The organism is Alphaproteobacteria bacterium LSUCC0719 (assembly GCA_040839025.1).
Lineage (GTDB): Bacteria > Pseudomonadota > Alphaproteobacteria > Puniceispirillales > Puniceispirillaceae > UBA8309.
This window is the reverse complement of the sequence record JBFPJN010000005.1, coordinates 115,344-172,415: the sequence shown is the minus strand read 5'-3', so window position 1 is coordinate 172,415 and position 57,072 is coordinate 115,344. Positions and strand designations below refer to the sequence as shown.

Here is a 57,072-nt window from a genome sequence, read left to right as displayed (position 1 = left end):
TCGTCCAGCGCCGCCAGCAGGGCGTGCGCGATGCCATTTTCAAAGGTGGAATGGCCAGCATCATCCACAAGACGCAGGGTGGCCTGGCGCCCCCAGGCATCGGCAAGCCTGTGCGCCGTGACAGGGGGACAAATCACATCATGCCGGCCCTGGATGATATGGGCAGGCAGGTGACGGATGACCGAAATATTGGTCATGATATGGTTCGGCGGCATGAAACAGTCATTGACGAAATAATGGGCCTCAAGCCGCGCCATGCTCAGCGCCGACCGACCGGTCACCCGCCTGACACCGGCGCGCAGGGTCGAACAGCTTGTTTCATATGACGACCATCTTTCCGCCGCCGGCTGATGCACGAGCGCCTGATCATTCGTCAGCTTGTCGTGATAACTTAACAGGATGTCCTTGCGTTCATCCTCGGTCAGGAAACCGATGAAGTCTTCATAGGCCTCGGGAAAAAAGCGTCCCATATCGTGAAGGAACCAGTCCACCTCGGCGCGGGTGCCAAGAAAGATGCCGCGCAGGACCAGCCCGGTCACACGCTCTGGATGGGCAATCGCATAGGCAAGCGCCAATGTACTGCCCCAGGAGCCGCCAAACAGAAGCCACTGTTCAATGCCAAGATGATTTCGCAGCGCTTCGATGTCGGCAATCAAATCCTGGGTGGTGTTCTGTGCCATCTCGCCATGCGGTGTGGATCTGCCACACCCGCGCTGGTCGAACAGCACGCAATGGAACCTGTCGGGATTGAACAGCCGGCGATGCGTCGCCGATATCCCGGCACCCGGCCCGCCATGAATGAACAGCACGGGACGGCCATCCGGGCGACCGACCTGCTCGAAATAAATCTGGTGCAGTCCGCGATCCAGCTTGCCGCTCGCGAATGGCGGCTGGACCGGAAACAGCTCTTTTTCCTGAATGAAAGCATTCGCCATGACAGCACCATATCATATTAAGGGCAGCGGTGAATTGATCAGCGCATTCCGGCTCAATTTTCCCGGCAGCCATACATACCGGAGCAAGAAAAAGGGGCGGATATCGCCGCCCCTTTCCCAGAAACATCTTTCACGCAGCGAATTGCGGCGACGCCGGTCAGGCGGCGTCCATCAGATCTTCAAGCTTTGTTGCCGCTGCTTCCTGATCGATTTTCTCGATCGCGGCAAACTCGCGGGCAAGACGTTCAAGCGCCGCCTGATACATCTGCCGCTCGGAATAGGACTGCTCCGACTGGTTGGTGCGGCGATGCAGGTCGCGAACCACCTCGGCGATCGATACCGGGTCGCCGGACTTGATCTTGGTTTCATATTCCTGCGCCCGGCGCGACCACATGGTGCGACGGACACGGGCCTTGCCCTGAAGCGTGGTAATCGCCTGCTCCATCTGTTTTTTCGAACTGAGGGTCCGCAGGCCAAGCGAACGGGCCTTGTCCATCGGAACACGCAACGTCATGCGGTCATGTTCAAAACGAACAACAAGCATTTCCATCGTGGCGCCGCCAATCTCACGGCTTTCGGTTCCCAGAATACGGCCAACACCATGTGTTGGGTAAACCACGAAATCACCTTCCTTGAAGGCAGAGTCAGTCTTTTTTGCCATTAAGTCTTCCCTGTTGACCATCGCGGTGGCCTGACCATGTCCAAAGGACAGACGGCGCGACAAGGCGCATTGCCGCAGGATTTGCGGACCGTCTCAGACCAAAAAGGGATCATGCCCAAATTCCAATTGCCTTGGAGCGGGCACGAAATGCGTCAGTCAGTTGTTGTAGCCAGTCTGTAACATACCCGAAATCAACGGGAAAATCAATCAGCTGACCGACCTATGGGCCGTCAGCTGCCCTCGCCGGGGTTGCGAGAGAAATATTTCTCGTATTTGCCCTTCTCTTCCTGGGCGGCCTCGGCGTTCGGCATCGGATCGGACCGCTGCGCGATATTTGGCCAGATCTCGGACATCTCACGGTTGAGTTCAAGCCATTTTTCGGCCTCGGGCTCGGAATCGGGCAGGATGGCTTCCGGCGGGCATTCCGGCTCGCAGACGCCGCAATCGATGCATTCGTCAGGATGAATGACAAGCATGTTCTCGCCTTCATAGAAACAGTCAACCGGGCACACCTCGACACAGTCGGTGTATTTGCAGTTGATGCAATTGTCATTGACGATGTAGGTCATCGATCAGTCTCCCTGCTCTTCTCAGCCGGTGGTATTTATCGCAAAGGCAATGCGTCCGCAAGTGTGGATCACCCGGCATCACTGCCCTGACTTCACTGCCCTGAATTGTCGAGACGCGCCCTTGCCCGCTTGGCGGCACGACCCGATTCGATATCATCGACATAGAGCAGCCCAGCAAGCCGCCGCATCAGCTGGGACTCATACTCATGCACCTCGCCATCCGCAAGCACCACCATCCAGGCCATTTCCATGATGGCCACCCTGTCCTCGGGGTCGGTTTCAGACCGGATTGACCTGGTCAGCGCATGGATCTCCACACGTTCGGCATGCCATGCCAGGGCGGCGTCGATCAAACCATCAACCGAACCGGCATCGATATGGGGCTGCGCTGCAAGGATGCGGGCAATCTGGGCGCGCTCGCCGGCGTCAAGCTCGCCATCCGCCATCGCGGCCTCGACCAGAAGACTGGCGATTACCCCGGCCCATTCCGCCTCATCGCCCGGCACGGCATTCTGGTCAGTGCTGAATTCCCGGATCCAGTTTCCAAGCTTGGCAATCATTGATCAGCGCCCTCCTGCTGTCTGTCCGCCCCCCGCAGGCCAAGGTCGGATTTCAAATTCTGTGTCGCCCGGCGATCGCGTTTCGTCGGTCGCCCCGCGCCGCGTTCACGGCTTTCAAACGTCGGTGTGGCCGCGCCCTCGCCGGTGGCGCGTTTCGGCATCTCCGGCGACAGATCCTCATACAGTGTCACGGCCTCGGTAGCGGGGCCCCGGCGCGACCCAAGCGCCACGATCCTGATGACCCTGACACGATCACCTGTCATGAAGGTCAGCACCTGCCCCGGATGCGCCGCGCGATGCGGCTTGCTCATCACCTCGCCGTCGAGACGGAACCGTCCGCCGGCTATGGCCTTGGTGGCAAGGGCGCGGGTCTTGAAGAAACGGGCATACCAGAGCCACTTGTCGAGCCGCAGCGAGGATTCGCCGGTCATTGAGGTCACGATTTCAGTTTCAAATCGGCAAGCACGGCAAAAGGCGACTGTGGATCCGGCTCGCGGGCTTTGGCGGTAAAGCTCTGCTGCTGCCGGGCCGGCTTGCCATGACGAGGCTGACCACCCTTTGAATTGCCCTTCCGGCCGCCGGGCCGTGATTTCTGTCGGCCACCTTCGGCTTCCTGACGCCCATCACGACGTCCGCCGGCGGGTCGCTGGCGACGCAGGCGTTCAAACACCTGAATGGGCGGCTTTTCGGGATCTTCGTCTGCTTCCTCGCTGACAATCCTGCAATTCATGTCGAGCAGCATCGCCGCCATCTGGTCGCGGGTGGCACCAGCCAATGACAGCATCTCCTCGCTGATCTTGAACTGCCCCTCACGCGCGGCATTGCGAACAAGAAACGCCACCCGTTCAACCATATCAACCCGCATCACCCGTCCGCCAAGACGACGATATCCGGTGGCCAGCCAGAATTCATCGGGCACACCTTCCACAGCGTCAATGGCAACGCGGCCGGCCGGTGGCGGCGCATGAAAGGTTCCGGGCTCGCCGTGAAACAGATTCCATAACAGCGCGCGAAGTCCGATCTGCGCCGGTTTCAACAGCTCGGGAAGGTAAATCGCCTCGACACCAAAGCGCAGACCAAGGCGCGCCAGCCTCGGTTTGTCGGATTCGCTCAAACCACGAAGCTGCTGGCCAGCCTGCATCGTGGGGAGCGTGCCAAGGCCTTCAAACAGCATAAAGGCAAGGCCACGCGCCGCACCCGACAGCGGCGCGGCCTCCGGCTCCGGCTGTTCGACATTGTCCGGCTGTTCGGCAGGCGGTGTGGCCGCAATCTCGTCCTTTGTCGGACCGTCAAGAACCTCATCTGCATCGGCCTGTGGCGCCTCGGCGCGCGGGCGCTGTGGCCGGCGCTCGGGGAGCGGGGCGGTTTCCGGCGTTTCCAGAACCACCAGCCTGCCAAGAACATCACGGACATGTTCGGCGACAAATTCCGACAATCTGCCATTCAGCCGCTTTGTCTGATCGATCGACAACAATTCGCTGGCGATAAGGTCCGGTCGCGGCGCATACAGGCCATCGCCCCTGACCAGTCGCGCCACAGCTGAGTCACGCCAGCGGATCTGGCCTTCATCATCAAGCTTGAACGCCGCCGTCGCCGAGGCCGTAAAGGCCCGCACACGCGACTCGATTTCATCGGGAAGGGCCCGCCGCGCCGCTGCCAGGATTGTCGCCTTCTCGTCACCCTCACTCAAGGTGGGGCGGAACACGAACCCGTCCAGAACGCCTACTTCTTCGCCTTCGACCAGAACGGTACCGTCACTTTTTACCGAGGCCATGAGATTTCTTGTTTCCTTCAGTTTCCGGCTCAGATTGGCAGCGCGCCGATCTATGAACCGTTCCGACAGCCGCTGATGCAGACTGTCCGACAGACGGTCCTCAATCGACCGCGCCCGATCCTGCCATTCGGCGGGGTTGTCTGTCCAGTCTGCACGATGTGTGACATAGGTCCATGTTCGAATATAGGCAAGCCGCGTCATCAGCGTATCAATATCGCCATCCAGCCTGTCAAGCTGCGACATTGCCCGCGCCACCATGTCATTGCCAAGCTTGCCGGTATCGGCAAGCTGACCATAGAGCGTTGCCAGCAGGTCGTAATGATCATCGCTCAGGCTCTGCCTGAAATCCGGAATACAGGCAACATCCCACAGCAGGCTGACCTGCCGTGCCCCGACCGCCCGTTCGCGGATTGCCGGCACTTCACCAAGCGCGGCCAGCGCACGATGGTCAATGGCATCCGCCTTGCGCAGCAGGAAAGGCAGTGGGGGCGGCGCTTCAAGCGAGGCCAGAAGGGCATCTACAGAGGCAAAATCAATGTCCCGCGACCGCCACCAGAAACTGCGGATCGGGGCAAATCGATGCTGTTCGATGGCGTCGATCATTTCGGGTTCGGGCACATCACACCCATCCGTCACACCAAAGGTGCCGTCATTGGTGTGTCGCCCGGCGCGCCCGGCGATCTGGGCCATTTCAGCAGCTGCCAGGCGGCGCATCTGGCGGCCGTCGAATTTCATGTCCGAGGCGAGTGCGACATGGCCAAGATCGAGATTCAGACCCATGCCAATGGCATCGGTGGCGACAAGAAAATCAACATCGCCGTTCTGGTAGAGTTCGACCTGGGCGTTGCGCGTGCGCGGGCTGAGCCGTCCCATCACCACCGCGGCCCCGCCGCGCTGGCGGCGCACCAGTTCGGCAATCTGGTAGACATCGGACACACCGAAAGCGACGATGGCGCTGCGCCGCGGCAGCCTCGTCAGCTTCTTGGACCCGGCGAAACTGAGCTTCGACAGCCGCTGACGCGATTCAAAGCGCGCGTCAGGCAACATCTGGCGCAGCAGCGGACCCGCCGTTTCCGCCCCAAGAAACATCGTTTCGTGGATCCCCCTGGCATGCAGGATGCGATCGGTGAAGACGTGGCCGCGTTCACGGTCGCCGGCAAGCTGGACCTCGTCGACGGCAACGAAATCATAGCTTCGCCGCAGCCCCTGATCGGCATCAACCGGTGCCCCGCCAAGCGGCATCGACTCGACAGTGCAGCACAGATAGCGGGCCCCCGCCGGCAGGATGCGTTCCTCGCCGGTGATCAGACCGACCTTCGACGCGCCAAGACGGGCAACAAGCCGGTCGTAGTTTTCCCGCGCCAGCAGACGCAGCGGAAATCCGATCATGCCACTGGCATAGCCGGTCATCCGCTCCATCGCCAGATGCGTCTTGCCGGTATTTGTCGGGCCAAGCACAACCGTCACCCGGCGGTTGCGCTCGGTCGCGCCATCATTGGCATTGCCGGCGATCAGGCCGGACCGGGATGAGGATGCGGGAGACATGATATTTTCAAACTGGTGAATTCTTGTAATGGCGGAAAGACGAAAGCCGGCTGACACCGCGCCAGCCTGATGACATGGGCCGAGACAATACAGAGATTCAGGATCTGATGCATCCGGCATTCTGGCGCGGCAACGACAAAAGTCGGAAAGAATTGTTTTCCTGTACGTTTTTCACTGATTTTCCGGATATCACCGGGCCGCTGACGGGGTGACAGGCCGCACCATTACAGCCAGCCTGTCACGGCGGGATGGAATCGCGGATATGAAAAACCCCCGCCGGACAGGCCGGCGGGGGTGATGTGATCTGGATGATCAGCTGGTCTGATCGGAGTCTGACCTAGAAATGCGCTGAATTGTTGGTCCCCGGGCGGGCCAGTGGCGGCGCAAATTTCGTCAGGTCGATCCCCTCGACAGCGGATTTGTATTCATCAAGGGTTGGTGTCCGGCCCAGAATTGCCGACAGCACCACGACAGGGGTGGATGCCAGCAGTGATTCACCTGTCTTGTCCTCTGCATCCTCGACAACCCGTCCTTTGAAAAGCCGGGTCGAGGTGGCCAGAACGGTGTCCCCCCTGGCTGCCTTTTCCTGGTTCCCCATGCACAGATTGCAGCCTGGCCGTTCCAGATAGAGGATGTTCTCATATTCGGTGCGGGCCTCGGTTTTCGGCTTGCTGTCATCGAATTCGAAGCCGGAATATTTCTGTAGAATATCCCAGTCACCCTCGTCCTTCAGCTCGTCGATGATGTTGTAGGTCGGTGCGGCGACGACCAACGGTGCCTTGAACGCAACGCTGCCTGCCGATTTTTCCAGATTGCGAAGCATCTGCGCGACGATCTTCACATCGCCCTTATGCACCATGCAGGATCCAACAAAGCCGAGATCAACCTTCTTTTCCGCGCCATAGAAGGAAATCGGGCGGATGGTGTCATGGGTGTAACGCTTCGAAATATCGGCATTGGTCACATCCGGATCGGCGATCATCGGCTCGTCGATCAGATCGAGATCGACAACAACCTCGGCGGCATAGCGCGCGTTGGCATCGGGCGCCAGCGCCGGCTTCTCGCCGGATTTGATCTGGGCAATGCGCCGTTCGGCAATGCCGATCAGCCTGTGCAGCATCAGATCGTCATTTTCCATGCCCTTGTCGATCATGATCTGGATGCGATGCTTTGCGATTTCCAGAGATTCGACAAGGGTGGCATCCTCGGAAATACAGATCGATGCCTTGGCCTTCATCTCGGCTGTCCAGTCGGTGAAGGTGAAGGCCTGGTCGGCAAGCAGCGTGCCGATATGAACCTCGATGATCCGGCCCTGGAACACATTGTCACCGAACTGTTTCAGCATCTGTGACTGGGTTGCATGGACAACATCACGGAAATCCATATGGTCCGCCATCTTGCCGGTGAATGTCACCTTGACTGATTCCGGGATCGGCATGGTTGCCTCGCCGGTCGCCAGCGCCAGCGCGACGGTGCCGGAATCGGCCCCGAAAGCCACACCCTTTGACATGCGCGTATGGGAATCACCACCGATGATGATGGCCCAGTCATCCACCGTGATGTCGTTCAGCACCTTGTGGATCACATCTGTCATCGGGTGATACTGGTCCTTTGGATCACGGCCTGTGATCAGGCCGAAATCATGCATGAACTGCATCAGCTTTGGCGTATTTTCAGCAGCCTTGAAGTCCCAGACCGAAGCGGTGTGACAGCCGGACTGATAGGCCCCGTCGACCTTTGGCGAGATCACGGTGGCGGCCATCGCCTCCAGCTCCTGGGCTGTCATCAGGCCGGTGGTATCCTGCGAGCCGACAATATTGACCCTGACCCGTGCATCGGATCCCGCATGAAGAACAGTGCCCGGTTCGACACCGACAGCGTTGGCGTTGAAGATCTTTTCCACCGCTGTCAGGCCCTGGCCCTCGATCGATACTTCCTTTGACGGTGCAAAGGCGGATTTCAGCGGAACGCCCAGCGTTTCGCAGGCGAATGTCTGCAGCATCTTGCCAAAGACAATGGCATAGGAACCGCCGGCACGAATGAATTCCAGCTTTTGCGGGGTGAATGACGACGACACATCGACAAGCTCTTCATCACCGGCTTCATTCAGCAGCTTCTTGTCCCGGGTGTTGATCTTCAGCACGGTGCCGGTCTCGACCGAATATTTCTGCTCGAGGATCGGGTTGTCGTCATTGTTCAGGATCGGATTGCCGTCGGCATCCAGCTTCTTGACCCAGTTCTTGAGATCGATACCGATACCGCCGGTCACGCCAACCGTCGTCTGGAAGATCGGCGAGATGCCGTTGGTGCCGGCGACAATCGGCGCGATATTGACGAATGGGACATATTTGCTGGCCTGCTTGCCGGTCCACAGCGCGACATTGTTCACACCCGACATGCGCGAAGACCCGACACCCATTGTGCCCTTCTCGGCAATCAGCATCACCTGCTTGTCCGGATGCTGCAGCTTCAGCGCGTTGATTTCCTGCTGCGCTCTTTCGGAGATAAAGCATTTGCCATGCAGCTCACGGTCCGAGCGCGAATGCGCCTGATTGCCGGGCGACAGAAGGTCGGTGGAGATGTCACCCTCGGCGGCGATATAGGTGACGACCTCGATTTCCTCGTCAATTTCGGGAAGCCGGGTAAAGAATTCGGCGTCGGAATAGCTTTCGAGGATGTCCCGGGCAATCGGATTGCCGGCATCAAGCGCCGCTTTCAGACGCTCCTTGTCGGTTTCATAGAGGAAGACCTGCGATTTCAGTACGTCCGCCGCATCGGCGGCAATCACCTTGTCATCGCCAAGCGCGAGATCAAGAAGCACCTCGATCGACGGGCCGCCTTTCATGTGCGAGAGCAATTCGAACGCATAAGCCGGGGAGATTTCCTCAACCGCCGCGTCGCCAAGGATGATTTCCTTCAGGAAGGATGCCTTTTCACCCGCCGCGCTGGTGGTTCCGGGAAGCGTATTGTAGATGAAGAACTGCAGCGAGTCGGCACGGTGCGCATTCCCGGCATCCCTGATCTGTGCGACAAGTTCCCTGACCAGCCCGCCATCATCGATCGGCTTTGGCTTCAGCCCCTGGGTCTTGCGGTTTTCAATCTCTTCAAGATAGGCGTCATACAAAGACATTTCGTCCCCCACGAATGGTTGTCGGCGGCGTTGCGAAGCCGGACCGGATGGCGCGGGTCGATGCAGCTGTTTCCGGCATCAACATCGCCATCATGGCGGGCGCTGCGGCCCTACCGGCCGACACCCGCGCAAATCTATGGAATCTGTCACCCGGTGAACGGGCGGGCCAGTCCGGGGGGCGCCCCGCGACGGTCATGAAATATATAGCCCCGGAAGGGCGATTTTTCCAGTTGGAAATGGGGGGAAAGATAATCAGAATTTAACGTAAGTCCTCTGTCAGTGATGTCCGACGATGGGCCAGATTCACCAATTCGTGAATTGGCCTTCGCTCATAATGGCCTTATGCTGACTCAGACGAACGACTAGTCGGTAGACGTTAACACCAGCTTATCAATTCTTCTCAGTCGACATGTTTTCTGTTACCGTTTCCTCTAATGACGAAAGGGTGGCGAAATACTTCGCTTAAAGAGTGATGACCAACAGCGCGATCGCAGTGGCGAATAAATTTATTGAAATGGCCGCTTCTAAAAACCGCTGCTTCACTCAAATGCAGTTGCAAAAGCTGGCATATATAGCCCATGGCTGGAGCCTGGCGCTCTACGATGAACCAATGATCAGTGATCCTCCCTTAGCTTGGGATTATGGACCTGTTTATATTGATCTTCGTGAGGCTCTTCGTATCTATGGGTCGAGAGAAGTGGACAAGCCAATAAAATTTGGGGATTACTTTGCCGGCTTCTCGCAAGGTGCCAACCATCAGGATGTTGTGGGAACGTTCACCGATAAACAAAACCATCTTTTGAACGAAGTATTTCGAGTGTACGGAGAGTTTCAAGCGTTCCAACTTTCGGCACTAACCCATCAGGATGGCACCCCGTGGCATCAGGTCTTTGTAAGGCTGAAGCAGAAGAACAGTCCCATACCAAACGACCGTATCAAGGAACATTTTCTTGCGCTCAAGGAAGGACGAACAGCAGCCTGACCTTTCAAATGACCTTAGTGAATTCCTTTCAAAAGGCGCTCAGTTTGCAAGAGAAAAGCAATCCGCAGACGAATTAGATCGCGGTGAGGTAGAAGCTGCGCAATATCTTGCTCTCCAGGAACGAATTAAAGATCAACAATCAGATCGAAATTTACGCGAAAAATATGCAAATCGGCTGTTTTGGTTTCTTTGTATATATAACTTTGTTGTATTGCTGCTTTTAGTAATGCAAGGGTTTCCATCCTGCCCATTTCAATTGCCAGACATTGTACTGACAACCCTTGTTGGATCAAATGCGGTCGCCGCGATTGGTTTGGTAAGCACCGTCTCCCGAGGCTTGTTCAAACACCGATAGCTTGATTAGATTTTAAAAAAAATAAAACTGTTTCAACAATTTTGATCATCAATTTTCCTCCAGAAAGAAATGGACCAGTTCACCGTTCAGACCGTCCAGAAAGGCGCGCCTGTCGAACCCCGGCGGGTCGATGGAGGCGTCAATATGCTCAATGTCGGTCACCCGTTTGGCGAAGGGGGCGATGAAGGCGAAATGATTGCCCCCATCATGAATGTCAAAACGGGCAAGCCGCCCCGGCGGAATCATTCCCCGATAGGGCAAGCTGTGATGTTTCACGATATTGACGCTGTCATCAGCGATTCCAAGCACGAAGACTTTCTGCGCGGCGAACAGACGATCCTCGACAAGAATACCCTTTCCAATAGACGCGATCAGGGCGATGCGCCCGTTGATGAACGGCATGTAGAAAAAGCGATCGGGAATATCACGCTCGGGATCAAACACCTCAATCCCGCGCGCCCGCGCATGCATCAAACGGGCAACGGAACTGGGCCGCTCGCAAAATGTCGGGTCATCTTCCATCTCACAATGCTCGTTGACCAGCGCTAGATCAAAACCTGCACCGGCACCCATCATAATTGTCAGGGTGCCCAGGGAATAACCGATACCGTGAATTTGTGACAGATCAACGCTGCCACGGAACTCGTCCTGCCTGAGGAGAAGTTCTACGGCGTGTCGCAATTCGTCGGCACGCCACACCAGCGCGGCGGCGCGACGGTCGGCATCGACGTAGTGGTCGGCCGCATGCATCGGCGCGAGCGCTATAAACCCGGCATCCGCCAGTGCCTGTGCCGTAAGATGATGGTTGCGCGAACGGCCGTTAAATCCGTGCGAGACAAGGACGATCTGGTAAGACCCCGCACGCAGGGGCGCATCGACCGCCTGGACAACATCAAACGGACCCATCCTCCCGTTCTGCGGCGGCGTATCGGTGGGATACCATACGTGAACCATGAAATCATCATGTTCAAGAAGGCGGTACCCGGCCGCGTAGGCATGACCCATAGATAGACCAAGGATGGCAACGACCGATAGGAAGCCCCAGATGAAAGCTTCAATATGAACTCGCAACATCAAAACGCTCCGAATTTCTGATATTCGATACTCTAGAGCAATCAAGTGAATTTTCGATTAATCCGCTCGACAGATTTGGCAAGAACACCAAGTTGTTCTAAGAGAGGTACATGGTTGCTGCAATCACACCTCAACAGGGAATGAGCGACGACTCGCGACGGAAAACCACCGATGACAGAACGGTCGGTCTTGTCATTGACGGGGTGGCGCTGGCGCGTGGGATGCGGGTCATTCAACCGGCGCTGAGCCACAGCATCGCGCCCGGCGGGATGACGCTGCTGACGGGGGCGAACGGCAGTGGCAAATCAACCCTGCTTCGCGCCATTGCCGGGCGGCTGCGCCCGGTCGCCGGACGCATTTCCTGTGCCGTGCCACGTCTCTATGTCGGGCATGCCGACGGGCTGGCCGCCCCGCTCAGCGGGCGGCGCAACCTGATCGACTGGGCCGGGCTGAATGGCCGCCCGGACGATGCCGACGCGATCGACGGCGCGCTGGCGGCGATGGCCGCCGGGCCCTTCAGCGGGTTGCCGGTGCGGATGCTGTCGCGTGGCCAGCGGCGGCGGCTGGCGCTGGCCCGGCTGGCCCTGTCCCCGCCGGGGGCGTTGTGGCTGCTGGATGAACCGGCGGCAGGCCTTGACCAGGCGGCGCAAGCGGCGCTGGACAGGCTGATCACGGCGCATCTCGACGATGGCGGCATGGTGATGGCGGCAACCCATACACCGCTTGGTGCCGGATGCGCCCCGGACGAGCTGGCGTTGGAGTCGATGCCATGACCGGTCTTTCGGCCCAGATCAGGCGCGATCTCGCCCTTGGCTGGCGGGGGCGCGGGCAGACGCTTGTCATGCTTGGGTTTTTTCTGATCATCATCACGCTGTTTCCACTGGCCGCCGGCCCCGATGCCGCGATGCTGCGCCCGATCGCCATTCCGATCATCTGGATTGCCGCGATGCTGGCCAGCCTCGTCGGCTTTACCCGCATCTTTGCCGAGGATGTGCGCAGCGGCTGGGTTGACCAGGTCGCGCTCTCGCCATTGCCACTGGCGGTCTATGCGCTTGCCAAGGCGGCTGTCCACTGGGTGCTGACAGCGGTGCCGATGCTGGTGGCAACACCGCTGATGGGACTGATGCTGTATCTGCAACCGACCGAGATGCCACCACTTTTGCTGGCGCTGGCGGGTGGCACGATGGCGTTGACATTGCTGGGGCTGATCGGCGGCGCATTGACCGAGGGGGCGCGCGGCGGCGGCGGGTTGATGGCCGTGCTGGTTCTGCCGCTGGCGATACCGGTTCTGATCTTCGGTGTGCTGGCCTCGACGCCGGAAGACGGCGCGCTGGTGACGCCGCATCTGATGCTTCTTGGCGCGGTGCTGCTGGTGCTGCTGGCGCTGGCACCGCTTGTTGCGGCAACCGCGCTTGCCGAAACCGAGGCGGAGACAGGGGCATGACGCCCGGCAACCGGTTCCGGCCCCGCGACGGCGCGTCGCTGCCCCGGCAGCTGTCATCGCCATTGTCACAGCCGCCGGGCACGGTGTAGAGAAGGCCGATGTTCGATTATCTTGCCAACCCGACACGCTTTATGCGGATTGCCGACGGGCTGTTGCTGCCCTTGACGCTGCTGGCGAGCCTGTTGCTGCTGGCAGGGCTGTATTTCGGGCTTGTCGCCTCGCCGCCGGATTATCAGCAGGGCGATACGGTGCGGATCATGTATGTGCATGTGCCGGCGGCCTGGCTTGCCAGCCTTGGCTATGTCGCGCTGGGGCTGTGCGGATTGTTCTATATTGTCTGGCGACACCCGCTTGCCGATGTCGCGCTTCGCGCGATGGCACCGGTTGGCGCGATGTTCGCCTTTCTGACGCTTGTCACCGGCGCGTTCTGGGGCAAGCCGATGTGGGGTGCCTGGTGGGTGTGGGATGCGCGCCTGACATCGATGCTGATCCTGTTCTTCTTCTATCTTGGGGTGATTGCGCTGGCGAACGGCTTCGACCAGCCGGAACGCGGCAGCCGCCCGGCAGCATTGCTGGCGCTTGTCGGCCTGATCAATGTGCCGATCGTGAAATTCTCGGTCGACTGGTGGAACACGCTTCATCAACCGGCCAGCCTGATCCGCAGCGGCGGCGTATCAATCGACCCGGCGATGCTGACCCCGCTGTTGCTGATGCTGGCCGGCACACATTGCTATTTTGCGGTGATCGTGATCCTGCGCATGAAATCCATCCTGACCGAAAGGCGGATCATCACGCAGCAGCTTCGCCGTGCCGCCAGGGACACGGCGGATGACGGAGGCACAGCCTGATGGCGGCGTTTTGGCAGATGGGCGGATTTGCGTGGTTTGTCTGGCCCTGCTACGCGCTCAGCCTTGGCGGGATGATCTGGCTTGGCGTTGCCAGCTGGCACCGTGCCCGCACCGCCACCCGGCAGCTTGCCGAAATGAATGGTCAGGATACTGACACCGCCGGCAGCAGCAACGGCACGCCTGACTAGCCAGACCGACAGCCCAGAGCAAAAATGCAAATTTCTGAGGGTGCCAAGAACCAATCCTAGAGGTGGGTGATTTTAACGTGACCCCACTTGTTCTGAAGATATTCAGCAACAAGACGCCGATGGCAGTGATGAGGCTTGTCTTCGCTACAAAGAAGACACCCGCCATCAAATTGTTCCTCTGGCATGGATTCGATCTCTCGACTTGTCATCAGGTCTGTGAACCGCGACTCATATTCCGACCACGGCATCTGCCTGCGCTTCTTGAAGTCGTCAAGAATGTCCTTTGTTGGTGCCAGGTCCGGCTCGTGAACATAAGACATGCCGCAAAGCTCTGACGCGAAGTATTTCAGATCGTCCCGCTTCGCGAAGCCCGCCAACTGAGAAACATTGTTGAGACGCACATCAATGAGCCTGCGTGCGCCTGAACGCCGAAGCCGGTCAAAGAAATGGCTTGCCGTAGTCTTGGTGAAACCAATTGTAAATATTTCAATCATTCCTCACCCCTCATCCCTCGGCCGCATTTTCACTCGACGGATATTCAGCAGCATAGGCAATACGTGCTTCCTGTCGGCTGAAAGCGCTGTCAACCACCTCGTCCCGCGACATGAAGAGATCGCCATTGCCCAGTTTATGCAGGCTGATCAGCCGGTCAGTTAGCACGGCGTGTGTTTCAAGCTGTCCATCTTCAAGGATATGGGCAATCTCAAAGCCCTCACGGTCAAGCGTTTGGGCGACAAGGATTGTCCGATGGCATTCCAACGGGTCCTTTTCTGCGCACATGAGAGCGATCCGGTGACCTTTGGCGACACCCTCGTTGATGCGGCCAACGCCTGATTGAAACGGTTCGCTGGTGGCCAAGGCAGCATACTGTACCCGTCCTTCCCGATAGCATGACGGATCGTCACTCCTCGCGCCAAATTCCTTGCCCATGAAGACGTAGGATATCCCGTTTTCACGAAGATTCCCCTTCAGCTCGTCTCGGTTGTACTGGGGATTGTAGCGACTGAAGGGCGTTGAACGCACGTCGGCCACAACGTCTATATGATGCCGGTCAAGCAGGTTGATGAAATGCTCAACCGGGTGCGTTGAATGTCCGACTGTGAAAACAATTGGGCGATCCATCCAGTTTAGTTCCGTTCCGGCACAATTATAGACGCTACTAATTTGTAACACTGTCCGTCCTTGTAAGGTTCGGCCAAGCTTATACACAAAATCGCCTCCCCGATACTATAGCTGCCAATGGAATTATACCTGCTTTCAATCCAAGGGTCAGTCACCACCAGATTGTATTGTTGTCCTTCATAGCAAAATGAAGCTCTTTGCCGTTTCTTCCCCCAACGATATGAAACATCGATTTCCAAGTCGGCAACTTTTCTTAGCAAAAGTGAATAATCGAATCTGGAAGCGACATAAGCAGGTAAGCAGTCCGCAGCGCCGTCTTCATGTTCCCATATGCCTCTGACTCGCCAGTCACAGGATTCTAGGAGTTTCTCATAATTAATCCGACCAACATGACGCCAACGCTCAGCCTTGGAAATTCGGTGGTTCTCGGTTTGATGTTTGCAAGGATCTGGGGTGTCAAAGGTAATGGAAACAATATCAAGAACTGCCGTTGGCTCTCCGTTGTCCTTGCGGATTTGATGGCTTTTAATCTCGTGATTGTCCTTTGCACCAACAGGCCGAATCCATTCACCCAGCACGCCGTTCTCATAAGTTCGTCCAGCAAAACAACGACCACCCTTTCTCCAAGAACCCGCAAGACAGACAATTGTTTTTTCATAAGGCATTCGCCTTCTCCATTCCCAGTTAGGTACGGAGAACGCTCGAGTGAGAAATCCTTCAGGCAGAAACATCGGCTCGGTTCTTCAAATCCCAGATGGAAAAATGAAGACAGCCTTGGCCTGCGCTGAAACAAACAAATCAAAGGTCAGAAGAAAAAGTGACAGGTCACGATAAACGGCAAACCGGTCTGGCAACATACCGTCGCGCCAACGCCTAATGGCGATGGCACCTAACAACAGCAACCCAAAGGATCAGCATTCGACCGACCCCTTAGTTCTCAGAGTAAGAAAATATGCGGTGCGATCAAGGGAAAACCAACCAAAATAGTCGGCCCGGAACACAGGTTAATCCTATCGCCCGCGACGCCGGCCCCCGCGGCGGCGGCCACTCTCGATTGCCGGCGCATCATCGGGTGTCAGCTGGCGCACTGGCAGATGGACCGCCTGCGACAGCCGCTCATATGGTTCCGACTGGTGCGGGATCGCCATCGCCTTGACGAACTGGTCCTGAAAGGACGCCTCAACGGCTGTCTCGATCTTCTCGATGTCGCGGACCACATTCTCGATCTCGCGGCGCGCGCCCTTGTTGAGCAGCGCCATCCGGGCGCCGGTCCCGGCCGAATTGCCGGCGGCGCGGACATTGTCCAGCTCGCAGTCCGGGATCATCCCCAGCACCATCGCGTATTTCGGGTCGATATGGGTGCCAAAGGCACCGGCAAGAACAACCCGGTCAACCGATTTCAGACCCATCTTGTCCATCAGCAACCGAAAGCCGGCATGAAGCGCCGCCTTGGCAAGCTGAATGGCGCGAACATCATTCTGCGTGACAACAACATTGTCCGAAATGCGATAGGCAAAGGTACGGCCATCCGCCTCGATCCGCGGCGTGTCGCCCCCCCTGGCTCCATTGATCACACCGTCGCTTGTCAGGATTTCGGCAAGATACATCTCGGCCAGCACCTCGATGATGCCCGACCCGCAGATGCCGGTGATGCCGGTGGCCTTCACCGCCTCGTCGAACCCGTCCTCGTCAGACCATTGCTCGACACCGATGACACGGAACCGCGGCTCCAGCGTTTCTGGATTGATTCGAATCCGCTCGATGGCACCCGGAGCGGCGCGCTGGCCAGACGAGATCTGCGCCCCTTCGAAAGCCGGACCGGTCGGCGACGAGGCGGCCAGCATCCGCCGGCTGTTGCCAACGACAATCTCGGCATTGGTGCCAACATCGACCACCAGCGTGTTGAAATCACCCTTCTGCGGGGCCTCGGCAAGCACCACGCCGGCGGCATCGGCCCCGACATGCCCTGCGATACAGGGCAGAACATACACACGCGCACCGCGGTTGACCTCAAGGCCGATCTCGCTGGCCCGCATTTCGACAGCGGTATCGACAGCCAGCGCAAACGGCGCACCGCCAAGCTCGACCGGGTCGATACCAAGCAGCAGATGATGCATCACCGGGTTGCCGACAAGAACCACCTCGACCACGTCCTCGACCGCCATGTCGGCCTGTTCGGCGGCTCCCGAGATCAGTTTCTGCAACCCGTCAATCACTGCCGCCGTCATTTCAAGATGGCCGCCCGGATTCATGATCCCGTAGGACACCCGGCTCATCAGATCCTCGCCAAAGCGGATCTGCGGGTTCATCGCGCCTGTCGAGGCAAGAACATCACCGGTGACCATGTCGCACAGATGCGCCGACATGGTGGTTGATCCGACATCGATGGCAACGCCGGCGACACGATCCTTCAGCCCTGGCCAGATCCCCACAATATGGTTCCCGTCGCGAAGCGCCACCGTCACCTGCCATTTGCCGGCCCGCAGCACCGGCTGGAGCTGTTGCAGAATATGAAGATCACAGCCAATCTCGCCGGTCACGCGATCCGGCCATTGGGATTCCAGCGCCTCGACAAGACGCCGCAGATCGCCGGACGGTTCATGCATGTCCGGTTCACGAACCTCGACAAGGCACAGCCTGATGATCGGATCCATATCGATCTGCCGGTCATCTGCCGCCTTGCGGACAAGCTGGTTGTGGACCTGGCTTTCCGGCGGCACATCAATCACGACATCCGAAACAAGGGTTGACTGGCAGGACAGGCGTCGCCCTTCGGCAAGCCCCTTTTTGTCAGCATAGCGGGTTTCAACGGCGGTCACGCCGCACAGGCTGTCCGGACCCGACGAAATGCCATGTTTGGCAAACTCGCCGGTGCCGACATTGACCTGACACCGGCCACACAGCGCCCGGCCACCACAGACGGAGTCGATGTCAACACCAAGGCTTCGCGCCGCCTGCAGGACGGTTGTGCCAGCCGGCACATGCCCCTGACGACCCGACGGCGTGAAAACAATCTTGATCTCGGAACCACCGTCAGCCATCGCCACCGATCCTGATCAGGCGCTGCGCCGCCGCCGCGTTTGCCGGCGTTCGCGCCCGCCCTCGCCGGCTGCGGCAGGTTCACGGAACCGCTTGATCCAGTTGCGGCATTCCGGGTCGTGGCCGTTCATCACATTCGCGCCCATGATTCCCGTCATTTCTTCCGAATGGAGCGGGTTCATGATCGCCGAGGTCATGCCGGCCCCTGCCGCCATCGACAGGAAGGCGGCGTTCATGCCATGCCGGTTCGGCAGTCCAAAGGAAATGTTCGAGGCACCGCAGGTGGTGTTCACCTTCAACTCGTTGCGAAGCCGCATGATCAGGTCAAGCGCCGAGCGACCGGCAAGATTGATCGCCCCGACAGGCATGATCAGCGGGTCGACGACAACATCCTCGCGCGGGATCCCGTAATCCTCGGCACGCTCGACGATCTTCTTTGCGACGTCAAAGCGTACATTCGGGTCCTCGGAGATTCCTGTCTCATCATTCGAAATCGCCACCACCGCCGCGCCATACTTCTTTACCAGCGGCAGCACGACTTCCAGCCGCTCTTCCTCACCAGTCACCGAATTGACCAGCGGCTTGCCCTTGTAGGCGGCAAGTCCGGCCTCAAGTGCCGCCACGATCGAACTGTCAATGGCAAGCGGCACATCGACCGTATCCTGAACCAGCCTGATGGATTCGGCCAGAATTGCCGGCTCGTCGGCCATCGGAATGCCGGCATTCACATCCAGCATCGTGGCACCTGCCTCGACCTGGGCGACAGCATCGGAAATGACGCGGCTATAGTCACCGGCCGCCATTTCGGCTGCCAGCAGCTTGCGACCGGTAGGGTTGATGCGCTCACCAATCACGCAGAAAGGCGAATCAAAGCCGATCACGATTTCCTGCTTGTCGGATGAAATCACGGTGTTGGTCATATGTCTTGCTCCTTTCGCGACCGAAGGTCAGCCTTCGATCACGTCAAACCCGCCCTTTGGCAGAAGATTGATCCTGCCATCGGCGATCGCACCGGCATAGGCAGCGGTGCGGGCGAATCCCCCGAATGGATAATAATGGAAATGCCTGATCAGGCAGTCCTCGTCAGCCGCCATGCCCTCGGCAAGTCCGGCAATCAGCAGATGCGGCGACTGTACCGTCATCAGCTTGGCAACATTCTTTGCCTGTTTGGCGACAAATCGCATCGACGGGCCAATGCCGGAAATCTGGGCAAAGCGAAACAGTGTCTTGATGGTGGCGGGACCGGGAATACCAATGCGGATCGGCAGACGGTTCCCGGCCGCGCGAACCCGGCGTTCCCAGTCCAGCACGATGTCGGCCTCGAAACAGAATTGTGTCTCGATGTAGAGATCGAGGCCTTCCCGCGCCGCCAGCTCATTCTTTGCGGCCAGCGCTTCGGTAACCAGATCTTCGGAAATATCGGGGCTGCCTTCCGGATGTCCGGCAACGCCAATATGGCGAATGCCATGTTTCTGGATCAGCCCGGTTTCCAGAACTTCCATCGTCGCCGTGAAATCACCAACAGGACTGTCGACGCCGCCGCCGATACACAGCACCTCTTCAACCCCGCAGCGTGACGTAAAGGCTGTCAGCAGCTCTTCCAGCTGGTCCCTGTTCTGCAGCGAACGTGCCGCCAGATGTGGCACTGGCCGCATGCCGTCATTATGCAGCCTTTCGGCGACAGCGATTGTGTCGCGCGGATCACTTCCCGGCAGAAAGGTCACGTTGACGCTGGTGCCGGGGGCAAGACAGTCGCGGAAACTTTCGATCTTTGTCGCCCCTGTCGGCGTCACCTCGATCGACCAGTCCCTTGCGGCCTTGCGGATTGTGTCAGTGCCTACAGTCATTTCAGAACCTATGGTCATATCGGGGCCCGGCTTGATGAAACGGCCCGCAGTCAAAGTGATTGCCAACAGGCCGGCGCGATGATCGCGGCATCCTGTTCGATGAGCGGCAGCATGGCGATTTCATCACGCCCGCGATGGCTTGCCGACGCCCCACTATCTTCCGGATGCGACATACGGCATCCAACGCCCGATCAGCCGGTCTCCCGGCCACCGTTTTCAACCAGTATCCTGACCCGCTCGGCAGGATAATCCGCCTCCAGCGCCGCTGCCCGGGTGGCGGCCTCCGCCTCGAGATCCTCGCCACATTCCACAGGCGCACCGCGACGCCATTCGGCGAGATAATCATCGGTGGACCCAGCGCCGTCGCGCATTGCCGCCGCATCGATGGCGATGGCAAACCGGCGATGCAGTTCGACTTTTGCCTGCTCGCGCTTGCGACCACGGCCACGTTCGGCAATGACCTGTGCCGGAATATCCCGCCAGTAGAGGGTGATCAGCTGCGCCATCATCAGTCTCCTTGCTTGTCCGCCATGACATGCCCATCAACAAGTCCATTTACCCAGGGCGCAAATCTGCCCAGTCCGGCGAAACGGTATTGATAGGCAAGTCCCAGTTCGCCGGCCGCGGCCCGCGCCTTTTTCTCGAGCGCAGGGTCTTCGGTCTGGGCGATATACAGAACGCGGGTATAATTGCCAAAATAAAGATCGCGAAGCTGTGGATGGCGACGCAGCCCCATCCCCTGCATGATGATGCGCTCGAAATGCCTGACCATGTAGTCGGTCAGGAAAAAGGTTCCAAGTTCGCGGTCCATCTCATCATCAAAATCGGGTTGCCGGAGATACATCTCGTAGCAATGCGGTCCCGGAATGCGCGCCACCTTCTCCGACTCCAGAAATGCGTCAATCTCGCCACCGGTTCCACAATCGCCATAGACCACGGCCACCCGGCGTCCCCTGCGCCGAAGCGAGGCCAGCTTGCGACGGAGACCGGGCACAATCTTTTCCGGGTGATTATGCCATGATGCCGGCAGGCAGGTCAGATCGACCTGCCCGTCCGGAAATTGCGATGTGATGGTCAGCAGTTCGCGCGCAAGCGCACCACAGGCGATCAGCGTCAGACCGGAATCCGGCGCTGGTGCCATGTCGTGTTCAGCCAGCTGCCGCTTCCCCGCTGCGCTTGGCTGCCACCATTTCCTTGGCTGTCTCGACAGCCACCGCGGCATCCCGGCAATAGGCGTCGGCACCGATCGAGTCGGCGAACGCCTCGTTCAGCGGCGCACCGCCGACAAGAACGATGTAGTCGTCGCGGATACCCTTTTCGACAAGCGCGTCAATGACAACCTTCATGTAAGGCATGGTGGTCGTCAGCAGCGCCGACATCCCCAGAATGTCCGGCTTGTGTTCCTCAAGCGCCTCGAGATAGTTCTCGACCGGGTTGTTGATCCCGATATCGACGACGTCGAATCCAGCACCTTCCAGCATCATCGAGACAAGGTTCTTGCCGATATCATGGATATCGCCCTTGACCGTGCCGATGACCATCGAGCCAACCTTCGGCGCGCCGGTCTCTGCCAGTAATGGCCGCAGGATTGTCATCCCCGCCTTCATCGCGTTGGCAGCCATCAGCACTTCGGGAACGAACAGGATGCCGTCGCGGAAATCGATTCCAACAATGGTCATGCCTTCAACAAGCGCCTTGGTCAGGACATCATAGGGTGTCCAGCCACGCGCCAGCAGGATCTCGACACCTTCACGGATTTCGTCCTGAAGACCGTCATAGAGATCGTCATGCATTTGCTGGACAAGTTCATCGTCATCCAGCTCGGCAAGGATGATATCCTCTTCATCAGCCATGTTATCGCTCCGTCGTCGAGGCGGCAATTTTGCCGGTTGGTTGCGACTTCAGGATTGCGGCATGCCACCACCGGACTGTGGGGCAAGCGCGACCGAATCTATTTGTTTCACGACACTGCTGGCGGAATATGGCGGATATCAGCGTTATTCTTCAATCTGATGTCGCGTCATGATGGGCACGCTGATCGCGGTGAACACCAGTGAAATGGCGGTTATTCCGAAGACCTTGAAGGTTACCCAATCGCTTGTACTCATGGTTCGCCAGGCAATTTCATTGGCCAGTGCCGTGGTCAGGAACATTGCCACCCAGACCCAGCTGATGGCGCGCCATCCGGCATCGGACATGCGAAGCTGTGAGCCCATGATGGCACCAAGCGGATTGCGTCCGATCAGCCTGCCGCCGGCGATCACCGCCGCCAGCAGACATGTCAGCACCGTCGGCTTGATCTTGATGAACAGATCATTGTCGAACCAGACCGAAAGCCCGCCAAAAAATGCCACTGCAATGCAGCCGACGAGCGCCATCATCGAAACCCGGCGTTCCAGCACCCAGCCTACCGCCAGCGCCACGATGGTTGTGCCGACAAGCACCTTCACCGCCAGCATGAAATCCCCGGTCATGTAATTGACGGCAAAGAACACCACCAGCGGACCGAGATCGAGCAGCATTTTGCGGCCCGGCCGTTCTGCAGGCGAGCGTTCGCCGGACCCGGAATCGGTGCCGGCGCGGCTATCCTGGGGGTTGTTCTGGTCTGAATTTACAGGTTCGTTCACGTCATTGGCTCCAGGTCGGTCGGGGCGTTGGATACGGGGACATCATGCGGCAATGCCGGTCATCATCGCCTCGCAGGCGGCGGCAACCTCGCGGATCAGCCCGCCACCATCACGGCGGTTGCGCGCCTCTTCGCCAAGATGGCGTCTCCACAGCCGCGCCCCGCGCTGGCCGTGATAGAGGCCCAGCATATGGCGCGTGATGGTGTGCAGCGGCACCCCTTCGGCAACCTGACGGTCAGCGTAATCCGCCATCCGACCGGCAATTTCAAGCCGCGACGGCATCATGCGGCGATCCATGGCAGCCAGAAGGTCAGCCAGGATCATCGGCGTGCGATAGGCGGCCCTGCCAAGCATGACACCGGCAAAGCGGTCCAGCTCCGGCATCACCACATCCACTGTGTCGAGGCCCCCGTTCAGAATGATATCAAGGTCCGGGCGGCGTTCGGCAAGTCGGTGGGCACGGTCATAATCCAACGGCGGAATATCCCGGTTCTCCTTCGGGCTGAGACCATTCAGCCAGGCTTTGCGGGCATGGAGATAGATCACCGTGACGCCGGCCGCGGTCACCGTATCGACAAAATGATCCAAACCCGCCTCGGGGTCCATATCATCGATCCCGATCCGGCATTTCACCGTCACCGGCAGATCGGTGGCGGCCTTGATCGCCGCCATGCAGTCTGCAACCAGGTTCGGTTCCGCCATCAGACAGGCACCAAACCGCCCGGACTGCACCCGGTCAGACGGGCAGCCGGCATTCAGGTTGATTTCGGCATAGCCGTAACCGGCGGCAAGATTTGTTGCCTCGGCAAGTCTGTCCGGATCGCTGCCACCAAGCTGCAGCGCCACGCGAACGCCGGCGTTGATGTCTTCGGGGGCCTGCGCCAGCAACCTGTCACGATCACCGTGGATCACCGCGTCTGCCGTCACCATTTCGGTAAACAGCAGGGCGCCGGGCGCGATGTGGCTGTGGAAGTGCCGACAATGCCGGTCCGTCCAATCCATCATCGGCGCCACGCACAGGCGCCGGTCCAGCGCTGGACCTGATGTCGTGTTGTCTGTCATGGCCCCTTCTATATAACAAGTCGGCAGGCGAAGCCACCGCGCGGCAGCTCAGCCGGCAGGACGGTCAGAGAAGATCAAAGGGATTGCGCGCCTTTCTATCCTGTATGGCCAGAACCCATGCGTCCGGGTCGATTTCCATTTCCCGTCGCAATCTGGTCTCCACCGTGTCCTCGCCAACCCAGCCATCATCATGCAGCCCGCCAACAACGGGTCTCCATCCATAGCTGCCGTCAAATTCCAGCGATCGCGCCAGCAGACGATGCCGACCATCCAGCGCATCGATATGAACAAGAATGGCACCGGCCTCGGCATTGCCCCGACGCAGCACAACACAGTCGATCAATTCGCCACCGGCAATCCGCAGGGCGGCACCGACCAGCATTTCGGTTTTCATCCGTGCCATCATCGGCCTGTCCACATGCCAGCTGTCCGCATTCTAGAAATCGCTGCAGCGACCCTTTTGTTCCCAATCGCCATAGCGTGTTGGTTCCGGACCTTTCGGACCATTGACCTCAACCGGCACATCCGGGTCGGTTTCCGGTCGTTCGGGCTGTGCCGGATCGGTGTTGCGTGCGGTGTCTGTCTTGTCAGTGTCCATGAAAACCTATATGCCCCGTGACATGCGTAAAAACAAGCCGAGCCATACGGCCACCCCATCAGCATCACCTGCACCCCACAAGATGGCCAAGAGCGGCGTTGCCAGCCGTCTGGCCGCTTTCAGGGCGCTGCAGGACGTTTCCGGGGGACGACATCTGGATGACGGGCTGCGCCATACCGGCGATCTGGCACCGCGTGACCGTGCCTTTGTCCGGCTGCTGGTGACAACGGTACTGCGTCGCGGTGGACAGATCGACAGGGTGCTTGACCAGATCATGACCAAACGTCCGGCGGGGCGCAGCCGGGACGCCGTCGAAATATTGCGTCTGGGCGCGGCACAGCTGCTGTTTCTTGAAACCGGGGCCCATGCCGCCGTCGACAGCACGGTGGATCTGATGCGCGCGGCAGGTTTTGACAGCATGACCGGGCTTGCCAATGCGGTGATGCGACGCCTGTCACGTGATGGGATTGAAATCCTGGCCACGACAAATCCGGAAGACAACCTGCCGGACTGGATCCTGCAGTCATGGCACCATCACTGGGGCCGGGAACGCACCCGTCAGACCATGGAACTGGCGATGGTGCCGCCACCGCTGGATATCACGCCCTTGCGTGACCCGACCGACTGGGCGGCACAGCTTGATGGTATTCTTGTCGACGGACATACAGTTCGCCGTGATTTTGACGGCGACCCGACACAGCTTGCCGGCTTTGAGGACGGTTCATGGTGGGTTCAGGACGCCGCCGCCGCATTGCCTGCACGCCTGTTCGGCGACATTGCCGGACGCCGGGTTGTCGATCTGTGCGCCGCGCCAGGTGGCAAGACAGCCCAGCTTGTCACCGCCGGCGCGCAGGTGACCGCCATCGACACATCCGAGCGACGGCTGAGAATTCTGCGGCGGAACCTGCAACGCCTGAACATGACGGCAGAGCTTGTTCAGACGGACGGACGTCGCTACCGGCCCGAAGACAAGGTTGATGCCGTGCTGATCGACGCGCCCTGTTCGGCGACCGGAACGCTGCGCCGCCGTCCCGACGTGCCGGGACATCGAACAGCTGCAGATGTCGAAAAACTTGCAAAGACCCAGAGCGAACTTCTTGCCGCGGCCGGCGAATGGCTGGCGCCGGGCGGGTGCCTTATTTACGCCACCTGTTCGCTTCAGCATGAAGAAGGAGAAGCCATCATCGACGCCTATTTGCGCCGACCAGACAGCCACATGATGATTGACCCTGTCCTGCCACAGGAAGCCGGATGGTTTGCGCCGGCGCTGACAGAGGCAGGGACGCTGCGGATTGTGCCCGCGGATTTTGCAACGTTTGGCGGTGTTGACGGCTTCTATATTGCCAGGTTGAAATCCAGGCATGGATAAAATCCGGTTTGGCAAGCGACAGGAGCAGGGAAGCAGGTGATGGCGGGGCGTGACGACAGTCAATCGGCAGCGACCATGCCCATGCGGCCATCAAGCCCCATGCGACTGTCCGGCATTGAACGGCTGTACCGCCAGAGCGGCCTGTTCGGCTGGCAGATCCGTGGCGCGCCGCGAAGCCTGATGCGTGCCGGACTGCAGGATCCGTGGCAGGGTGAGACACACAGCGGTGCGGGGCTGGCGACGGGACAGACCGTCCCAGCCTGGAATGACGAAGACGGCGCGCGCTTTGGCTGGCTGCGTCACCTGCGTGCCGAGGGTGGCGACACAGCGCGCGTCAAGGCCCGGGAACTGATCACGCGGTGGATTGCCGACAATCAGACCTGGCACCTTCCCGACTGGCGTCCCGACATCATGGGGGCACGGCTGGCACATCTGGCGTTGAATTTCGGCTGGTACGGCATTTCCGCTGATGAGGATTTTCAGCAAAGGCTTGCCGCATCGGTGGAAATGCAGCTGCGATGCCTTGCCATTGACTGGCGGCGGATGCGCAGCCTGGATGACCAGATCGGGGCGCTATGCGGGCTTGCCCTTGCCGAGGCCGCGATGGGTGCCGATGCGACCCGACTCGACGCCCTTCTCGATATCCTGATGCCCAAGCTTGCTGCTGTCATCCTTCCCGATGGCGGCCATGTCAGCCGCATGCCGGACAGGCATATTCTTTTGCTGCGCCGGCTCGTCGAAATCCGCATGGCGACAAGCCTTGCCGGTGCCGACGGAACCGAGCTTGCCGAGACGATTGACCGGATGGGGGGGATTGTTCGGATGTGGCGTCATGGCGATGGAAGTCTGGCGCATTTCAATGGTGCCGGCAGACTGCCGACAAACATCATCGAGGAAACCCTGTCCCGATCCGGAACCCGCAACAAGACCATGCAGCAGGCACCCTATAGCGGGTTCCTTCGCATTGGCAGTGGCCGTACCGTTGTGATCATGGATGCCGGCGAGCCGAAAAGGGCCGGCGACGACACCGTGACCGGCCTTGGCACGCTGGGGTTCGAAATGAGCGTTGGCCAGACCAGAATGATTGTCAATTCGGGTCAGATGATGACGGATCCAACGCTGCGCAGAGTCATGTGTTCGACAGCGGCACATTCAACGGTCGGGCTGGACAATCAGAATTCATCACGACTTCAGGATGGGCGAGTCGCCTCGGTGTCCGGCGTCGAGGTTGGCGAAGCGCAATCCGGGCTTCTTGCCGTTGCCTCACATGACGGATTTGAGGCATCGCACGGCATTCTTCACCATCGCAAACTATACCTGCGAACCGGCGGCACCAATCTGCGGGGGTCGGACACGCTTGAATATACCGGCGCACCGGGGGAAATACCCAACCTTGCCTATGCCCGTTTTCACCTCCATCCCCGGATCACCGCCGCGCCACTGCCAAATGGCACCGTGTTGATGAAAATCCGGGGCAGCCGGATTGGCTGGACCTTCAAGGCGTCTGGTGGCTTGGTCGATGTCGACAATTCAGTCTATTTCGAAGACGGCGTTCGCCAGGCAAGCCAGCAGATTGTCGTCAAAGCCATGATCAGCGACATTCGCACCATGGGCTCGCACGAAATCAAATGGGCTTTCACCCGCACCGCACAATAGCCGCGCGCCTCATCAACAGCACATAAAGATGACACCACAGTGCCGGTTCGCATTGCCATTCGGCGGCGGCTTTGCCATAAGGCAGGCGAGTTTTTCAGCAAACACCGGAGCAACCTCAGCATGACATCACGGCGTGCCCTTCTGTCCGTTTCCGACAAGACCGGCCTTATTGACTTTGCCACAAGCCTTGTCGCGCAGGGTTTTGAAATTCTGTCCACCGGCGGCACCGCCACCACGCTTCGCGAGGCCGGGCTTGCGGTCACGGATGTTGCCGAGGTCACCGGATTTCCTGAAATCATGGATGGACGGGTCAAGACCCTTCATCCCAATATTCATGGCGGTCTGCTGGCACGGCGGGACAATGAGGCGCATCTTGCAGCGATGCAGGAACAGGGAATCGAGGGAATCGATCTGCTGGCGGTCAATCTCTATCCGTTTGAACAGCAGCGGGCGAAAACCGACGATTTTGCAACCCTTGTCGAATATATCGATATTGGCGGCCCGGCGATGCTTCGTGCTGCAGCGAAGAACCATGAATTTGTCACCGTGCTGTGCGACCCGGCAGATTATGACGGTGTGATCGACGAGCTGGCCACATCCGGTGAGGTCAGCCGGGAAACACGCCGCCGTCTTGCCGGCCGGGTCTATGCGCGGACCGCCGCCTATGACCAGGCCATCGCCGACTGGATGGCGGGTGACGGGCTGGGTGAGTCCATGACCGTTGCCGGGCGCCGGCTTCAGGAATTGCGCTATGGCGAAAACCCGCACCAGAAGGCCGCCCTCTATGCCGCCGGTCCGGCCCGGCCCGGTGTCGCAAGCGCAACCCAGATTCAGGGCAAGCCGCTATCCTACAACAATCTGAACGACACCGACGCGGCCTTCGAACTGGCCGCCGAATTCACCGATCCGACAATTGCGATCATCAAACACGCCAACCCGTGCGGGGTTGCCTCGGCAGGATCGCTTGGCGAGGCATGGGACGCGGCGCTTGCCGCCGATCCGGTCAGCGCCTTTGGTGGCATTGTCGCCGCCAACATGCCGCTTGACGGCGAGACAGCCCGCCGTATCACCAGCATCTTCACCGAAGTGGTGATTGCGCCGGATGCCGACGAGCAGGCACGCGCCATTCTGGCTGAAAAGCCCAACCTGCGTCTGCTGACAACAGGTGCCATGCCGACAGCGGACAGCAACGCGGTGAAGATCAAATCGGTCAGTGGCGGGTTTCTGGCGCAGTCGCGCGACAGCGGCATGATCACCGCCGCCGATCTGAAAATCGTTACCAGCGCCCTGCCCGATGCCGCCCAGCTTGCCGACATGATGTTTGCCTGGCGCGTGGTCAAACATGTGAAATCCAACGCCATCGTCTTTGCCCGCGATCTGTGTACGGTCGGGGTCGGGGCCGGCCAGATGAGCCGCGTCGATTCGGCCCGCATCGCCGCCCAGAAGGCACGTGATGCAGCCACCCACAATGGCTGGCAGACCCCCAGAACAATCGGATCTGTGGCGGCATCGGATGCGTTCTTTCCGTTTGCCGACGGGCTGGCGGCGCTGATCGATGCGGGGGCCACGGCCGTGATCCAGCCGGGCGGATCAAAGGCTGACGAAACCGTGATTGCCGTCGCCGATGAGGCTGGAATCGTAATGGCGATGACGGGTATGCGGCACTTCAATCACTGATCACGGCAATCACTGATCCCAGCCGCGGGTAGATGGCGCATCGCGCCCCCTGCTTGCGCCCATTCTTTGCAGCTATTGGCGTGTGGTCTGTCGACGGGCAACGGTCCAGACCTTGCGCATCAATGTCGGCAGGCTTGCCGGTCGCACAGCGTGCCAGTCCTCCGTTGGGGTGGCTGCGGGACATTCGGCAATCGCGACATCCATTGTCAGGGTGAAATGCGTGAACACGTGGCTGACTCTTTCACCGGCCATCCGCCAATCGGCAGCAAAAGGTGAGCTGGCCAACGGGTTGTCGACGTCATAGGGACCGTCTTCACCGGTCCATCCGGCGGATGGAAAGGCAAGCATGCCGCCAAGCATGCCGCGTTCAGGCCGTGTCACCATGAATGCCTGACCGTCACCATCCATTGCGACAAAGGCAATGCCGCGGCGTTCCGGCTTGGTCTTTTTGGGTGCCTTTACAGGCCACTGCTCGGGCGTGCCGGCATGGCCTGCCGCGCATCCCTCGGCCAACGGACAGGCCATGCAACCGGGGTTGCGCGGCGTGCAGACGGCATTGGCGAAATCCATCAGCGCCTGCGGAAAGTCCGACGGACGGTCTGCCGGCAGGATAGCGTCATAGAGGCCGCCAATTTCGGACTTGGCCGCAGGGAGCGGTGTCGAGATCGCAAAATACCGCGCCAGAACCCGTTCAATATTGCCATCGACAACCGTACTGCGGCGGCCAAAGGCGATTGCCGCGATAGCCCCGGCCGTATAGGGGCCGATTCCCGGAAGACGACGCAGCCCGTCAACATCATCGGGAAACGCACCATCGAGATCGTCACATACCATTCTGGCGGCGCGGTGCAGGTTGCGCGCCCGTGCGTAGTAACCAAGCCCGGCCCAGGCCGCCATCACTTCGTCCTGATCGGCAGCCGCAAGGTCGCAGACGCCGGGCCAGCGTCTGGTGAATTCCAGAAAATAGGGAATGACCGTCGCGACCACCGTCTGCTGCAGCATGATTTCCGACAGCCAGACATGATAGGCGGGTGCCAGATCCGGCCAGCGATGCCGCCAGGGCAGGTGGCGGCCATGACGGTCATACCAGTCGAAAACAGCCGTTGCGGGAAAGGTCGCTTTGCTCATGGCGCCAAGACTGGCATAGCGTTCCCCGCCATTCAATTGCCAGCCAGCATCACAATGGTCGCACCGGCATCTGTGTGCTAGTCTTGACCTGCGTCATCATTCTGTCACCTCGTCACACAATATGGGATAACCGGGCATGACCGCCGATCGCCGACACCGCATGACACGCCTATCAAGGCTGGTTGACGGCATGGTCGCGCCAAGTGTGCGTGAACGTGGCTTTGTGATCAGCCGCCTGGTATCCAACTGGCGTCAGATTGCCGGCGATATGGCCAGCTGGAGCCGTCCCACCCAGCTGAACCTGTCGCGTCGCGGAGGGGGCACGCTGAAGGTGGCAATCGCCAGTGGTTACGGGCCGATCGCGCTGCAGATGAAACAGCCGATCATGGACCGGGTCAATGCCACCTTTGGATATCGTGCCGTTGCCGAGGTGGTGTTCGTCCAGACGCTTGTTCCGCAACCGGAAACACCAAAACATCATCCAGCGCCGCCACCCGCCCCGCTTGCCGAATCGATATGGGAACTTGACGCCAGGCTTGAGAAAATCAAATCCCCTGAAGTGCGCGCCGCACTGCGCCGTCTTGGCCGGGCTGAGGGCAGCTGAGGACCGGGCCGAATCTTGGTTTTCGCGGTGTGAATCTGCATTGCCCACAGCCCTTGCTTTGGCTATTGTGACGCCATGAAACCGAATCCAGAAACCACGCCCGTCCTGTCTCGACGACGCTTTGCCGCGATGACTGCCTGTGCCACGTCGCTGGTCGCTGTTGCGCCGCGCGCCGTTGCCAGTGACGATCTGCTTGATCGCGCGCTGGCACCACGCTTTGTCGGCAATGACGACGCCCCGATCAGGGTGGCGGAATATTACTCGATGACATGCGGACATTGCGCCGATTTCCATAACAACACCTTTCCCAAGGTGAAGGCCAAGCTGATCGATGAAGGCATAGTCCGGTTCGAGATGCGCCCCTTCCCGCTTGACGGTCTGGCGCTGCGTGCGCACGCGCTGGTCCGCGCCGTGCCGGAATCGAAATTCTTCCCTCTGGTCAAGATGCTTCTTGCCAAACAGCCTGTCTGGGTGCGTGCCGCCGATCCGGTTGCCGAACTTCAGAAGATGGCACGGCTTGCCGGTATCAGCGCTGATGAATTCAACGGAATCATGCGCAACAGGCCGCTGCTGGAGGGTATCGTCGATCTTCGTCAGCAAGGTATGGACGCCTGGAAAATCAGCGCCACCCCGTCATTTGTCGTGAATGATGATCTGACAATTTCCGGCAACAGGAATTATGATGAATTTGCCGAACTGCTCAGCGCCTATGGGGCATGAGACGGCGGTAGCCATGTTTTCCGAGTTGTGTTTCCTGACAGGGTCTGGTGGCCGTCTGTGATTTTCCGTACCCTGAAAATGACAGGTTTCAAGTCCTTTGCCGACGCGGCAGAGGTTGAGATCGAGTCGGGCATGACCGGCATTGTCGGTCCGAACGGGTGCGGCAAATCCAATATCGTCGAGGGTCTGCGCTGGGTCATGGGCGAAAGCAATGCCCGGCAGATGCGCGGCTCGGAAATGGACGATGTGATCTTTTCCGGGACCGAACAGCGTCCGGCCCGCAACCTTGCCGAAATCACCCTGCATCTGGACAACAGCAATCGCAGCGCGCCAAGCGAGTTCAATGGCGAGGATGAGCTGGAGATCACGCGCAAGATCGAACGTGGCAAGGGAAGCAGCTATTTCGTCAACGCCAAGCCGGCGCGGGCCAAGGATGTGCAGCTTCTGTTTGCCGATTCCGCGACCGGCGCGCGCTCGTCCGGCATCGTCTCGCAGGGGCGCATCGGTGCCATTGTCGGTGCGCGGCCAGTGGATCGCCGGGCACTTCTTGAGGAAGCTGCCAACATTCGAGGGCTGCATGCCCGCCGCCATGAAGCCGAATTGCGGTTGCGTGGTGCCGAAACAAATCTGGAACGGCTTGATGACGTCATTGCCGGCCTTGTCGAACAACGCGACTCACTTCGCAAACAGGCACGCCAGGCCGCACGCTACAGGTCTGTTGCCGACCGGATTCGCAAAGCGGACGCACAGCTTCTCATGGCCCGCTGGCATGCCGCCGAAGCATCACGGACCGAGGCCGATACGGCACTGAAAGCCGCCCAGGCCGCCGCCGCCGACCTGACCGGGGCCGCGGCCGCCAGCGCGACGGTTCGCACCGAACGCGCCGCCGCCTTGCCGGAACTGCGCGAGGCGGAAGTGGCGCGCGCTGCCGAATATCAGCGCCTTGCCATCACGCGCGACGAACTTGACCGCGAGGAGGCGCGCATACGCGACGCCATTGAACGCGGGGTCCGGCAGCAGGATCAGATGCGTGACGACATTGCGCGCGAGACCTCGCTTCGCAGCGATGCCGACGAAGCGATGGCCCGGCTTGGCAGTGAGGCGGATGCTCTGCAGGTACAGATTGATGATGCAGCACCGCAGCGTGAAGAGGCGGCGCAGCAGCTTGCCGCCGTGCGCGAGGAAGCCGGCACGGCCGAAGCCCGGCTTGCCGACGCCGCCGCCCAGGTGCGGGCCGCGGCCGCCACCCGCGACGCACTCGCCACGCGGATTACCGATCTGGAACGCCGCCTGGCTGCCGCCAGCGCGGCCCTTGGCGATATTTCGCTGGACTCGCTGCAGGAGGAAGCTGCCAGAACACAGGCCGATTTCAGCTCTGCGAGCGAGGCGGCCACCGCCGCACGCCAGCACCTCGACGCCGCCGAAAAGGCCTTTGCCGAGGCACAGGCGGCCGCCGAAACCGCGCTTGCCGCACGGCGTGATGCGGCAACCGGGACAGCCAGACTACAGGCCGAAATCGATGCCCTGAGCTATCTCCTGACTGGCCCTGACAGCAGCGCCGACACACCGATCCTCGACAGCCTGACTGTCAGTGGCAACATGGAAAAGGCTCTGACGGCCTATCTTGCCGAGGAGTTGGCCGCACCGGCAGGAACAGGTGAAACGGCCTATTGGCGTGGCGGCACTGACGCGCCGTCGCTCAGCCCGCCTGACGGCACGGTAGCGTTGGCGGATTTTGTCAGCGGCGCACCGGAACTGACGACGGCACTTGCCGGTGTTGGCGTTGTCGACAGCGCGTCCGAGGCCCAGTCCATGCATCCGTCGCTGCAGCCGGGCCAGGCGCTGACAACCCGTGATGGCGGTCTGTGGCGCTGGGACGGATTTGTGCGCCGGAGCGCCGCCCAGGACAGCAGTGCCGAGCGCATTCGCCAGCGCCAGCGGCTGGAAAGCCTGCAGGCTGATCTGGTATCGGCCACCGCCACCGAAACCACACAGACCGAGGCTGCCACCGCCGCCGAGGACAGGCTGCAAAGCGCCCGCGAGGCACTGGCCGACCAGCGCGGGACCACCGAAGCCGCCGAAGCGGCCAGAGCCACAGCGCGTCAGCAAGAGGAAAGTGCCCGTCTGCGACTGGATACGGCACACCAACGTGCAAGTGAACTCGACGACGCCATCACCAGCATGAACGCCGATCTTGCCACCGCCAATGCCAGTGCGGCGGCGCTTGGCGATGATGCAGCCCTTGCCAGCGCCGAGGAAGACGCCCGCCAGCAGGCCGAGGCCGCACGCGGCAGGCTGGCCGAGGCGATGCAGTCCGAATCGCGTCTTGCCGAGACATTGCGCGCCGCGCGTAACAGGCTGACAAGCTGCCAGCAGGAAGCGGCGCAATGGCAACAACGCCAGGCCGGGGCCGCGACCCGCGTGGAACAGATGCAGGCGCGTCTTGCCGAAGCCGAAGCCGAACAGGCACGGCTTGCCGCGATGCCAGACGAAATCACCGCGCGGCGACATGACATGGCAGACAGGCTGGACGCGGCGGAGACCGCACGGCAGGTGGCGGCGGATGCCCTGAGCCTGGCGGAAACGGCACTTGCAGAGGCCGAAGCGGCGCAGCGAGACGCGGATGCCGCGCTGGCGGCCAGCCGCGAGCAGTTGATCCGGGCCGAAGGCATGCGCGAGCGCGCCGAGGAAAGCCGGCGCGTCATTTTCGAACTGATTGGTGAAAAGCTTGGCTGCACGCCGGAAGGGCTTCCCGAACTTGCCGAGGCACAGGATGCCGGAACCCTGCCCGAGCTTGGCATATTGGAGGACCGGGTACGGCGGTTGATCCGCGAGCGCGACAATATCGGCCCGGTCAATCTTCGCGCCGAAACCGAAATGGCCGAAGTTGCCGGGCGGATTGAAACAATGGAAGCCGAGGCGGAAGACCTTGTTGCCGCCATTGAAAAACTTCGTACCGCCATCGCAAAGCTGAACCGGCAGGGCCGCGAACAGCTGCTTGGCAGCTTTGCCGAGGTCAACACCCATTTCAAGGATCTGTTCAAGATCCTGTTTGGTGGCGGCACGGCGGAACTTCAGTTGACCGAGTCGGATGACCCGCTGGAGGCCGGTCTCGAAATTCTGGCACAACCACCCGGTAAACGGCTGCAATCCCTGTCGCTGCTGTCCGGTGGTGAACAGGCACTGACCGCGCTGGCGATCATCTTTGCCGTGTTCCTGACCAATCCCGCGCCAATCTGCGTTCTCGATGAGGTCGATGCCCCGCTTGATGACACCAATGTCACCAGATTCTGCGACCTGCTCAGGGAAATCACCAACAAGACAAGCACACGCTTCCTGGTGATCACGCACCATCGGATGACAATGGCGCGGATGGACCGGTTGTTCGGTGTGACCATGGAACAGCGCGGCATTTCGAAACTTGTCTCGGTCGATTTGCAGACCGCCGAGCGAATCCGCGACGCCGCTGTAGCCTGATCAGATACGAGCCCCATGTCAGGGCCACTTTGTCACACAGTCAAACCCACGGATTTGCTGACAAAATCACGCCCGATTGAAAGCTTGACAAATGTCGAGCCCCACCCCTATTTTGTGCGCGATTTCGGGCTCCGGATGACGCCGCCTTGTGCGGGGGAAATCGGGTCCGGTCGCATGGACATCAACCGCACGGGATGAGCAACGGCACACCGTCTTTTGTCTTGTGGCCACGGGCCTGACACCAGCTTGCTGGGTTGGCTTGCGGTCATGACCGGCCTCTGTGACGATACTGACATGAACAACAATGAACGGCACCGCGGCGATGACCGCCTGCAGGAACTAGAGCGCCGCATTGACCGCATGCAGGAAGACAGAGCCGAAAAGGCGCGCGGGCCCGACCGTCACGGTCTGCCAGCCGGTGCAGGGGCCATTCTGGCGCGTGTGGCAACAGAGCTTGTTGCCGGCGTCATGGTCGGATCGTTCATCGGCTGGGTGCTTGATCGCTGGTTTGGAACATCACCGCTGTTTCTGGTGTTGTTGTTCTTTCTCGGCGCTGCTGCCGGCATGTTGAATGTCTGGCGCATGGTGTCGGGACGCGGCATGGCCGCGGGGTATTTTGACGAGCATCGGCAGGATGCCGGGCATGAAGACAAGCAGGACGGCAAATAGCCGTCAGGTAGTGAGAGGACGACCGACCAATGGCTTCTGAGGGCATGCATTCCCCGGTTGAGCAGTTCGAGATCAAACCGATCATCGAGCTTAATGCTGGCGGCTTCGACATCTCCTTTACGAATTCCAGCCTGTTCATGCTGCTGGCCATGCTTGTTGGCGGCGGCTTCCTGTTCAGCGCGATGCGCAACCGCGAACTGGTCCCCGGACGGATGCAGGGCGCGGCCGAGATGATGTATGAATTTGTGGCCGATATGGTGCGAAGCAATGTCGGGAATGACGGTCGCGCCTATTTCCCGTTTGTCTTTACCCTGTTCGTGTTCCTGCTTTTCGGCAACATGCTGGGGCTGATCCCCTATTCCTATACATTTACATCGCAGATCATTGTGACCTTTGCGATGGCCGGGTTCATCTTCATCGCCGTGACGCTGATCGGCCTGTTCAAGCATGGACTGCATTTCTTCAGCTTCTTCGTGCCGCAGGGTGCGCCAAAGGTGCTGATCCCGTTCCTGATCGTCATCGAGGTGATTTCCTATTTTGTGCGCCCGGTCAGCCTGTCTGTCCGACTGTTCGCCAACATGCTTGCCGGACACACAATGCTGAAGGTGTTTGCCGGTCTTGCGGTGATGATTTCGGGCGCCGGCGGAATTGCCATGACCGGGTCGTTGCTGCCTTTCCTGGCGCTTGTCGGCCTGACGGGTCTGGAAGTGCTGGTGGCAGCGCTTCAGGCCTATGTTTTCACCATCCTGACTTGCATGTATCTGAATGACGCGCTGCATCTTCACTAGGCACAGCGTGGCGTAACGTTAACCGCTGACGTTCAAAAGCGGCCCTGAGAAACAACGATAATTGTGAATTGATTCAAAACCTACGGAAGGACTAGGAAAATGGAAGTAGAAGCTGCAAAAATGATCGGTGCCGGACTGGCTGTGATCGCTCTTGCCGGCGTTGGTGTCGGTATCGGCAACATCTTCTCCGCTCTTGTGACTTCGATTGCCCGCAATCCTGCAGCCCGCGGTGAAGTGTTCGGCATCGGCATTCTGGGCTTTGCCCTGACTGAAGCTATCGCGCTGTTCGCGCTGGTTGTTGCGCTGCTGCTTCTGTTCGCCCTCTAGGCCGGCTTTCCGGACCCGAATGCGGTACCCGTGCCGGGCAATGTTCCGGCACAGGTGCCCATCAAGGAGACTGGCATGAGAAGAGTGCACGCATGGGCAGGTCAGGCCCTTTTCGCGGTGATGGCGACAGCCACATCGGCAGCACACGCGGCTGGCGGTGAAGCCGGGCTTCCGCAGCTGAAGATCGGTACTTGGCCGTCACAGCTGTTCTGGCTCGTCGTCATTTTCGCCATTGGGTACATTTTCATGGCCCGGGTGGTGACGCCGCGCATCGGATCGGTACTCGAAGAAAGACGCACGCGTCTTGACGAGGATCTGGCACGCGCACGCGAGGCCAGCACCGAGGCGGCGCAGACACGCGCCGACTACGAGGCAAGCCTGGACCAGGCCCGCAACGAGGCTGCCGAATTCGCGCGCAATGCCGCGGTCGAGGCACAGGCAAAAGGCGACGCTGCCGAAAAGAAGGCCGCCAAGAAAATGGCGACAAAGATCGGCAAGGCGGAAGCTGCGCTTGCCGAGGCACGTGCCGAAGCCGAGAACAACCTGACGGACATTGCTGCCGAAGCCGCCATTGACGCTGCGACCCAGATCGCCGGTGTCAAGGTGACGAAGGCACAAGCCGACAAGGTGGTAAAGGCCGCGGCCAAATCGATGGCCGTGCAGGAGGCTGTGTGATGGAAGGCATTGTGATGGAATCCGTATGGGTGGCGGTCGGCTTTGTCGTCTTCATTGCCCTGGTATGGAAAAAAGCCGGTGCCGCCCTGTCAGCCATGCTTGACGAGCGGGCAACGAAAATTCGCAGCGAGCTGGACGAGGCGCGCGCGCTTCGTGAAGAGGCGCTGGATGAACTTCATCAGTTCCAGCGTCTGCACCGTGAAGCCGCCGAGGAGGCCAAGGCCATCCTGAAGACGGCCGAGGCCACCGCCGAGCGGATTCGCGAAAATGCGGAAAAGGCTGCTGAAGAGACCATCAAGCGTCGCGAACAGCAGGCAACTGCCAAGATCAAGGCAGCGGAAGCCGCGCTTGTATCGGAACTTCGCGAGAAAGCATCGACGCTTGCGATTGCGTCCGCAGCCCAGATCATCACATCAAAGCTGGACGACAAATCCAGCCTTGCCCTGATTGATGAATCGGCGGCCGAGATCGAAAAGCTCAACTGATCCTGCGCAGCCGATCGTCCATCCGGCCGATCGGCAACACGCAACATGAACAACAAGGGATGGGCGCGCCTCCGGTGGGCCCGTCCCTTTTTCATTTCGGCCGGATGTTTCGGCTGTTTATCAGGATAGTAAGATGGCACGCCTTGTGGCGCCGACGGGACGCGGGCTACAGGCCGGGAACCAGACTGAGGATCAGCCGCTGGCCGTCCTTTACCGTCACATCATAATTCACCGCCGGATACATGATCCGCTGTCCTTTGCGGAAACCTGCCTTGTATCTGACAGGCGGCGGGCTGCTGACAGTCTCGTCACCTTCGGCGACAATCCCGACAATATTGATCTGCGCAACGCCAGCCGGATATGTATCACCGGCCAACCGCTTGATCTTCAGACCGACCAGCAATTCCATTGAAATGCCGTCATCGCCAACCCGTTCGCAGACGGCTTTGACACCGTTCAACCGCGCATTGATGATTTCACCGGTATCGTCAATCCGCATGAAGGCTTCGGCACCTTCCTCCGGCGCGGTCAGTTCCGGACATGTCACATAAACGGGATCGCCGGCGCATCCGGCCAGCAATGATGCGGCGACCAGAAGCGGAGCTGTAGCGAAAAGGCGGGGTTCAAAACGGCGTTTCATGGCGGCATCCTAACGTCTTTTTCCGACAACAGCAATTGACCTCTGGCGCGTTATCGCGCAAGAACAAGCGCATGGATACGACCCTTTTGCAAGATAGTAAATTTCTGCATCTGGCAGCGCCACGTGGATTTTGCGCCGGGGTTGATCGTGCGGTCCGCATTGTCGAGGTGGCATTGGAAAAATTCGGTGCCCCGGTCTATGTCCGTCATGAGATCGTGCATAACCGGACTGTCGTCGACGGCCTTGCTGCGAAGGGGGCCATTTTTGTCGAAGAGCTTGACCATGTGCCGGAAGGTGCGCCTGTCGTATTTTCGGCGCATGGTGTGGCACGCGCCGTTGTCGAGGAAGCGGCACAGCGCAACATGATCGCGGTTGATGCCACCTGCCCGCTTGTCACCAAGGTTCATATCGAGGCACGTCGGCATGCAGGTCAGAAGCGGCATATCCTGTTGATCGGCCATCAGGGTCATCCCGAAGTCGAGGGCACGATGGGTCAGGTCGAGCCCGGTGAAATGACGCTGATCGAGACAGCCGAGGATGCGCGAACCGTCACACCGCCGCAGGATGCCGAGCTTGCCTTTGCCACCCAGACAACCTTGTCGGTCGACGACACCGCTGAAATCATCTCTATCCTGCAGTTTCGCTTTCCGGAAATCACCGGACCGCGTGGCGAGGACATCTGCTATGCCACAACCAACAGGCAGAACGCGGTAAAGGACATTGCCGGGAAATGCGATCTGATGCTGGTGGTCGGAGCCGAAAATTCGTCGAACTCCCAGCGTCTGGTGGAAGTGGCGCTTCGTGCCGGTGCCAAACGGGGACGCCTTGTCGCCGACAGTCAGGCCATTGACTGGAACGAGGTCGACGCGGCAACGCATATTGGATTGTCAGCCGGCGCTTCGGCACCGGAAAGTCTGGTCATGGACATCATCAACGAGATGCGCACGCGCTATGACCTGCAGCTTGACGAAAACGCACTTGTCGAGGAAACCCTGACCTTCAAGCTTCCCAGCATTCTTGCCGACGGGGCGTAGGCGCTTCATGGCGGTATATACGAATGTTGACGATGCGGCGCTGGATCGGTTTCTGGAAGCCTATGACCTTGGCACCGTGCTGAGTTTTGCCGGCATCGCCGAAGGAGTGGAAAATTCCAATTATCTGCTTCGCACCGACCGTGCCCATTACATTCTGACGCTGTATGAAAAGCGGGTGGACCGGGCGGACCTGCCCTTCTTTATCGAAGTCATGGAAGTGCTGGCAAAATCCGGGCTGACCTGCCCGCTGCCGGTACCGGCGCGCGACGGCAGTGTTCTGCAGGACCTTTCCGGGCGACCCTGTGCCGTCTTCACCTTTCTTGACGGTACCTGGAGCCGCTATCCAAACCGTGAGAAATGTGCCGAGCTTGGCCGGACGCTGGCGCATCTGCATCTCAATTGCGCGCCGGTTTCACGGCGGCGGCCAAATGCGCTTGGACCGGAGTCATGGCTCCCACTCCTCGACTCGATCGGCAGCCAGGCGGATGTGGTCGGCGAGGGCATGCAGGACGCCATACGCGAGCGTCTTGACTCCATTCTTGGATCCTGGCCGACGGATCTGCCAACCGGCGTTATCCATGCCGACCTGTTTCCGAACAATGTATTGTTCATCGGCGACAGGCTGACAGGCGTGATCGATTTCTATTTCGCCTGTGACGACATTCTTGCCTATGACCTCGGAATCTGCATGAACAGCTGGTGCTTCGAGCCTGACGGCAGCTTCAACCTGACAAAATCTCGCGCCATGTTGAAGGCCTATCAGTCGGTGCGCCCCCTGAGCGAGGCTGAAACCGAGGCAATTCCCATTCTGGCGGCAGGCTCGGCAATGCGGTTCTTCCTGACCCGCCTCTATGACTGGATCCATACACCGTCCGATGCGCTGGTCAGCCCCAAGGACCCGATGGAATATTGGAGCATCCTGCGCTTTCACCAGTCGGTGTCGGGAACCACTGCCTATGGGATCGGACTTTAGGACCGGAAATATGGCCGACAGGGTGACATTGCATACAGACGGATCCTGCCTCAACAATCCCGGCCCCGGTGGATGGGCGGCAATCCTGCAATGGCGCGAAGAGATGCGTGAATTGAGTGGCGGCATGCCCGATACCACCAACAACCGCATGGAACTCCAGGCCGCCATCGAGGGGCTGAACGCATTGAAACGGCCGATGGATATCGACCTTCACACCGACAGCAAATATGTCATGCAGGGCGTTACCGACTGGATGCCCCGCTGGAAGGCCAATGGATGGCGCACCGCCGCCAAGAAGCCGGTATTGAATCAGGATCTCTGGCAGGCTCTTGACGAGGCGCTGCAACGCCACACCGTAAGCTGGCATTGGGTCAAGGGCCATGCCGGCAACGAGTTGAATGAACGGTGTGACGAGCTGGCCCGTGCCGCCGCCACCGAACTGGCCGGCCGGTCCGGCTAGAGCTGTGTCATGACATGCGCCGGGCCGGATACCTCATAGGCCCCAACCTCTTCCATCATGATCCGTGTCAGAACGCCATCATCAATGATCATCGCACAGCGGGTCGCGCGTTCGCCAAGGATGGCACCCATATTGACGGCGATTCCCAGCGCCCGGGCGAATTCGGCATGCGGGTCGGCAAGCATATCGATCCGGTCGGTCGCGCCATGCAGATCGCCCCACGCCTTCATGACGTGGGCATCATTGACCGACAGACACGCAATCCGGTCAACGCCGGCTGCCTTAAGATCATCGGCCCGGTCGACAAATTCGGGAAGATGCTTGGCTGAACATGTGGCGGTAAAGGCCCCCGGAAGCGCAAACAGGACAGTCCGTCCCTTGGCGAAATATTCCACCGATTCATGGGCATCGATACCGTCTTCGGTCTTGATCTGAAAGGTCGCCAGCGGAATTGGCTGACCGGGTTCAATGGTCCCGGATTGGTTGGTCCCGGATTGGTTGGTCCCGGATTGGTTGGTCATTATATCTGGTCCTGAATGTAGCTTCTGATGCTTGGCACCGGAGAGGGCGCACCTTCGTTATTTGGAGGTCACGCCGGCTTTTTCAAGGGCTGTCATCACCGCCTCTTCACTTAGCAGCTCCGGCAAGATGATCGGCGGTGTGCCGTCCGGCTTGATTATGATGTTGAAGGGGATGCCATACCGGCCATATGACGCCAGAAAGGCAGCAATATCGGCATCTGGCCGTGTCCAGTCGGCGCGAAGCAGCGTCAGCCTGTTTGCCGCCGCCGCCTCAGCCATCACCTGCGAGACAGGGTTCCGGTCCAGTACCAGCGCCTTGTTGGCCTTGCAGGTTACACACCAGTCCGCCGTCACATCGACAAATACCGGCCTGCCTTCATCAAGATGCGCCGCCACCGCCTGCCGGCTCCAGACACCCCATTGTGGATCATCCCCGGTTGCCGGCGTCGGGGATCCCGCGCCAAGCAGCGACAGCAGAATGCCGCCAAGCCAGATCATCGTTCCCAGCAGCAACAGCGCCAGACCACGCTTCAGCCACGGCATCCAAGGGCCTGGCCGTGGCAGGAACGCGACAAGTGACGGCTGGGCCGCCACCAGCATCCACGGTGCGGCCAGACCAAGCCCAAGCGCAATGAAGACACCGAACAGATCCAGCATTCCCCCTGAAAGCGCGACCGCGACCGCCGTGCCGACAAACGGCGCCGAACAGGGTGTCGCCAACACTGTCGCCAGCATGCCGGCCATGAAATCACCGCGATAGGGACGTGACATGCCTGACCCGCCTGAGACAAGGCCTTGCGCAAAGCGGGGCACCGGGATCATCACAAGATCGAGAAGGCTGAGCGCAAACACCCCCAGCATGACAATCATCACCAGAAGAAAGACCGGGTTCTGGAACTGGATCCCCCAGCCGACCGTGCCACCTGCGAGCCGCAACAGGGCCAGCCCGCTCGCCAGAATCAGGAAACTTGTCACAATCCCCGCCGCACCGGCCAGAAATCGCAGACGAAGCTCACGCCGCGGGGCACCAACGGCATCGAGAACGGCAGCAAGCTTGAGCGCCAGCACCGGCAGCACACATGGCATCAGATTCAGGATCAGCCCGCCAAGAAGCGCCAGCGCAACTATGCGCCAGGACAGCCCGGCCACCGACGGATTGTCACCTGCTGGCTGACGGGATCCCGCTGCCGAACCAGTCCCAGGCGGCGATACGGCGATCTGGAATTCCGCCATTTCGGGCGGCGCGCTGATGGTCAGCGTGACCGGCGCGGACCCGAAGGCCAGCTTGTCAGCCGGCACCGCTTCAAGGAACATGCCGTCCTGCAACTGCACCGGTGCCTTGAAGGCAACATCCTGCTGCGCCTCGACAAAGATATCGTCAATCGGTGGCGCCCCGTCCGCAAGCGCAAGGAACAGACCATTCGACCGCGCCTCGACACGCACGGGACGCAGGGACGGACCGCTTGCGCTGACACCGCCCTGCCCCGACGCCCGGCGCGGCACCATGGCGGCATATTGCGCTATCGCCTGTGCATGCGGACTGGCCACCGCGTCACCGTCGGGAAGCCTCAGTTCCAGCCTGCCACCAAACGGCACACAGATATCCGAGCAAACAAGCGCCTCAAGCTCGGCAACGACCTGTAGCGGGCGACCCGCCTCATGCCCGGAAAGCGTGAATGGCAGAATCACCTCGTTGGCGTAACCGAAATTATCGAAACCGAACGCATCAAACCTTTTTGGCAGTGGCCAGCTGATCCGGCCTTCAAGATCGGCATCGGGGCTTGCCGACAGATCGATGACCGGGGCAAGGCCGGCCTCGCCCGGGGTGCGCCAATATACCTTCCATCCAGCGGCAAGGGTGAATTCGATGCCAAGCGGCAACCGGTCGAGATCACCGGTTGCCATAACCGCCGAAACCAGCCGCGCCTCGCCAATCTGCGGATCGCCAATCCAGTCCGATTCCGCGGCCCGCGCGGCAGCCAGACCAGCCGACAGACAGGCTGTCATGGCGAGAACCCAGATGATCAAATGTCGGGCGGCGCTGTGGTGGCGTGCTGCCATGCTGTGTCTGCTTTCTGGCTCGAACATCCGATGCAGCGGGTGATCCCCTGCACGATGAAGCTTTACCCGGCAGGTTTTTCCTGCCTAGGGTATGATATGACGCAACATAGGAAATCCAGCGAACAGGTGCAATCGCCACCACAGGGTGGCGGTGATCTGCATGCGCTGTCCTCGCTTCAGGGTCATCTTCTTGTCGCCAGCCCGCATATCGGTGACGAACGGTTTGAACGGACCGTCATCCTGATGTGTCACCATGACCCTGAATCCGCCATGGGTCTGGTAATCAACAAGACGGCGTCGCGGCTCAACCTTGGTGATCTCTATGAAAAGCTGGAGATCGGCGCGGCGCGGTTCTGCGCCGACAACCCGGTCCATATCGGCGGCCCGGTGGATGGCAATCGCGGGTTTGTTCTGCATAGTCAGGACCACATGCTTCCCGAAAGCATGGAGGTCACACATGAAATCGGCCTGACCGCGAGCATCGACATCCTTCGTGACATCACCGAAGGCATCGGCCCGGCCCAGTCGATTGTATCACTCGGGTGCGCTGGCTGGAGCGCTGGACAGCTTGACCGTGAAATGGCCGAAAATGTCTGGCTTAGCCTGCCGGCCTCGGCCGATCTGGTGTTTGATCACGACCGCGACACGCTGTGGCAATACAGCTTTGAAGCGCTGGGGATCGATCCCGGCTTTTTTGCCGGCACCACAGGCAGCGCCTGATCAGGCAGTGCCACCGGCAAGCAATGTCGCCAGCCGCGCATTCTCCATAATGGATGATTGCGGGCCAATGGCCGCAATGGCCGGCGCCCCGCCCCCGATCAGATCGGCAGCAACGTCACGCACCGCTTCGGCATCAACGGCGGCGATCTGATCAAGCAATTCGGCATCATCCACCGGCGCGCCAAACAGCATGATCTGGCGTGCCAGCGCGTCGCCGCATCCGGATACCGATTCCCGCGCCATGACAAGCGAGGCCCGGATCTGGGCCTTTGCCCTGTCGACCTCTTCGACGCCGGCACCGGATGCAAGGTCGGCAAGTTGCTGGGCGGTAACGGTCAGCATCTCGTCGGCCTGTTCAGCCGATGTGCCGGCATAGACACCGAAATGACCACTGTCGGAATACATGCTGGCAAATGAGAAAATCGAATAGCACAGGCCGCGCTTTTCCCGGACTTCCTGGAACAGGCGCGATGACATTCCGCCACCGAACAGCGTCGACAGTACCATCAGGGCAAATCTGCGCTGGTCACGGGCGCCAAAACTTGGCAGTCCAATCACAAGATGTGTCTGTTCAAGGTCGCGTGCCTCGACATGACGTCCCCCCTGCCAGTCCGGGGTGTGGCGCTGCGTATCCTCGGCAGTGGCAAGATGACCAAGCCGCTGTTCGACGCGTTTGACGAAATCATCCTGCTCGACCGCGCCCGATGCGGTGACAAGCATCTGCCCGGCACCGTAATGGCGGGACATGAATCCACGAAGATTGTCGCGTGAAAATCCACTGACGCTGTCAATCGAGCCCAGGATCGGACGGCCAAGCGTATGTGCGCCATATGAGGCGGCGGCAAACATGTCGAACACAATGTCGTCAGGCGTATCCTGAGACTGGCCGATTTCCTGAATGATGACACCGCGCTCGCGCTCGATTTCGTCATCGGGCATTGTCGGTTCGGTCAGAATATCGGCCAGGATATCAATCCCCATATCCAGATATTCAGGCAGCAGGCGAAGGTAATAGGCCGTTTCCTCGCGGCTGGTATGCGCGTTCATATAGCCGCCGACATTTTCCACTTCGGTGGCGATGTCCCGCGCCGAACGGCGCTTTGTACCCTTGAACGCCATATGCTCGAGCATATGGGCGATGCCCGTCTCATTGTCACGCTCGTCACGCGCGCCGGCATTCACCCAGATCCCGACGGAGATGCTCTGCGCCTGGGCCAGCGACCGGCTGGCGACACGCAGACCATTGGGAAGTGTTGTCAGGCTGCCGCGACTCATGCCGGCCTCCGAAGGTAACGAACAAGGTCACGGACCGCATCCGCACTGGCCGGCGTGTGCTGCATTGTTTCGCTGCGGGACATCAGATCAGCCAGATGCGGCGGCAGGGCGGGCTCGCTGCCCGTTGCGCGGGCGACAGCGTCCTGAAACTTGGCCGGATGCGCACAGGCCAGCGCCACCACGGGGATGGCGGGGCCAACCGTGCCATCGGCAACGGCGCGCCGCGCCGCGGACACACCAACGGCGCTGTGGGGATCCAGCAGCATGCCACCTGCCGCGCTGGTCGCGATTTCGGCAAGCGTGCCGTCATCATCCAGCCGATAGGCCGAAAACAGCTCGCGTGCCGCGGCCATGGCCTGATCCGGCAGCGAAAAGGTGCCTGTTTCGGCAAAGCGCGCCATGATCTCGGCAACGGCAGCGCCATCACGGCCAAGCAATTCAAACAACAGGCGTTCGAAGTTGCTTGATACCTGGATGTCCATTGACGGGCTTAGCGACGGCGTGACTGTTTCGCGCTGCATCGCGCCATCTTCGAAGAACCGTGTCAGGATATCATTGCGGTTCGAGGCGATGATCAACCGGTCGATCGGAAGGCCCATCCGTTTGGCTACATAGCCGGCAAAGACATTGCCGAAATTGCCTGTCGGCACCGAGAAGGCAACCGGCTGGTCGGGCGCGCCGAGGGCAAGTGCCGCCTTGAAATAATAGACAATCTGCGGCATCAGCCTGGCCCAGTTGATCGAATTGACAGCCGACAGATTGACCTCGTCACGAAAGGCATGGTCGTTGAACAGCGTTTTGACAATTGCCTGACAATCATCGAAGTCACCATCCACGGCCACCGCATGGGCGCCAGCCGCCACCACTGATGTCATCTGACGCTGCTGTACCGGCGATACACGGCCATCGGGGAACAGGATGAAGATATCGACAGCCTCGCGGCCCTTGAACGCTTCGAGTGCGGCCGATCCGGTGTCGCCACTTGTCGCGCCGAGAATCACCGCCTGCCGCCCGGCCGACCGAAGCGCGCGGTCGAACGCACGCGACAGAAACTGCATCGCATAGTCCTTGAACGCAATCGTCGGACCGTGAAACAGCTCCAGGACATGTATCCGGTCATTCAGCTGGCGCAGCGGCGCAATGTCTGGATCGGTAAATGCGCCATAGGCGTCACCGGCCATGGCTGTCAGCTCTGCCTCGTCAATCTCGCCATCGGTGAAACGCGCCATGATCCGCCCTGCCAGCGCGGCATAGGACAGGCCCGCCATGCCCCGAATCTCGTCGGCAGAGAATTGCGGATAACTGGTCGGCAGATACAGCCCTCCGTCGCGCGCCAGACCGCTCAGCAGCGCCTCTTCATAACCAAGCGGCCCATCCTGGCCTCTGGTGCTGATATAGTCCATTCGCAGCCTCCTATTCGTCCCTGCCGGCACCGCGCGCGCCAAAGCCAAGCCGTCCACGCTGGTGATGAAAGGCGGCATAGACGCCGATCAGCGCACAGGCAATTCCATACCAGGTGATGGCATAGCCAAGATGCGAGTTGCGAAGATTGGTTTTCGTCTTCGCGCCGATTGGCAGCGATATCTTGTCCGATGTGCGAAGCGCCGCCGCATAGATATCACGTTCCGCTGTATCGCCAAGACCGAGATGCGTGACCATCTGCGACGGTACAAGGGTGAACCAGAACCCGTTCTCGGGTTCATTCTCCGGCACGAAATAACCCTTTTGCGCCGGAAAGCGCAGAATGGCGGCAATCGTGGTTTCGCCCTCGACAAGGGTAAATGCCCGTTTCGCGGGATCGCGGTAGGATTCCGAAACCCAGCCACGATTGATCAGAATGATCCGCCCGTCCGTCAGACGAAACGGCGTCACAATGTGAAAGCCGGCATTACCCTCAAAGGTGCGTCCGGTCAGGAAGATTTCACGATCGTGATCAAATTCACCAGTCAGGGACAGGCGCCGAAATTCCATCTCCGGCGCAACAGCCCCGACCGGCAGTTCGATCGGCTCTGCGGTGGCACGGGTCTCGAAATCATGGATCAACTGGTTTTTCCATTCCAGCCGTTGCACCTGCCATGTGCCAAGCGCAAGCAGGATCAGCAGCGCCGGAAGCGCAAAGAAAGTCGGCCATAGAAGCGGACGGAATGTCATCAGCACACCCGGTGTTGCAGGTGCCTTGACGCCGGCACCAATGAAAAGGGAGCGCCCATCAAAAGCGCCCCCTTGGGTTCAGTTTACACGATGCCGCCGGGGCGGCACCAGCCAAATCATCCGCCCCACCAATAAACGGCGGCGAACAGGAACAGCCACACAACGTCAACAAAGTGCCAGTACCAGGCGGCAGCCTCGAAGCCGAAATGCTGGTCGGCGGAAAAATGACCTGCACGCCCGCGAAGCCAGCAGACAGCAAGGAAACAGGTGCCGACAAGAACATGGAAGCCGTGGAAACCAGTGGCCATGTAGAATACCGACGGATAGATACCGTCGGTAAATCCGAACGGGGCATGGCTGTACTCGATGGCCTGAAGGCCGGTGAACAGCGCCCCGAGAATGATCGTGATGCCAAGACCGTTCATGAAATCGCGGCGGTTGCCATGCTGCAGGGCATGGTGCGCCCAGGTCACCGTACATCCCGACAGCAGCAGTACCAGCGTGTTGATCAGCGGCAGATCAAACGGATTGAAGGTTTCGATCCCTTCCGGCGGCCAGATACCATTCATCGGGAACAGCGCCCGGTCGAAGAAGGCCCAGAAAAAGGCGACAAAGAACATCACCTCGGATGCGATGAACAGCATCATGCCGTAGCGCATGCCAATCTGCACGATCGGTGTGTGGTGCCCCTGATATTCGGCTTCGCGAATGATATCGCGCCACCACATGAACATCGTCGCCAGGACCAGCGCCATGCCGATGGCCAGAACGGTGACACCGTGCGCAACCTCATGCATGAACATCACGCCGCCTATGGCCGCGGTAAAGGCCGCTGCCGCACCGACGGCGGGCCATGGGCTCGCCTCAACGAGATGATAGGGGTGTTTGTTTGCACCGCTCATGTTTGTCTCCTCTTCATCTGGCGCCACGCAAGCGGCACCACCTCTCCCTGATCAAGCGTCCTTGGTCGTTCCGGCACCATGCACCGGAAAGAAGGTATAGGACAGAATAATTTCACCGACATCGTTTGAATTGCTGTCGGCAACAATTTCCGGATCGATATAGAACCGCACCGGCATCAGCACGGATTCACCCGGTTGCAGCGTCTGCTCGATAAAGCAGAAGCAGTCAATCTTCATGAAATGTGGACCCGCCTTGACCGGCGTCACATTATAGGTCGAGGTGCCGGTCGACGGCGCATCACCAAGGTTGGTCGCGCGGTAATTGATCACCACCTCTTCACCGGGGTTCAGCGTCACCGGCGCATCCACGGCCTCGAAGCGCCAGTTCAGGTCGCGACTGATATTGGCATCGAACCGCACCTTGATGGGGTGGTTCGGCACCACCTGTTCGGCCTGTGACAGCGCAACCTGCGTCGTGCCGCCATAACCCGTTACCTGGCAGAAAAGCTGGTATAACGGCACCGAGGCATAGGCAAGACCGACCATGCCGGCGACAATGATCGCAAGGATAACAAGAATCCGGCGATTGTCACCCTGCGCCGTCCCGGCAGATTTAACGACCGGTGTAACGGCAGGTGTAACGGCAGGCCCGCTCATCCGGCCCCTCCCATCCTGACGATTGTCAGCACAAAGAACAGTATCGCAAGCCCGGCAATCGCGCCAAGAAGCGCCCGGTTGCGGCTACGGCGCATCTGCACCATCTCGTCGGCCGTTTTCGGTTGCGCGCGCTCAGCCATCACAGCACCGCCAGCAGACCGCCATTGACCAGCATCCGGTCAACGACAAGGCCAAGAAACAGCAGAAACAGATACAGGATCGAGAAGGCGAAAAGCCGCCGCGCTGCCGCATCATCGGGGCGGCGGAACAGCACCCATGACAGGCGGACGAAATTCATGCCAAGCGCCGCCACACCAACGCCGTAAACCATCGATGTCATGCCAATCAGTGTTGGGACCATTGCAAGCGGTGCCAGCAGCAGCGCGTAGATCAGGATTTGCCGGCGCGTTTCCGGCTCGCCGGCCACAACCGGCATCATCGGCACATTGGCCCGCACATAATCCTCGTTCCGGAACAGCGCCAACGCCCAGAAATGCGGCGGTGTCCACATGAAGATGATGGCAAACAGCACCAGCGGTTCGATCGACAGGCCACCTGTTACCGCAGCCCAGCCGATCACCGGCGGCAATGCCCCGGCAGCGCCGCCGATCACAATATTCTGTGGCGTGCTGCGCTTCAGCCAGATGGTGTAGACGACCCCGTAGAAGAAAATCGTAAAGGCAAGCAATCCGGCGGCAAGCCAGTTCGCGGCCAGGCCGAGAAGGAGAACCGACAAGGTCGAGATGACCAGTCCAAAACTCAGCGCCTCGGCAGGATCAACCGCGCCGGATGGCACCGGACGGCCCCTTGTGCGCTCCATGATGGCGTCGATGTCGCGGTCATACCACTGGTTGATCGCCCCCGACGCGCCGGCACCGGCGGCAATGGCAAACAGCGACATCGCAAACAGCAGCGGGTGCATGTCGGCAGGTGCCAGAAACATCCCGACGAAACCGGTAAAGATGACAAGACTCATCACCCGCGGCTTCAGGAGCTGCCAGAAATCGGCAACCGACGGGCCATAAAGCCCGTCGGTCGTCGCATTTGCGTTCTGGTTGGATGTAATAGCCATCATCTCCAGCCAAAAAGGGTTGATCGGTACCAGCGGCCCTACTTGACCTTCGGAAGCTCGTCAAAGGTGTGGTAAGGCGGCGGTGACGATACCTGCCATTCCAGGGTTGTGGCACCTTCACCATACGGATTGTCGGCCGCACGGCGCTTGGCAATGAATGCCTCGGCGATCACCACCAGGAACAGAATGGCCCCGGCAGCACCGATATAGGACCCGATGGATGCAACCATGTTCCAGCCGGCAAAGGCGTCCGGATAGTCGATGTAGCGGCGCGGCATACCTGCCAGCCCGAGGAAGTGCATCGGGAAGAAGGTCAGGTTGACACCAACAAAGGTGACCCAGAAATGCAGCTGTGCAAGCCCTTCGGAATATTCGTAACCGGTCATCTTCGAGAACCAGTAATAGAAACCGGCAAACAGGCCAAAGACCGCACCGAGCGACAGCACATAGTGGAAGTGCGCGATCACATAATAGGTGTTGTGAAGAACCACATCCAGGCCGGCATTTGACAGCACCACCCCTGTCACACCGCCAACGGTGAACAGGAAGATGAAACCAATGGCCCAGAGCATCGGAACGCGGAAGGTGATCGAACCACCCCACATCGTCGCGATCCACGAGAAGATCTTCACCCCGGTCGGCACCGCGATCACCATCGTTGCCGCGGTGAAATAGGCACGGGTGTCAACGCTAAGCCCCACCGTATACATATGGTGCGCCCACACGATGAACCCGACAAAGCCGATCGCAACCATGGCATAGGCCATCCCCAGATAACCGAATACCGGCTTCTTGGAGAAGGTCGAGATGATGTGGCTGACGATGCCGAAGGCCGGCAGAATCATGATGTAGACTTCGGGGTGACCAAAGAACCAGAACAGATGCAGGAACAGGATCGGATCACCGCCACCTTCGGGAATGAAGAATGTGGTGCCGAAGTTACGGTCGGTCAGCAGCATTGTGATCGCACCGGCAAGAACCGGCACAGCCAGAAGCAGCAGAAACGCGGTGACAAGCATTGCCCAGACGAACAGCGGCATCTTGTGCAGCGTCATGCCGGGCGTGCGCATGTTGAAGATCGTGGTGATGAAGTTCGCCGCGCCGAGGATCGATGAGACACCGGCAAGGTGAAGCGAGAAGATCGCCAGATCCATCGACATGCCGGGCGTGCCCGCGCTTGACGACAGCGGCGGATAGATCGTCCAGCCGACACCGGCACCACCATCCATCACAGCCGACAGCAGCAGCAGGATGAAGGACGGCGGCAGCAGCCAGAACGAAATGTTGTTCATCCGCGGAAACGCCATGTCCGGTGCGCCGATCATGATCGGAACAAACCAGTTGCCGAAACCACCGATCAATCCGGGCATGACCACGAAAAAGACCATGATCAGGCCGTGCGCGGTGGTGAAGACATTCCAGACATGCCCGTCTTCCATGTACTGGACACCAGGCTGCATCAATTCCATACGCATGTAGACGGACAGACCGCCGCCGATGAAGGCGGCAAGGATCGCGAACACGATATACATCGTGCCGATATCCTTGTGGTTGGTCGAATACAGCCAGCGGCGCACGAAGCTTGTCGGCGCGCCATGGTCAGCGTGGGCGTGAGCACTCATTATCGTTTCCTCTGCGCTAACGTGTCTAGTTGGCCGATGCCAGAAGCACCGGATCGGCGGACCCGAGACCCGGCATGTTGACCGGGGACGGCGTATTCATCGCGAACTCCTCGCGGGCGGATTTCAGCCATTCCTGATATTCCGCCTCGGGAAGCGCCCGCACTTCGATCGGCATGTAGGCGTGATTGACGCCGCAGATCTGATTGCATTGTCCGTAATAGGTCTGTGTGCCGGCCGGAACATCGATCCAGACTTCGTTGGTCCGGCCAATGAAGGCATAGACCTGAACCGCAAGCGACGGAACGAAGAAGGAATGCATGACGTCATTGCCGGTGATCAGCAGCTTTACCCTGGTGCTTTCCGGAACGACCAGAGGGTTGTCGACAGACAGCAGCCGGATCTGACCTTCTTTCAGATCCTCTTCAGCCACAAGATAGCTGTCAAAGGCGATGCCTTCATCCGGATATTCGTAATTCCAGTACCATTGGTTGCCGGTAACCTTGATCACCATGTCGGTGTCGGCGGTCCGGTCGAGATAATACAGCAGCCGGAAGGACGGCACCGCGATGCCGACAAGGATCAGCACCGGTATCACTGTCCAGAGGATTTCAATCACGGTGTTGTGTGATGTCCGCGACGGAACCGGGTTTGCCGATGCACGGAAGCGGATCCCGACATAGACAAGCAGTCCAAGGACAAACAAGGAAATCAGCGTGATCACAACAAGAAGCAGGTTGTGCAGGTTGTCAGCCATTTCGGCGATCGTACCTGCCGGCGGCTGCAGTCCCATCTGCCAGGGCAATGGCTGGGCAGCGGATGCCGCCCCGGCGAACAGGCAGGATGCTGCCGCAACCAGCCAGACCGGATGCAGAATGGTCTTGCGCAGACTTGCCATCACGTCAGAAGCAATGGTGGCCATGAATGCCATGGATATCTCCCCCAAGAAAAAGCGTCTGATCGGACCAGCCGGCCTGAATGAACCCAAGGCGTCAGGCCCGCTTTCGATCATGCAGTTGATAGACTGATTCGCCGCATTTTGAAAGCCCTGTGCGGCAGCCTGTCGCTATAAATGCAATTTTTTCCATATGATGGTGCTGCCGACCCCTCGACAGGCCATTCTGCGGCCCCTCGACGCGCGTCTTGGCGCTTGAAATCCATCCGATGGAGCCCCATTCTTCGGTAAGATGGGATGGCGCTCCCGATGGCGGGTCACTGCCGTCAGGCACCGCCAAAAATACTGGCGTAAATACTGGCTTAAAAGCTGGCGTGAATACTGGAAAAAACTGGCACCGACATGACATGTCGAGGAGACACAATGGACCAGCTGCAAACAACCGACGCTATTTTCTTCGACAATACAGCGCTGGACCGCGACCGGGCCGAGGCCATTGTTCGCGACGCTCTGGTCAATGCCGATGATGGTGAATTGTTTCTGGAAATGCGGCATTCGGAAATGCTGATGTTCGACGATGGACGCCTGAAGAGCGCCAGCTATGACCAGACAAGCGGTTTCGGGCTGCGCGCCATCGCCGGCGAGGCACATGGCTATGCACATGCCGGCGAGTTGAGCGAGGCCGCCCTGAAACGCGCCGCCGACAGCGTCAGCGCCGTGACACGCGGTCATTCCGGGGTTCATGCCGCACCGCCGATATCCGCCAGCAATCGTCCACTGTACAGTGACGGCAACCCGCTTTCCGGAACACCGTTCGAGGACAAGGTCGCTCTGCTTCAGGAAATCGACGCCTATGCGCGGGCGGCCGACCCGCGTGTCGTGCAGGTAAGCGCGTCGGTCGCAGGGTCATGGCAGGCCGTCCAGATCATCAGGGCCGACGGTCACCGCGCCGCCGATATCAGGCCGCTTGTCAGGATGAATGTCTCGGTTGTTGTCGCGCAGGATGGGCGTATGGAATCGGGATCGTCCGGTGCCGGCGGCAGAGTGATGTTCGACAGCTATATGACACCCGATATCTGGCAGTCGCAGGTTCATGAAGCGATCCGTATCGCGACCTTGAACCTGAACTCGGTTGCGACACCGGCCGGTGAAATGGAAGTTGTGCTTGGTGCGGGCTGGCCGGGCGTGATGCTCCACGAGGCGGTTGGCCACGGGCTGGAAGGTGATTTCAATCGCAAGGGCACGTCGATCTTCAGTGGTCGTGTCGGTGAGCAGGTCGCCGCCAAGGGCGTGACCGTGGTCGATGACGGCACGATGCAGGACCGGCGCGGATCAATCACCATTGATGATGAAGGCACGCAATCGCGCCGCAATGTGTTGATCGAGGACGGCATTCTGCGCGGCTATATGCAGGATCGGCAGAATGCCCGTCTGATGGGTGTCGAGGCGACCGGCAATGGGCGGCGGCAGTCACACGAGCATGCGCCGATGCCCCGCATGACAAACACCTTCATGGAGAATGGCGCCCATGATCCGGACGAAATCGTCGCCTCGATGAAAAAGGGAATCTACGCTGTCAATTTCGGCGGTGGTCAGGTCGACATCACCTCGGGCAAGTTCGTGTTTGCCGCCTCCGAGGCCTATCTGGTCGAAAATGGCAAGATCGGCGCGCCGGTGAAAAGCGCCACCCTGATCGGGAACGGTCCCGACGCCATGTCCAAGATCAGCATGATTGGCAATGACATGGCGCTTGACGACGGGATCGGCACCTGCGGCAAGGCCGGACAGAGTGTTCCCGTCGGCGTCGGCCAGCCTACCGTGAAAATGGGCGGCATTACCGTTGGCGGCACCGAGGCCGCCTAGCGGTCGCCGAACGGGTCATCTGTCGGTGGCCGGTCTGACCAGATAGGGCAGGATGGCCAGCATCGCGACCATCACAATGGCGCCAAAGCTGAACGGATATGGCGTGCCGCCAAGATCATAGAGCGGACCGGCAACAACAAGGCCGATCACCTGGCCGAGCGAGCCGAACCCCTGAACAACGCCAAGCGATCCACCGCGCGATGAGGCGCCGGCAATCTTGCTGGCGACGCTGCTCAGTGCCGGCGAGGCAATGGCAAACCCGAAACAGATTGCGGTCGTGGCGGTGATCGTCTGGACCAGCGGGTAGGCGTTGCCCGGCAACCATCCTGTCACAGCCAGCACGGTCATGATCTGTCCGCTGACCAGCAGCAGGCCACCAAGACCCATCGCACCAACCTCGCCGAATCTCGCCACGATATGCCGGATCAGCACTGCCTGTACGATGACAATGCAGACGCCGATATAGGTGAACAGCCATCCTGTCTCGCGCGCCCCGAAACCGAGATAGTCGCGAAGCACCAGCACAAACGAGGCCTCCACCTGGGCAAAGGCAAGATTGAGTACCAGCGCGACAACGGCATAGAGTGCCAGCGGCGAGCGAACCAGACCACCAAGCTGCGTTGCCAGAGATGTCTTTTCATCGGCTGGCACGACCCGGCCACGGGGCGGCGCTTTCAGGCGCGTCGTCAGAACAAGGGCCAACAGGGAAAACCCGGCGGCCAGAAGGAAGGGGGCCTGATGAAGCGGCCCACTGCCAATATGGCTGAGAAGCCCCCCAAGTGCAGGACCGGCAACAAACCCAACACCGATGGCGGCACCAAGAAGGCCCATATACTGGGCTCGCTTTTCATCGGTCGTGCGGTCGGCAATCATGGCCTGGATGACGCCTGTGTTGCCGGACGCAAACCCGGCGATAATCCGCGAGACGAACATCGACACAATGTCACCTGACAGCGCGAACCACAGATGCGCCAGCGCGCTGACGGCCAGTGACAGGAACAATATCCGCCGGCGTCCATAATGGTCTGACAATCTGCCGAGTATCGGATTGGCCACAAACATTGCCAGCGCGAACGAGGCAAGAAGCATCGTCATCACGCTTGCCGGAAGGCCGAGCATTTCGATCACGGTGTAGGGAAGAACCGGTATCAGGGCACCAACACCGATGAAATTTATGCCCACAATCAGCAGGAGTACCGGCATCCTGTCCCCTTTACGATCCTGAAATTTGCGATCCTGAAATTCACGACTCTGAAGCCACGCTGTTCGTCAACAATTCCCGACTATCGGGGTGTGACTGTCGGGGCCCGGCTAACGACGATTGTCACCTGTCATGAATATCTCTCGGATTCGAAAATCTGTGTCAGGTCACCTGCCCAGTCATCCCGGTATAACCGCAACAGCCGTTCCGCAGGTGTCTCGCCATTTGCAATCGCATTGCGAAGCGGTGCCAGATACCCGGTCTCGTCGCCACCGCTGTCATCGATGCGGGCCCGGCGGCGAAGCCCGGCCGAGGCAAGATCAACCAGTCTTGCCGCCAGTTCATGAATGTCCCTGCCACCAAGCTGACCGCGAAGGCCGTCGCGTGCCACCGACACCCGCGCTTCCATGACATCATCTGCCGTCAGGGACGCCGCCAGTGCCGTCGCTTCCTCAAGGGCTTCCTCATCATACAGAAGTCCGACCCAGAAGGCCGGCAAGGCGCAGATATTGCCCCAGGCCCCACCATCAGCACCCCGCATCTCGAGGAACCGCTTCAGACGCACCTCTGGAAATGCCGTCGTGATATGGTCCTGAAAATCGGCCATTGTCGGCATCTGGCCTTCAAAGCCGACCAGCATGCCATCCATGAAATCGCGAAATGACCTGCCGGCGACATCAATGTAATCATCGCCGCGATGCAGGAAATACATCGGCACATCCAGGATATAGTCAATCCATTGCTCATAGCCGAAATAATCATCAAAGACACATGCCGGCACACCGCTGCGCGCTGCGTCGGTATCGGTCCAGGCCTGGGCCCGTGTCGACAGCCAGCCGGATGGCGCACCGTCCTTGAACGGCGAATTCGCGAACAGCGCCGTCGCCACCGGCTGTAACGCCAGCGAGGTTCTGAATTTGCGCCGCATATCGGCCTCGTCGGTGAAATCGAGATTCACCTGAACGGTGCAGGTACGAAGCATCATGTCGAGACCCAGCGTGCCAACCTTTGGCATGTGCCGGCTCATGATACGGTAACGGCCCTTCGGCATGAAGCTGATATCCTCGCGGCGCGCCGTCGGATGATAGCCAAT

59 protein-coding genes (2 of these 59 running past the window's edge) are annotated in these 57,072 nt (G+C 59.7%); 22 read left to right on the top strand and 37 right to left on the bottom strand.

Annotation, left to right across the window (positions count from 1 at the left end):
• The 7 genes from pip to AB3X55_10690 form a co-directional block, all read right to left on the bottom strand.
• A protein-coding gene (gene pip, locus AB3X55_10720) for a prolyl aminopeptidase (protein MEX0504057.1) crosses the window boundary here: on the bottom strand, nt 1-935 show its 5' portion. It extends 13 nt beyond the left edge of the window; only the first 935 of its 948 coding nucleotides appear in the window; the start codon lies at nt 933-935; its stop codon lies off the left edge, out of view.
• A gap of 157 nt (nt 936-1,092) precedes the next feature.
• The gene (locus AB3X55_10715) at nt 1,093-1,596 is read right to left on the bottom strand and encodes a CarD family transcriptional regulator (protein ID MEX0504056.1); all 504 of its coding nucleotides are present in this window, start codon (nt 1,594-1,596) and stop codon (nt 1,093-1,095) included.
• A 230-nt stretch (nt 1,597-1,826) separates the two neighbouring features.
• Nucleotides 1,827-2,165 (bottom strand): ferredoxin FdxA, encoded by a 339-nt coding sequence (gene fdxA / locus AB3X55_10710; GenBank protein MEX0504055.1) that lies wholly within the window; start codon nt 2,163-2,165, stop codon nt 1,827-1,829.
• Nucleotides 2,166-2,257: 92 nt separating this feature from the next.
• The gene (locus AB3X55_10705) at nt 2,258-2,725 is read right to left on the bottom strand and encodes a TerB family tellurite resistance protein (GenBank protein MEX0504054.1); all 468 of its coding nucleotides are present in this window, start codon (nt 2,723-2,725) and stop codon (nt 2,258-2,260) included.
• A complete protein-coding gene (locus tag AB3X55_10700; GenBank protein MEX0504053.1) occupies nt 2,722-3,156 on the bottom strand; it encodes an RNA-binding S4 domain-containing protein in 435 nt (144 codons plus the stop codon). The genes AB3X55_10705 and AB3X55_10700 overlap by 4 nt, the downstream gene beginning before the upstream one ends.
• A 5-nt stretch (nt 3,157-3,161) precedes the next feature.
• Entirely contained in the window at nt 3,162-6,044 is a 2,883-nt protein-coding gene (locus tag AB3X55_10695; protein MEX0504052.1) for a helicase-related protein, read from the bottom strand.
• A gap of 337 nt (nt 6,045-6,381) precedes the next feature.
• Nucleotides 6,382-9,174, bottom strand: a complete 2,793-nt coding sequence (locus tag AB3X55_10690; GenBank protein ID MEX0504051.1) for a bifunctional aconitate hydratase 2/2-methylisocitrate dehydratase — start codon at nt 9,172-9,174, stop codon at nt 6,382-6,384.
• A gap of 472 nt (nt 9,175-9,646) precedes the next feature.
• Between AB3X55_10690 and AB3X55_10685 the strand changes: the two genes are divergently transcribed.
• A complete protein-coding gene (locus AB3X55_10685; GenBank protein MEX0504050.1) occupies nt 9,647-10,156 on the top strand; it encodes a Panacea domain-containing protein in 510 nt (169 codons plus the stop codon).
• Entirely contained in the window at nt 10,125-10,511 is a 387-nt protein-coding gene (locus AB3X55_10680; protein ID MEX0504049.1) for a hypothetical protein, read from the top strand. Before AB3X55_10685 ends, AB3X55_10680 begins: the two co-directional genes overlap by 32 nt.
• Before the next feature lie 48 nt (nt 10,512-10,559).
• Here AB3X55_10680 and AB3X55_10675 read toward each other — a convergent pair whose 3' ends face one another.
• A complete protein-coding gene (locus tag AB3X55_10675; GenBank protein MEX0504048.1) occupies nt 10,560-11,630 on the bottom strand; it encodes an alpha/beta hydrolase family protein in 1,071 nt (356 codons plus the stop codon).
• A gap of 65 nt (nt 11,631-11,695) precedes the next feature.
• On the opposite strand from AB3X55_10675, the gene ccmA reads away from it, so the two are divergent.
• The 4 genes from ccmA (at nt 11,696) to ccmD (ending at nt 14,065) form a co-directional block, all read left to right on the top strand.
• Nucleotides 11,696-12,358 (top strand): heme ABC exporter ATP-binding protein CcmA, encoded by a 663-nt coding sequence (ccmA, locus tag AB3X55_10670; protein ID MEX0504047.1) that lies wholly within the window; start codon nt 11,696-11,698, stop codon nt 12,356-12,358.
• Nucleotides 12,355-13,029 (top strand): heme exporter protein CcmB, encoded by a 675-nt coding sequence (gene ccmB, locus AB3X55_10665; protein MEX0504046.1) that lies wholly within the window; start codon nt 12,355-12,357, stop codon nt 13,027-13,029. Before ccmA ends, ccmB begins: the two co-directional genes overlap by 4 nt.
• 98 nt (nt 13,030-13,127) lie before the next feature.
• The gene (locus AB3X55_10660; GenBank protein ID MEX0504045.1) at nt 13,128-13,877 is read left to right on the top strand and encodes a heme ABC transporter permease; all 750 of its coding nucleotides are present in this window, start codon (nt 13,128-13,130) and stop codon (nt 13,875-13,877) included.
• On the top strand, nt 13,877-14,065 hold the full coding sequence (ccmD, locus tag AB3X55_10655; protein ID MEX0504044.1) for a heme exporter protein CcmD: 189 nt from the start codon (nt 13,877-13,879) through the stop codon (nt 14,063-14,065). The genes AB3X55_10660 and ccmD overlap by 1 nt, the downstream gene beginning before the upstream one ends.
• Nucleotides 14,066-14,121: 56 nt before the next feature.
• Here the strand turns inward: ccmD and AB3X55_10650 are convergent, their stop codons facing one another.
• From AB3X55_10650 to AB3X55_10585, 14 genes are all read right to left on the bottom strand, one after another.
• Complete coding sequence (locus AB3X55_10650) at nt 14,122-14,556, bottom strand: DUF488 family protein (protein MEX0504043.1); 435 nt, start codon at nt 14,554-14,556, stop codon at nt 14,122-14,124.
• A 13-nt stretch (nt 14,557-14,569) separates the two neighbouring features.
• Nucleotides 14,570-15,187 carry a DUF488 family protein gene (locus tag AB3X55_10645; protein MEX0504042.1) on the bottom strand — a complete coding sequence of 206 codons (618 nt, stop codon included), beginning with the start codon at nt 15,185-15,187 and terminating at the stop codon, nt 14,570-14,572.
• A gap of 5 nt (nt 15,188-15,192) precedes the next feature.
• A complete protein-coding gene (locus AB3X55_10640; protein MEX0504041.1) occupies nt 15,193-15,852 on the bottom strand; it encodes a hypothetical protein in 660 nt (219 codons plus the stop codon).
• 345 nt (nt 15,853-16,197) lie between these two features.
• Nucleotides 16,198-18,228 (bottom strand): ASKHA domain-containing protein, encoded by a 2,031-nt coding sequence (locus AB3X55_10635; protein ID MEX0504040.1) that lies wholly within the window; start codon nt 18,226-18,228, stop codon nt 16,198-16,200.
• 15 nt (nt 18,229-18,243) lie between these two features.
• Nucleotides 18,244-19,146 carry a methyltetrahydrofolate cobalamin methyltransferase gene (locus tag AB3X55_10630; GenBank protein ID MEX0504039.1) on the bottom strand — a complete coding sequence of 301 codons (903 nt, stop codon included), beginning with the start codon at nt 19,144-19,146 and terminating at the stop codon, nt 18,244-18,246.
• A 27-nt stretch (nt 19,147-19,173) separates the two neighbouring features.
• A complete protein-coding gene (locus AB3X55_10625; protein ID MEX0504038.1) occupies nt 19,174-20,091 on the bottom strand; it encodes a methylenetetrahydrofolate reductase in 918 nt (305 codons plus the stop codon).
• Nucleotides 20,092-20,123: 32 nt separating this feature from the next.
• Nucleotides 20,124-20,246, bottom strand: coding sequence for a hypothetical protein (locus AB3X55_10620; protein MEX0504037.1), 123 nt, complete (start codon nt 20,244-20,246; stop codon nt 20,124-20,126).
• Between the two features lie 18 nt (nt 20,247-20,264).
• On the bottom strand, nt 20,265-20,579 hold the full coding sequence (locus AB3X55_10615) for a virulence factor (GenBank protein MEX0504036.1): 315 nt from the start codon (nt 20,577-20,579) through the stop codon (nt 20,265-20,267).
• A 2-nt stretch (nt 20,580-20,581) separates the two neighbouring features.
• Nucleotides 20,582-21,214, bottom strand: a complete 633-nt coding sequence (locus AB3X55_10610) for a DUF1638 domain-containing protein (GenBank protein MEX0504035.1) — start codon at nt 21,212-21,214, stop codon at nt 20,582-20,584.
• A 7-nt stretch (nt 21,215-21,221) separates the two neighbouring features.
• Nucleotides 21,222-21,926 (bottom strand): corrinoid protein, encoded by a 705-nt coding sequence (locus tag AB3X55_10605; GenBank protein MEX0504034.1) that lies wholly within the window; start codon nt 21,924-21,926, stop codon nt 21,222-21,224.
• A gap of 144 nt (nt 21,927-22,070) precedes the next feature.
• A complete protein-coding gene (locus tag AB3X55_10600; GenBank protein MEX0504033.1) occupies nt 22,071-22,700 on the bottom strand; it encodes an inner membrane-spanning protein YciB in 630 nt (209 codons plus the stop codon).
• A gap of 42 nt (nt 22,701-22,742) precedes the next feature.
• Nucleotides 22,743-23,762: a tRNA dihydrouridine(20/20a) synthase DusA gene (gene dusA / locus AB3X55_10595; GenBank protein MEX0504032.1), complete on the bottom strand. Its 1,020-nt coding sequence runs from the start codon at nt 23,760-23,762 to the stop codon at nt 22,743-22,745.
• Nucleotides 23,763-23,826: 64 nt separating this feature from the next.
• Nucleotides 23,827-24,168 carry a DUF1491 family protein gene (locus AB3X55_10590; protein ID MEX0504031.1) on the bottom strand — a complete coding sequence of 114 codons (342 nt, stop codon included), beginning with the start codon at nt 24,166-24,168 and terminating at the stop codon, nt 23,827-23,829.
• Between the two features lie 30 nt (nt 24,169-24,198).
• Nucleotides 24,199-24,360 (bottom strand): DUF1674 domain-containing protein, encoded by a 162-nt coding sequence (locus tag AB3X55_10585; protein ID MEX0504030.1) that lies wholly within the window; start codon nt 24,358-24,360, stop codon nt 24,199-24,201.
• Here AB3X55_10585 and AB3X55_10580 point away from each other — a divergent pair.
• From AB3X55_10580 to purH, 3 genes are all read left to right on the top strand, one after another.
• Nucleotides 24,359-25,729: an RsmB/NOP family class I SAM-dependent RNA methyltransferase gene (locus AB3X55_10580; protein ID MEX0504029.1), complete on the top strand. Its 1,371-nt coding sequence runs from the start codon at nt 24,359-24,361 to the stop codon at nt 25,727-25,729. The genes AB3X55_10585 and AB3X55_10580 overlap by 2 nt on opposite strands.
• A 39-nt stretch (nt 25,730-25,768) precedes the next feature.
• Nucleotides 25,769-27,385: a heparinase II/III family protein gene (locus AB3X55_10575; GenBank protein MEX0504028.1), complete on the top strand. Its 1,617-nt coding sequence runs from the start codon at nt 25,769-25,771 to the stop codon at nt 27,383-27,385.
• 120 nt (nt 27,386-27,505) lie between these two features.
• Nucleotides 27,506-29,062, top strand: a complete 1,557-nt coding sequence (gene purH / locus AB3X55_10570) for a bifunctional phosphoribosylaminoimidazolecarboxamide formyltransferase/IMP cyclohydrolase (GenBank protein ID MEX0504027.1) — start codon at nt 27,506-27,508, stop codon at nt 29,060-29,062.
• 72 nt (nt 29,063-29,134) lie between these two features.
• Here purH and mutY read toward each other — a convergent pair whose 3' ends face one another.
• Nucleotides 29,135-30,190: an A/G-specific adenine glycosylase gene (mutY, locus tag AB3X55_10565; GenBank protein ID MEX0504026.1), complete on the bottom strand. Its 1,056-nt coding sequence runs from the start codon at nt 30,188-30,190 to the stop codon at nt 29,135-29,137.
• A gap of 136 nt (nt 30,191-30,326) precedes the next feature.
• On the opposite strand from mutY, the gene AB3X55_10560 reads away from it, so the two are divergent.
• The 8 genes from AB3X55_10560 to AB3X55_10525 all read left to right on the top strand — a co-directional run bounded on the left by AB3X55_10560 (nt 30,327) and on the right by AB3X55_10525 (nt 37,935).
• Complete coding sequence (locus tag AB3X55_10560) at nt 30,327-30,794, top strand: DUF721 domain-containing protein (protein MEX0504025.1); 468 nt, start codon at nt 30,327-30,329, stop codon at nt 30,792-30,794.
• A gap of 75 nt (nt 30,795-30,869) precedes the next feature.
• Nucleotides 30,870-31,514 carry a DsbA family protein gene (locus tag AB3X55_10555; protein MEX0504024.1) on the top strand — a complete coding sequence of 215 codons (645 nt, stop codon included), beginning with the start codon at nt 30,870-30,872 and terminating at the stop codon, nt 31,512-31,514.
• Between the two features lie 57 nt (nt 31,515-31,571).
• Nucleotides 31,572-34,991, top strand: a complete 3,420-nt coding sequence (locus tag AB3X55_10550; protein MEX0504023.1) for an AAA family ATPase — start codon at nt 31,572-31,574, stop codon at nt 34,989-34,991.
• A 267-nt stretch (nt 34,992-35,258) separates the two neighbouring features.
• Entirely contained in the window at nt 35,259-35,660 is a 402-nt protein-coding gene (locus AB3X55_10545) for an AtpZ/AtpI family protein (GenBank protein ID MEX0504022.1), read from the top strand.
• A 44-nt stretch (nt 35,661-35,704) separates the two neighbouring features.
• The gene (locus AB3X55_10540) at nt 35,705-36,448 is read left to right on the top strand and encodes a F0F1 ATP synthase subunit A (protein ID MEX0504021.1); all 744 of its coding nucleotides are present in this window, start codon (nt 35,705-35,707) and stop codon (nt 36,446-36,448) included.
• 99 nt (nt 36,449-36,547) lie between these two features.
• Complete coding sequence (locus AB3X55_10535) at nt 36,548-36,775, top strand: ATP synthase subunit C family protein (GenBank protein MEX0504020.1); 228 nt, start codon at nt 36,548-36,550, stop codon at nt 36,773-36,775.
• A gap of 75 nt (nt 36,776-36,850) precedes the next feature.
• Nucleotides 36,851-37,450 carry a hypothetical protein gene (locus AB3X55_10530; GenBank protein MEX0504019.1) on the top strand — a complete coding sequence of 200 codons (600 nt, stop codon included), beginning with the start codon at nt 36,851-36,853 and terminating at the stop codon, nt 37,448-37,450.
• A complete protein-coding gene (locus tag AB3X55_10525; GenBank protein MEX0504018.1) occupies nt 37,450-37,935 on the top strand; it encodes an ATP synthase F0 subunit B in 486 nt (161 codons plus the stop codon). The genes AB3X55_10530 and AB3X55_10525 overlap by 1 nt, the downstream gene beginning before the upstream one ends.
• A gap of 166 nt (nt 37,936-38,101) precedes the next feature.
• Here the strand turns inward: AB3X55_10525 and AB3X55_10520 are convergent, their stop codons facing one another.
• Nucleotides 38,102-38,575 (bottom strand): hypothetical protein, encoded by a 474-nt coding sequence (locus AB3X55_10520; protein ID MEX0504017.1) that lies wholly within the window; start codon nt 38,573-38,575, stop codon nt 38,102-38,104.
• A 71-nt stretch (nt 38,576-38,646) separates the two neighbouring features.
• Between AB3X55_10520 and ispH the strand changes: the two genes are divergently transcribed.
• Genes ispH through rnhA form a run of 3 tightly spaced genes read left to right on the top strand, consistent with a single transcriptional unit; the run spans nt 38,647 to nt 41,042 of the window.
• On the top strand, nt 38,647-39,609 hold the full coding sequence (gene ispH, locus AB3X55_10515; GenBank protein ID MEX0504016.1) for a 4-hydroxy-3-methylbut-2-enyl diphosphate reductase: 963 nt from the start codon (nt 38,647-38,649) through the stop codon (nt 39,607-39,609).
• 7 nt (nt 39,610-39,616) lie between these two features.
• Nucleotides 39,617-40,582, top strand: a complete 966-nt coding sequence (locus tag AB3X55_10510; protein MEX0504015.1) for a homoserine kinase — start codon at nt 39,617-39,619, stop codon at nt 40,580-40,582.
• Nucleotides 40,583-40,592: 10 nt separating this feature from the next.
• Entirely contained in the window at nt 40,593-41,042 is a 450-nt protein-coding gene (gene rnhA, locus AB3X55_10505; protein MEX0504014.1) for a ribonuclease HI, read from the top strand.
• Here rnhA and AB3X55_10500 read toward each other — a convergent pair.
• The gene (locus AB3X55_10500) at nt 41,039-41,563 is read right to left on the bottom strand and encodes a peroxiredoxin (GenBank protein MEX0504013.1); all 525 of its coding nucleotides are present in this window, start codon (nt 41,561-41,563) and stop codon (nt 41,039-41,041) included. The genes rnhA and AB3X55_10500 overlap by 4 nt on opposite strands.
• Before the next feature lie 57 nt (nt 41,564-41,620).
• Nucleotides 41,621-43,624, bottom strand: coding sequence for a protein-disulfide reductase DsbD family protein (locus AB3X55_10495; GenBank protein ID MEX0504012.1), 2,004 nt, complete (start codon nt 43,622-43,624; stop codon nt 41,621-41,623).
• A gap of 96 nt (nt 43,625-43,720) precedes the next feature.
• Here AB3X55_10495 and AB3X55_10490 point away from each other — a divergent pair, with 96 nt between their 5' ends.
• Entirely contained in the window at nt 43,721-44,344 is a 624-nt protein-coding gene (locus AB3X55_10490) for a YqgE/AlgH family protein (GenBank protein ID MEX0504011.1), read from the top strand.
• On the opposite strand, the gene AB3X55_10485 is transcribed toward AB3X55_10490, so the two are convergent.
• From AB3X55_10485 to coxB, 9 genes are all read right to left on the bottom strand, one after another.
• On the bottom strand, nt 44,345-45,619 hold the full coding sequence (locus AB3X55_10485; protein MEX0504010.1) for a M16 family metallopeptidase: 1,275 nt from the start codon (nt 45,617-45,619) through the stop codon (nt 44,345-44,347).
• Entirely contained in the window at nt 45,616-47,022 is a 1,407-nt protein-coding gene (thrC, locus tag AB3X55_10480) for a threonine synthase (protein ID MEX0504009.1), read from the bottom strand. Before thrC ends, AB3X55_10485 begins: the two co-directional genes overlap by 4 nt.
• A 10-nt stretch (nt 47,023-47,032) precedes the next feature.
• On the bottom strand, nt 47,033-47,770 hold the full coding sequence (locus AB3X55_10475) for an SURF1 family protein (protein MEX0504008.1): 738 nt from the start codon (nt 47,768-47,770) through the stop codon (nt 47,033-47,035).
• Between the two features lie 116 nt (nt 47,771-47,886).
• Nucleotides 47,887-48,672 carry a cytochrome c oxidase subunit 3 gene (locus tag AB3X55_10470; protein ID MEX0504007.1) on the bottom strand — a complete coding sequence of 262 codons (786 nt, stop codon included), beginning with the start codon at nt 48,670-48,672 and terminating at the stop codon, nt 47,887-47,889.
• A 51-nt stretch (nt 48,673-48,723) separates the two neighbouring features.
• On the bottom strand, nt 48,724-49,329 hold the full coding sequence (locus tag AB3X55_10465; protein ID MEX0504006.1) for a cytochrome c oxidase assembly protein: 606 nt from the start codon (nt 49,327-49,329) through the stop codon (nt 48,724-48,726).
• Entirely contained in the window at nt 49,326-49,469 is a 144-nt protein-coding gene (locus AB3X55_10460) for a hypothetical protein (protein MEX0504005.1), read from the bottom strand. Before AB3X55_10460 ends, AB3X55_10465 begins: the two co-directional genes overlap by 4 nt.
• The gene (gene cyoE, locus AB3X55_10455) at nt 49,469-50,401 is read right to left on the bottom strand and encodes a heme o synthase (GenBank protein MEX0504004.1); all 933 of its coding nucleotides are present in this window, start codon (nt 50,399-50,401) and stop codon (nt 49,469-49,471) included. The genes AB3X55_10460 and cyoE overlap by 1 nt, the downstream gene beginning before the upstream one ends.
• A gap of 38 nt (nt 50,402-50,439) precedes the next feature.
• Nucleotides 50,440-52,023: a cytochrome c oxidase subunit I gene (gene ctaD / locus AB3X55_10450; GenBank protein MEX0504003.1), complete on the bottom strand. Its 1,584-nt coding sequence runs from the start codon at nt 52,021-52,023 to the stop codon at nt 50,440-50,442.
• Nucleotides 52,024-52,048: 25 nt separating this feature from the next.
• A complete protein-coding gene (coxB, locus tag AB3X55_10445) occupies nt 52,049-52,951 on the bottom strand; it encodes a cytochrome c oxidase subunit II (GenBank protein ID MEX0504002.1) in 903 nt (300 codons plus the stop codon).
• Between the two features lie 387 nt (nt 52,952-53,338).
• On the opposite strand from coxB, the gene tldD reads away from it, so the two are divergent.
• On the top strand, nt 53,339-54,778 hold the full coding sequence (gene tldD / locus AB3X55_10440; protein ID MEX0504001.1) for a metalloprotease TldD: 1,440 nt from the start codon (nt 53,339-53,341) through the stop codon (nt 54,776-54,778).
• A gap of 15 nt (nt 54,779-54,793) precedes the next feature.
• Here the strand turns inward: tldD and AB3X55_10435 are convergent, their stop codons facing one another.
• The gene (locus AB3X55_10435; protein ID MEX0504000.1) at nt 54,794-55,981 is read right to left on the bottom strand and encodes an MFS transporter; all 1,188 of its coding nucleotides are present in this window, start codon (nt 55,979-55,981) and stop codon (nt 54,794-54,796) included.
• 128 nt (nt 55,982-56,109) lie between these two features.
• A protein-coding gene (locus AB3X55_10430) for a glutamate--cysteine ligase (protein ID MEX0503999.1) crosses the window boundary here: on the bottom strand, nt 56,110-57,072 show its 3' portion. It continues 405 nt past the right edge of the window; 963 of the gene's 1,368 nt are visible here — the last part of the coding sequence; the start codon falls outside the window, past its right edge; it ends in the stop codon at nt 56,110-56,112.

Coding starts and splice junctions, on each gene's coding strand:
- AB3X55_10715 (MEX0504056.1), bottom strand. CDS start 1,596: ATGGCAAAAAAGACTGACTCTGCCTTCAAGGAAGGTGATTTCGTGGTT.
- fdxA (MEX0504055.1), bottom strand. CDS start 2,165: ATGACCTACATCGTCAATGACAATTGCATCAACTGCAAATACACCGAC.
- AB3X55_10705 (MEX0504054.1), bottom strand. CDS start 2,725: ATGATTGCCAAGCTTGGAAACTGGATCCGGGAATTCAGCACTGACCAG.
- AB3X55_10700 (MEX0504053.1), bottom strand. CDS start 3,156: ATGACCGGCGAATCCTCGCTGCGGCTCGACAAGTGGCTCTGGTATGCC.
- AB3X55_10695 (MEX0504052.1), bottom strand. CDS start 6,044: ATGTCTCCCGCATCCTCATCCCGGTCCGGCCTGATCGCCGGCAATGCC.
- AB3X55_10690 (MEX0504051.1), bottom strand. CDS start 9,174: ATGTCTTTGTATGACGCCTATCTTGAAGAGATTGAAAACCGCAAGACC.
- AB3X55_10685 (MEX0504050.1), top strand. CDS start 9,647: ATGACCAACAGCGCGATCGCAGTGGCGAATAAATTTATTGAAATGGCC.
- ccmA (MEX0504047.1), top strand. CDS start 11,696: ATGGTTGCTGCAATCACACCTCAACAGGGAATGAGCGACGACTCGCGA.
- ccmB (MEX0504046.1), top strand. CDS start 12,355: ATGACCGGTCTTTCGGCCCAGATCAGGCGCGATCTCGCCCTTGGCTGG.
- AB3X55_10660 (MEX0504045.1), top strand. CDS start 13,128: ATGTTCGATTATCTTGCCAACCCGACACGCTTTATGCGGATTGCCGAC.
- ccmD (MEX0504044.1), top strand. CDS start 13,877: ATGGCGGCGTTTTGGCAGATGGGCGGATTTGCGTGGTTTGTCTGGCCC.
- AB3X55_10645 (MEX0504042.1), bottom strand. CDS start 15,187: ATGGATCGCCCAATTGTTTTCACAGTCGGACATTCAACGCACCCGGTT.
- AB3X55_10640 (MEX0504041.1), bottom strand. CDS start 15,852: ATGCCTTATGAAAAAACAATTGTCTGTCTTGCGGGTTCTTGGAGAAAG.
- AB3X55_10635 (MEX0504040.1), bottom strand. CDS start 18,228: ATGGCTGACGGTGGTTCCGAGATCAAGATTGTTTTCACGCCGTCGGGT.
- AB3X55_10630 (MEX0504039.1), bottom strand. CDS start 19,146: ATGACCAACACCGTGATTTCATCCGACAAGCAGGAAATCGTGATCGGC.
- AB3X55_10625 (MEX0504038.1), bottom strand. CDS start 20,091: ATGACCATAGGTTCTGAAATGACTGTAGGCACTGACACAATCCGCAAG.
- AB3X55_10620 (MEX0504037.1), bottom strand. CDS start 20,246: ATGTCGCATCCGGAAGATAGTGGGGCGTCGGCAAGCCATCGCGGGCGT.
- AB3X55_10615 (MEX0504036.1), bottom strand. CDS start 20,579: ATGGCGCAGCTGATCACCCTCTACTGGCGGGATATTCCGGCACAGGTC.
- AB3X55_10610 (MEX0504035.1), bottom strand. CDS start 21,214: ATGGCACCAGCGCCGGATTCCGGTCTGACGCTGATCGCCTGTGGTGCG.
- AB3X55_10605 (MEX0504034.1), bottom strand. CDS start 21,926: ATGGCTGATGAAGAGGATATCATCCTTGCCGAGCTGGATGACGATGAA.
- dusA (MEX0504032.1), bottom strand. CDS start 23,762: ATGACAGACAACACGACATCAGGTCCAGCGCTGGACCGGCGCCTGTGC.
- AB3X55_10590 (MEX0504031.1), bottom strand. CDS start 24,168: ATGATGGCACGGATGAAAACCGAAATGCTGGTCGGTGCCGCCCTGCGG.
- AB3X55_10580 (MEX0504029.1), top strand. CDS start 24,359: ATGAAAACCTATATGCCCCGTGACATGCGTAAAAACAAGCCGAGCCAT.
- AB3X55_10585 (MEX0504030.1), bottom strand. CDS start 24,360: ATGGACACTGACAAGACAGACACCGCACGCAACACCGATCCGGCACAG.
- AB3X55_10575 (MEX0504028.1), top strand. CDS start 25,769: ATGGCGGGGCGTGACGACAGTCAATCGGCAGCGACCATGCCCATGCGG.
- purH (MEX0504027.1), top strand. CDS start 27,506: ATGACATCACGGCGTGCCCTTCTGTCCGTTTCCGACAAGACCGGCCTT.
- mutY (MEX0504026.1), bottom strand. CDS start 30,190: ATGAGCAAAGCGACCTTTCCCGCAACGGCTGTTTTCGACTGGTATGAC.
- AB3X55_10560 (MEX0504025.1), top strand. CDS start 30,327: ATGACCGCCGATCGCCGACACCGCATGACACGCCTATCAAGGCTGGTT.
- AB3X55_10555 (MEX0504024.1), top strand. CDS start 30,870: ATGAAACCGAATCCAGAAACCACGCCCGTCCTGTCTCGACGACGCTTT.
- AB3X55_10545 (MEX0504022.1), top strand. CDS start 35,259: ATGACCGGCCTCTGTGACGATACTGACATGAACAACAATGAACGGCAC.
- AB3X55_10540 (MEX0504021.1), top strand. CDS start 35,705: ATGCATTCCCCGGTTGAGCAGTTCGAGATCAAACCGATCATCGAGCTT.
- AB3X55_10535 (MEX0504020.1), top strand. CDS start 36,548: ATGGAAGTAGAAGCTGCAAAAATGATCGGTGCCGGACTGGCTGTGATC.
- AB3X55_10530 (MEX0504019.1), top strand. CDS start 36,851: ATGAGAAGAGTGCACGCATGGGCAGGTCAGGCCCTTTTCGCGGTGATG.
- AB3X55_10525 (MEX0504018.1), top strand. CDS start 37,450: ATGGAAGGCATTGTGATGGAATCCGTATGGGTGGCGGTCGGCTTTGTC.
- AB3X55_10520 (MEX0504017.1), bottom strand. CDS start 38,575: ATGAAACGCCGTTTTGAACCCCGCCTTTTCGCTACAGCTCCGCTTCTG.
- ispH (MEX0504016.1), top strand. CDS start 38,647: ATGGATACGACCCTTTTGCAAGATAGTAAATTTCTGCATCTGGCAGCG.
- AB3X55_10510 (MEX0504015.1), top strand. CDS start 39,617: ATGGCGGTATATACGAATGTTGACGATGCGGCGCTGGATCGGTTTCTG.
- rnhA (MEX0504014.1), top strand. CDS start 40,593: ATGGCCGACAGGGTGACATTGCATACAGACGGATCCTGCCTCAACAAT.
- AB3X55_10500 (MEX0504013.1), bottom strand. CDS start 41,563: ATGACCAACCAATCCGGGACCAACCAATCCGGGACCAACCAATCCGGG.
- AB3X55_10495 (MEX0504012.1), bottom strand. CDS start 43,624: ATGGCAGCACGCCACCACAGCGCCGCCCGACATTTGATCATCTGGGTT.
- AB3X55_10490 (MEX0504011.1), top strand. CDS start 43,721: ATGACGCAACATAGGAAATCCAGCGAACAGGTGCAATCGCCACCACAG.
- AB3X55_10485 (MEX0504010.1), bottom strand. CDS start 45,619: ATGAGTCGCGGCAGCCTGACAACACTTCCCAATGGTCTGCGTGTCGCC.
- thrC (MEX0504009.1), bottom strand. CDS start 47,022: ATGGACTATATCAGCACCAGAGGCCAGGATGGGCCGCTTGGTTATGAA.
- AB3X55_10475 (MEX0504008.1), bottom strand. CDS start 47,770: ATGACATTCCGTCCGCTTCTATGGCCGACTTTCTTTGCGCTTCCGGCG.
- AB3X55_10470 (MEX0504007.1), bottom strand. CDS start 48,672: ATGAGCGGTGCAAACAAACACCCCTATCATCTCGTTGAGGCGAGCCCA.
- AB3X55_10465 (MEX0504006.1), bottom strand. CDS start 49,329: ATGAGCGGGCCTGCCGTTACACCTGCCGTTACACCGGTCGTTAAATCT.
- AB3X55_10460 (MEX0504005.1), bottom strand. CDS start 49,469: ATGGCTGAGCGCGCGCAACCGAAAACGGCCGACGAGATGGTGCAGATG.
- cyoE (MEX0504004.1), bottom strand. CDS start 50,401: ATGGCTATTACATCCAACCAGAACGCAAATGCGACGACCGACGGGCTT.
- ctaD (MEX0504003.1), bottom strand. CDS start 52,023: ATGAGTGCTCACGCCCACGCTGACCATGGCGCGCCGACAAGCTTCGTG.
- coxB (MEX0504002.1), bottom strand. CDS start 52,951: ATGGCATTCATGGCCACCATTGCTTCTGACGTGATGGCAAGTCTGCGC.
- tldD (MEX0504001.1), top strand. CDS start 53,339: ATGGACCAGCTGCAAACAACCGACGCTATTTTCTTCGACAATACAGCG.
- AB3X55_10435 (MEX0504000.1), bottom strand. CDS start 55,981: ATGCCGGTACTCCTGCTGATTGTGGGCATAAATTTCATCGGTGTTGGT.